Origin of the sequence: Dyella dinghuensis, from assembly GCF_003977615.1 — a bacterium.
Classification (GTDB): domain Bacteria; phylum Pseudomonadota; class Gammaproteobacteria; order Xanthomonadales; family Rhodanobacteraceae; genus Dyella_B; species Dyella_B dinghuensis.
In genome coordinates this window covers 460,377-518,047 of sequence record NZ_RYZR01000003.1, presented here as the reverse complement: position 1 = coordinate 518,047, position 57,671 = coordinate 460,377, and the positions used below count along the sequence as shown (strand labels likewise).

Annotated in this window: 49 protein-coding genes and 3 tRNA genes (2 of these 52 cut by a window edge); 33 read left to right on the top strand and 19 right to left on the bottom strand. The window is 59.7% G+C overall.

Going from position 1 to position 57,671, the window contains the following annotated elements:
• Positions 1–1,006, bottom strand: partial view of a phosphoenolpyruvate synthase gene (gene ppsA / locus EKH79_RS05360; protein WP_126672745.1) — the 5' portion only. The gene continues 1,367 nt to the left of window position 1, outside the view; the window shows 1,006 of its 2,373 coding nt (coding positions 1–1,006); it begins with the start codon at positions 1,004–1,006; its stop codon lies beyond the left edge, outside the window.
• A 228-nt stretch (positions 1,007–1,234) separates the two neighbouring features.
• On the opposite strand from ppsA, the gene ppsR reads away from it, so the two are divergent.
• Together ppsR and EKH79_RS05350 are read left to right on the top strand one after the other, a co-directional pair.
• Positions 1,235–2,050: a posphoenolpyruvate synthetase regulatory kinase/phosphorylase PpsR gene (gene ppsR / locus EKH79_RS05355; RefSeq protein ID WP_126672744.1), complete on the top strand. Its 816-nt coding sequence runs from the start codon at positions 1,235–1,237 to the stop codon at positions 2,048–2,050.
• A 23-nt stretch (positions 2,051–2,073) separates the two neighbouring features.
• Positions 2,074–2,538: a DUF1249 domain-containing protein gene (locus EKH79_RS05350; protein ID WP_126672743.1), complete on the top strand. Its 465-nt coding sequence runs from the start codon at positions 2,074–2,076 to the stop codon at positions 2,536–2,538.
• Positions 2,539–2,649: 111 nt separating this feature from the next.
• Here EKH79_RS05350 and EKH79_RS05345 read toward each other — a convergent pair.
• The 3 genes from EKH79_RS05345 to EKH79_RS05335 form a co-directional block, all read right to left on the bottom strand.
• Positions 2,650–2,726 (bottom strand) — tRNA-Asp (locus EKH79_RS05345).
• Positions 2,727–2,785: 59 nt separating this feature from the next.
• Positions 2,786–2,861: transfer RNA gene (locus EKH79_RS05340), tRNA-Glu, on the bottom strand.
• A gap of 8 nt (positions 2,862–2,869) precedes the next feature.
• Positions 2,870–2,945, bottom strand: a tRNA-Ala gene (locus tag EKH79_RS05335).
• Positions 2,946–3,105: 160 nt separating this feature from the next.
• On the opposite strand from EKH79_RS05335, the gene EKH79_RS05330 reads away from it, so the two are divergent.
• The 5 genes from EKH79_RS05330 to EKH79_RS05310 all read left to right on the top strand — a co-directional run bounded on the left by EKH79_RS05330 (position 3,106) and on the right by EKH79_RS05310 (position 8,141).
• A complete protein-coding gene (locus tag EKH79_RS05330; protein ID WP_126672742.1) occupies positions 3,106–4,872 on the top strand; it encodes a cation:proton antiporter in 1,767 nt (588 codons plus the stop codon).
• Between the two features lie 168 nt (positions 4,873–5,040).
• The gene (locus tag EKH79_RS05325; RefSeq protein ID WP_126672741.1) at positions 5,041–5,838 is read left to right on the top strand and encodes an FKBP-type peptidyl-prolyl cis-trans isomerase; all 798 of its coding nucleotides are present in this window, start codon (positions 5,041–5,043) and stop codon (positions 5,836–5,838) included.
• Between the two features lie 152 nt (positions 5,839–5,990).
• Positions 5,991–7,340 carry a UDP-glucose dehydrogenase family protein gene (locus EKH79_RS05320; RefSeq protein WP_126672740.1) on the top strand — a complete coding sequence of 450 codons (1,350 nt, stop codon included), beginning with the start codon at positions 5,991–5,993 and terminating at the stop codon, positions 7,338–7,340.
• Positions 7,337–7,549 carry a SlyX family protein gene (locus EKH79_RS05315; RefSeq protein ID WP_126672739.1) on the top strand — a complete coding sequence of 71 codons (213 nt, stop codon included), beginning with the start codon at positions 7,337–7,339 and terminating at the stop codon, positions 7,547–7,549. Before EKH79_RS05320 ends, EKH79_RS05315 begins: the two co-directional genes overlap by 4 nt.
• 28 nt (positions 7,550–7,577) lie before the next feature.
• Positions 7,578–8,141: a DUF2058 domain-containing protein gene (locus EKH79_RS05310; protein ID WP_126672738.1), complete on the top strand. Its 564-nt coding sequence runs from the start codon at positions 7,578–7,580 to the stop codon at positions 8,139–8,141.
• A 49-nt stretch (positions 8,142–8,190) separates the two neighbouring features.
• Here the strand turns inward: EKH79_RS05310 and EKH79_RS05305 are convergent, their stop codons facing one another.
• The gene (locus tag EKH79_RS05305) at positions 8,191–10,266 is read right to left on the bottom strand and encodes a 3-hydroxyacyl-CoA dehydrogenase NAD-binding domain-containing protein (protein WP_126672737.1); all 2,076 of its coding nucleotides are present in this window, start codon (positions 10,264–10,266) and stop codon (positions 8,191–8,193) included.
• A 188-nt stretch (positions 10,267–10,454) separates the two neighbouring features.
• Between EKH79_RS05305 and EKH79_RS05300 the strand changes: the two genes are divergently transcribed.
• The 11 genes from EKH79_RS05300 (at position 10,455) to recO (ending at position 22,418) form a co-directional block, all read left to right on the top strand.
• Entirely contained in the window at positions 10,455–10,949 is a 495-nt protein-coding gene (locus EKH79_RS05300; RefSeq protein WP_126672736.1) for a hypothetical protein, read from the top strand.
• Positions 10,950–10,975: 26 nt separating this feature from the next.
• Positions 10,976–13,546, top strand: coding sequence for a putative bifunctional diguanylate cyclase/phosphodiesterase (locus EKH79_RS05295; RefSeq protein ID WP_233590194.1), 2,571 nt, complete (start codon positions 10,976–10,978; stop codon positions 13,544–13,546).
• Positions 13,547–13,691: 145 nt separating this feature from the next.
• On the top strand, positions 13,692–14,279 hold the full coding sequence (gene rpoE, locus EKH79_RS05290; protein WP_126672735.1) for an RNA polymerase sigma factor RpoE: 588 nt from the start codon (positions 13,692–13,694) through the stop codon (positions 14,277–14,279).
• A gap of 5 nt (positions 14,280–14,284) precedes the next feature.
• Positions 14,285–14,965 (top strand): sigma-E factor negative regulatory protein, encoded by a 681-nt coding sequence (locus EKH79_RS05285; protein ID WP_126672734.1) that lies wholly within the window; start codon positions 14,285–14,287, stop codon positions 14,963–14,965.
• Between the two features lie 111 nt (positions 14,966–15,076).
• Positions 15,077–16,537, top strand: a complete 1,461-nt coding sequence (locus EKH79_RS05280; RefSeq protein WP_126672733.1) for a Do family serine endopeptidase — start codon at positions 15,077–15,079, stop codon at positions 16,535–16,537.
• A gap of 162 nt (positions 16,538–16,699) precedes the next feature.
• Positions 16,700–18,490: a translation elongation factor 4 gene (gene lepA / locus EKH79_RS05275; RefSeq protein WP_126672732.1), complete on the top strand. Its 1,791-nt coding sequence runs from the start codon at positions 16,700–16,702 to the stop codon at positions 18,488–18,490.
• 22 nt (positions 18,491–18,512) lie between these two features.
• Positions 18,513–19,412, top strand: coding sequence for a signal peptidase I (gene lepB / locus EKH79_RS05270; protein ID WP_126672731.1), 900 nt, complete (start codon positions 18,513–18,515; stop codon positions 19,410–19,412).
• 151 nt (positions 19,413–19,563) lie between these two features.
• Positions 19,564–19,929: a DUF4845 domain-containing protein gene (locus tag EKH79_RS05265; RefSeq protein ID WP_425478469.1), complete on the top strand. Its 366-nt coding sequence runs from the start codon at positions 19,564–19,566 to the stop codon at positions 19,927–19,929.
• A 6-nt stretch (positions 19,930–19,935) separates the two neighbouring features.
• On the top strand, positions 19,936–20,595 hold the full coding sequence (rnc, locus tag EKH79_RS05260) for a ribonuclease III (RefSeq protein WP_126672730.1): 660 nt from the start codon (positions 19,936–19,938) through the stop codon (positions 20,593–20,595).
• Positions 20,596–20,726: 131 nt separating this feature from the next.
• Positions 20,727–21,665, top strand: coding sequence for a GTPase Era (era, locus tag EKH79_RS05255; RefSeq protein WP_126672729.1), 939 nt, complete (start codon positions 20,727–20,729; stop codon positions 21,663–21,665).
• Between the two features lie 42 nt (positions 21,666–21,707).
• Positions 21,708–22,418, top strand: a complete 711-nt coding sequence (recO, locus tag EKH79_RS05250) for a DNA repair protein RecO (protein ID WP_126672728.1) — start codon at positions 21,708–21,710, stop codon at positions 22,416–22,418.
• 2 nt (positions 22,419–22,420) lie between these two features.
• On the opposite strand, the gene EKH79_RS05245 is transcribed toward recO, so the two are convergent.
• Positions 22,421–23,107, bottom strand: a complete 687-nt coding sequence (locus EKH79_RS05245; RefSeq protein ID WP_233590193.1) for a response regulator — start codon at positions 23,105–23,107, stop codon at positions 22,421–22,423.
• 94 nt (positions 23,108–23,201) lie between these two features.
• Here EKH79_RS05245 and EKH79_RS05240 point away from each other — a divergent pair, with 94 nt between their 5' ends.
• The 7 genes from EKH79_RS05240 (at position 23,202) to EKH79_RS05210 (ending at position 29,960) form a co-directional block, all read left to right on the top strand.
• Positions 23,202–25,223: a translocation/assembly module TamB domain-containing protein gene (locus EKH79_RS05240; protein ID WP_126672726.1), complete on the top strand. Its 2,022-nt coding sequence runs from the start codon at positions 23,202–23,204 to the stop codon at positions 25,221–25,223.
• 139 nt (positions 25,224–25,362) lie between these two features.
• Positions 25,363–26,676 (top strand): 23S rRNA (uracil(1939)-C(5))-methyltransferase RlmD, encoded by a 1,314-nt coding sequence (rlmD, locus tag EKH79_RS05235; RefSeq protein ID WP_126672725.1) that lies wholly within the window; start codon positions 25,363–25,365, stop codon positions 26,674–26,676.
• Positions 26,677–26,686: 10 nt separating this feature from the next.
• Positions 26,687–27,226 (top strand): CYTH domain-containing protein, encoded by a 540-nt coding sequence (locus EKH79_RS05230; protein WP_126672724.1) that lies wholly within the window; start codon positions 26,687–26,689, stop codon positions 27,224–27,226.
• Entirely contained in the window at positions 27,226–28,227 is a 1,002-nt protein-coding gene (gene nagZ, locus EKH79_RS05225) for a beta-N-acetylhexosaminidase (RefSeq protein WP_126672723.1), read from the top strand. Before EKH79_RS05230 ends, nagZ begins: the two co-directional genes overlap by 1 nt.
• Positions 28,228–28,236: 9 nt before the next feature.
• On the top strand, positions 28,237–28,788 hold the full coding sequence (locus EKH79_RS05220; protein WP_126672722.1) for a hypoxanthine-guanine phosphoribosyltransferase: 552 nt from the start codon (positions 28,237–28,239) through the stop codon (positions 28,786–28,788).
• Positions 28,789–28,841: 53 nt separating this feature from the next.
• Complete coding sequence (locus EKH79_RS05215; RefSeq protein WP_126672721.1) at positions 28,842–29,591, top strand: S-methyl-5'-thioinosine phosphorylase; 750 nt, start codon at positions 28,842–28,844, stop codon at positions 29,589–29,591.
• A gap of 162 nt (positions 29,592–29,753) precedes the next feature.
• Entirely contained in the window at positions 29,754–29,960 is a 207-nt protein-coding gene (locus tag EKH79_RS05210; RefSeq protein WP_126672720.1) for a cold-shock protein, read from the top strand.
• Between the two features lie 241 nt (positions 29,961–30,201).
• Here EKH79_RS05210 and EKH79_RS05205 read toward each other — a convergent pair whose 3' ends face one another.
• The 3 genes from EKH79_RS05205 to EKH79_RS05195 all read right to left on the bottom strand — a co-directional run bounded on the left by EKH79_RS05205 (position 30,202) and on the right by EKH79_RS05195 (position 33,857).
• A complete protein-coding gene (locus EKH79_RS05205) occupies positions 30,202–31,974 on the bottom strand; it encodes an ABC transporter transmembrane domain-containing protein (protein ID WP_126672719.1) in 1,773 nt (590 codons plus the stop codon).
• A gap of 51 nt (positions 31,975–32,025) precedes the next feature.
• Positions 32,026–33,132: an acyltransferase family protein gene (locus EKH79_RS05200; protein ID WP_126672718.1), complete on the bottom strand. Its 1,107-nt coding sequence runs from the start codon at positions 33,130–33,132 to the stop codon at positions 32,026–32,028.
• Positions 33,133–33,260: 128 nt separating this feature from the next.
• Positions 33,261–33,857: an IMPACT family protein gene (locus EKH79_RS05195; RefSeq protein ID WP_126672717.1), complete on the bottom strand. Its 597-nt coding sequence runs from the start codon at positions 33,855–33,857 to the stop codon at positions 33,261–33,263.
• Between the two features lie 73 nt (positions 33,858–33,930).
• Between EKH79_RS05195 and EKH79_RS05190 the strand changes: the two genes are divergently transcribed.
• Positions 33,931–34,695: a YdcF family protein gene (locus EKH79_RS05190; RefSeq protein ID WP_126672716.1), complete on the top strand. Its 765-nt coding sequence runs from the start codon at positions 33,931–33,933 to the stop codon at positions 34,693–34,695.
• Positions 34,696–34,754: 59 nt separating this feature from the next.
• Here the strand turns inward: EKH79_RS05190 and EKH79_RS05185 are convergent, their stop codons facing one another.
• Entirely contained in the window at positions 34,755–35,816 is a 1,062-nt protein-coding gene (locus EKH79_RS05185) for an NAD(P)-dependent alcohol dehydrogenase (protein WP_126672715.1), read from the bottom strand.
• A 178-nt stretch (positions 35,817–35,994) separates the two neighbouring features.
• Between EKH79_RS05185 and EKH79_RS05180 the strand changes: the two genes are divergently transcribed.
• Positions 35,995–36,945, top strand: coding sequence for an AraC family transcriptional regulator (locus EKH79_RS05180; protein ID WP_126672714.1), 951 nt, complete (start codon positions 35,995–35,997; stop codon positions 36,943–36,945).
• On the opposite strand, the gene EKH79_RS05175 is transcribed toward EKH79_RS05180, so the two are convergent.
• The 4 genes from EKH79_RS05175 to EKH79_RS05160 all read right to left on the bottom strand — a co-directional run bounded on the left by EKH79_RS05175 (position 36,942) and on the right by EKH79_RS05160 (position 43,065).
• Positions 36,942–38,372, bottom strand: coding sequence for an aldehyde dehydrogenase family protein (locus EKH79_RS05175; RefSeq protein WP_126672713.1), 1,431 nt, complete (start codon positions 38,370–38,372; stop codon positions 36,942–36,944). The two genes, EKH79_RS05180 and EKH79_RS05175, sit on opposite strands and share 4 nt — an antisense overlap.
• A gap of 15 nt (positions 38,373–38,387) precedes the next feature.
• Positions 38,388–40,031 carry an acetolactate synthase large subunit gene (locus EKH79_RS05170; protein WP_126672712.1) on the bottom strand — a complete coding sequence of 548 codons (1,644 nt, stop codon included), beginning with the start codon at positions 40,029–40,031 and terminating at the stop codon, positions 38,388–38,390.
• A 92-nt stretch (positions 40,032–40,123) separates the two neighbouring features.
• Positions 40,124–41,491 (bottom strand): exodeoxyribonuclease VII large subunit, encoded by a 1,368-nt coding sequence (gene xseA, locus EKH79_RS05165; RefSeq protein ID WP_126672711.1) that lies wholly within the window; start codon positions 41,489–41,491, stop codon positions 40,124–40,126.
• A 122-nt stretch (positions 41,492–41,613) separates the two neighbouring features.
• Entirely contained in the window at positions 41,614–43,065 is a 1,452-nt protein-coding gene (locus EKH79_RS05160) for a phospholipase D-like domain-containing protein (RefSeq protein ID WP_126672710.1), read from the bottom strand.
• 54 nt (positions 43,066–43,119) lie between these two features.
• Between EKH79_RS05160 and EKH79_RS05155 the strand changes: the two genes are divergently transcribed.
• Together EKH79_RS05155 and EKH79_RS05150 are read left to right on the top strand one after the other, a co-directional pair.
• Positions 43,120–45,102: an acetyl-CoA hydrolase/transferase C-terminal domain-containing protein gene (locus EKH79_RS05155; protein WP_425478468.1), complete on the top strand. Its 1,983-nt coding sequence runs from the start codon at positions 43,120–43,122 to the stop codon at positions 45,100–45,102.
• 202 nt (positions 45,103–45,304) lie between these two features.
• Positions 45,305–46,117, top strand: a complete 813-nt coding sequence (locus EKH79_RS05150) for an HD-GYP domain-containing protein (protein WP_126672709.1) — start codon at positions 45,305–45,307, stop codon at positions 46,115–46,117.
• On the opposite strand, the gene aat is transcribed toward EKH79_RS05150, so the two are convergent.
• The 3 genes from aat to trxB form a co-directional block, all read right to left on the bottom strand.
• A complete protein-coding gene (gene aat / locus EKH79_RS05145) occupies positions 46,065–46,850 on the bottom strand; it encodes a leucyl/phenylalanyl-tRNA--protein transferase (protein WP_126672708.1) in 786 nt (261 codons plus the stop codon). The genes EKH79_RS05150 and aat overlap by 53 nt on opposite strands.
• Positions 46,847–47,983: a GNAT family N-acetyltransferase gene (locus EKH79_RS05140; protein WP_126672707.1), complete on the bottom strand. Its 1,137-nt coding sequence runs from the start codon at positions 47,981–47,983 to the stop codon at positions 46,847–46,849. The genes aat and EKH79_RS05140 overlap by 4 nt, the downstream gene beginning before the upstream one ends.
• 90 nt (positions 47,984–48,073) lie before the next feature.
• Positions 48,074–49,036, bottom strand: a complete 963-nt coding sequence (gene trxB, locus EKH79_RS05135; protein ID WP_126672706.1) for a thioredoxin-disulfide reductase — start codon at positions 49,034–49,036, stop codon at positions 48,074–48,076.
• A gap of 214 nt (positions 49,037–49,250) precedes the next feature.
• On the opposite strand from trxB, the gene ald reads away from it, so the two are divergent.
• The 3 genes from ald to lolA all read left to right on the top strand — a co-directional run bounded on the left by ald (position 49,251) and on the right by lolA (position 53,403).
• Positions 49,251–50,315 (top strand): alanine dehydrogenase, encoded by a 1,065-nt coding sequence (gene ald, locus EKH79_RS05130; protein ID WP_126672705.1) that lies wholly within the window; start codon positions 49,251–49,253, stop codon positions 50,313–50,315.
• Between the two features lie 32 nt (positions 50,316–50,347).
• Positions 50,348–52,678 carry a DNA translocase FtsK gene (locus EKH79_RS05125; RefSeq protein WP_126672704.1) on the top strand — a complete coding sequence of 777 codons (2,331 nt, stop codon included), beginning with the start codon at positions 50,348–50,350 and terminating at the stop codon, positions 52,676–52,678.
• Positions 52,679–52,740: 62 nt separating this feature from the next.
• Entirely contained in the window at positions 52,741–53,403 is a 663-nt protein-coding gene (gene lolA, locus EKH79_RS05120) for an outer membrane lipoprotein periplasmic chaperone LolA (RefSeq protein ID WP_126672703.1), read from the top strand.
• Between the two features lie 37 nt (positions 53,404–53,440).
• Here lolA and EKH79_RS05115 read toward each other — a convergent pair whose 3' ends face one another.
• Entirely contained in the window at positions 53,441–54,178 is a 738-nt protein-coding gene (locus tag EKH79_RS05115) for an acid phosphatase (RefSeq protein WP_126672702.1), read from the bottom strand.
• Positions 54,178–56,454, bottom strand: a complete 2,277-nt coding sequence (locus EKH79_RS05110; protein WP_126672701.1) for a TonB-dependent receptor — start codon at positions 56,452–56,454, stop codon at positions 54,178–54,180. The genes EKH79_RS05115 and EKH79_RS05110 overlap by 1 nt, the downstream gene beginning before the upstream one ends.
• Positions 56,455–56,775: 321 nt before the next feature.
• Here EKH79_RS05110 and EKH79_RS05105 point away from each other — a divergent pair, with 321 nt between their 5' ends.
• Positions 56,776–57,671, top strand: partial view of a replication-associated recombination protein A gene (locus EKH79_RS05105; RefSeq protein ID WP_325050578.1) — the 5' portion only. 463 nt of this gene lie beyond the right edge of the window; the window shows 896 of its 1,359 coding nt (coding positions 1–896); the start codon lies at positions 56,776–56,778; its stop codon lies beyond the right edge, outside the window.

The window sequence follows — 57,671 nt, the reverse complement described above, 5'->3', positions numbered from 1 at the left end:
TCACCGTTTCCGGCCGCGCCTGCACGATGTAGAGCTTGCCGGTGTTTCCATCCTTCGCCCATTCGATATCCATCGGGCGCTGGTAGTGTTTTTCGATCACTAATGCTTGCTTGGACAGTTCCTGCACTTCGTCATCGGTGAGGCAGAAACGGTTGCGATCGGCGGCCGGTGTTTCTTCGATGCGCACGCGCTCGCCCGGCGCACTGGAATACACCATGCGCTGCTGTTTTGCGCCGAGGCTGCGACGAAGCACGGCGGGCTTGCCTTCTTTCAGCGTCGGCTTGAAAACGTAGAACTCATCCGGATTCACGGCGCCCTGGACGACCATTTCGCCGAGGCCGTAAGAGCCGGTGACAAACACCACATCGCGAAAGCCCGATTCGGTGTCGAGCGTGAACAACACACCCGACGCGCCCACATCCGAGCGCACCATCAATTGCACGCCTGCGGAGAGGAACACGTCTTCGTGCTTGAAGCCGTGATGCACGCGATAGGCGATCGCGCGATCGTTGTAGAGCGATGCGAAGACTTCCTTCACCTTGTGCAGCACGTCGTCGATGCCGACGACGTTGAGGAAGGTTTCCTGCTGGCCGGCAAAGGACGCATCGGGCAGGTCTTCAGCCGTCGCGGACGAGCGCACGGCCACGGCGATGTCGTTACTGCCGGCGTCCTTGCAGAGCTTGGCGTAGGCATCGCGGATTGCCTTTTCCAGATCGGCGGGCAGGGCGGTATCGACGATCCAGCTCCGGATTTCCTTGCCGCCGGCGACCAGTGCGTCCACATCATCGACATCGAGGGTGGCGAGGCGCTCGACGATGCGCTTGGCCAGACCACTTTTTTCCAGGTAATCCTGGAAAGCATCGGCCGTGGTGGCGAAACCGCCGGGCACGGAGACCCCCAGCTGGGACAGGTTGCCGATCATCTCGCCGAGCGACGCATTCTTACCGCCGACCTTTCCAAGGTCTGTCATGCGCAGTTGGTCGAGCCAAAGCACCAGATCGTTCAAGGGTGTCTCCTCAAGAGCTCTTTAGGGTGTGACTGGGAGGCGGCGTAGGGGGAATCGGACCGCACAAGAACTGGTATTGTCCGCTGCCGATGGTGCGCGGCACAAGAAGACCATTCCGGTTTTGCGCCGCGCCAACTGCATACCAGTCAGGTGCTAGTCAAGCAAAGACAGGCTTGCACGCTTGCGATATGGTGCAAGGCAGGAACCTCAAGGCCCACGGACCCACGCATGCAGCGCTCGGTTTTTTTCATCTCCGATTCCACTGGTATTACGGCCGAGACGATCGGAAACAGCATTCTTGCGCAGTTTGAGGGGGTGCAGTTCGAGAAACACCGTTTGCCCTTCATCGATGATGCCCACAAAGCGGAAGCCGCCGCACTACGTATCAAGACGCGCTACGCGCAAAGCGGCGAGCGGCCGATCGTGGTCAATACGATGGCCGATCCGCAGCTGTGCGAGATCGTGGCGACCAGCGGCGCGCTGATGCTGGACGTGTTCGCCCCCTTTATCGGCCCGCTGGAAGATGAGCTGCACACACGCCATTCCGGCGCCGTGAACCGTTCGCACGGTCTGGTGGACTTCGCCAAATACGAGGCGCGCATCAACGCGACCAACTACGCGCTGAGCCACGACGACGGCATCGACGTGGATTATTCCCAGGCGGATCTGATCCTTGTTGGCGTGTCCCGCTCAGGAAAAACACCTACTTGCCTCTACATGGCCTTGCATTATGGCGTCAGCGCCGCCAATTACCCGCTTACCGACGACGATCTGGAAAAGCTCGAGCTGCCTCCGAAGCTGCGAGCCCACAAAAGCCGCCTGTTCGGATTGACCATTGAGCCTAACCGGCTGGCGCAGATTCGCGAACAACGCCGCCCAGGCAGCCGATACGCTACGTTAAAGCAGTGCCGCTGGGAGCTGGAGCAAGCCGACCGGTTGTTGCGGCAAGCAGGTATTCCGTCCCTCAATACGACCCACGTGTCGATTGAGGAAATTGCGAGCAAGATCTTCGATCAGTTCGGTATCGAAAAAACCATGTTCTAAGTGCTGGAGTAACCATACCGCCCATGAGTGCCGTGCTCGACCGCCGTGCCGCCCTGTTGCCAGGACGCTTCGAATTCCTGATGGGGCTTTATGCCGAGAACTACCACCGGCTGACGCGCCTGTTTGCGCCTCAAAAGCTAGCTGTCGGCGATTACGTGTCGGATGTCGACGACGGTTTGCCGGTGCATCTGGTGGTGCAGGAATGTCATCCGTACACGCTGGAGCTGGAACTCACCTACGGATTTGTCGATACGCAGACCGGTCTTCGCGCACCGTCGGCGCAGTTGCGCGTCTACAACGATGCGCATGTCGCCGAAGCGTTGCATTGCCATCCCGGACGCCATCTTTGGCAGGTGTTGGGGCCGTTTCCACCTGCCCACACGGTTTTTCAGCATCGCTTGCAGATGAACGGCTTTCTCGCGCGCTGGCTGGAATATCTGGCGGAGCAGGGCCATTCGGCCAGTACGCTGGCGCCGGCCATCAAATAAGTGCGATCAGGCAAGCGTTTCGCGGGCAACAAAAAAGCTCGCACGATGGCGAGCCTTTTGGGACTACATGTTTGGTAGCAACATGTCTGGTAGAACATGTTTGACAACAAATGGCGGAGCGGACGGGACTCGAACCCGCGACCTCCGGCGTGACAGGCCAGCATTCTAACCGACTGAACTACCGCTCCGCGTTGTACAACCATCCAACATCTTCAACATACTAAGTCCATTTCCAACTCGTGAAAGTTGGCGTCCCCACGGGGATTCGAACCCCGGTCGCCACCGTGAAAGGGTGATGTCCTAGGCCTCTAGACGATGGGGACGTGTATGTTGGTGGAGCCAGGCGGGATCGAACCGCCGACCTCCTGCATGCCATGCAGGCGCTCTCCCAGCTGAGCTATGGCCCCCTGCTGGAAGCCCGAAAGAATAGGATGGGTTCACATTTCCGTCAAGCGTTTTTTTGGAAAAAAGCGCTCCAGGATGAACAGAATTTCGAGTGATGCGATCACCGGGCGATGGTAACGCTTCGGTTTAAGCTGTGACTGAATCTTGGTCGCGAGGAAACGCATGCACGACATCGGTTTTGTTCGCGACCTTGCGTTTGTGATGCTGGTAGCCGGCACCACGACGGTGATTTTTCAGCGTCTGCGATTGCCGGTCTTGCCGGGCTACATTCTCGCCGGTGTGCTGATTGGTCCGCATACACCCGGCGTGCTTGTCGCCGATCCGCGCACGATCGGCGATATCTCCAATCTCGGTGTGGTGTTGCTGATGTTCACGTTGGGACTGGAGTTCAGCGTGCGCAAGTTGCGGCAAGTCGGCGGTGCGTTGTTGCTGGTCACCGTTGTTGAAGTTGGTTTCATGCTGTGGCTCGGTTACGAGCTTGGGCAACTGTTCGGCTGGAGTAATCGAAGCGCATTGTTCCTCGGCGCAATCATGTCGCTGTCATCGACCATGGTGGCCACTCGCACATTGACCGAAAACGGTCTTCGCCAATGGCCGTTTGCGCGCCTGGTGGTCGGTATGCTGGTCGCCGAAGACATGCTGACGATCGTGCTTCTTACGTTGCTTACCGCGGTAGCGATTCGCGGCACGGTGCAAACGGGAACAGCTTTCAGCCTCATCGGACATCTGGGTTTGTTCGTGGTTGCCGGCATGATCGTCGGCCTTCTGCTTTTGCCGCGACTGGTCGACTACATCGCACATTTCGATCGCGACGAAACGCTGCTTGTGAGCGTGCTGGGCATCTGTTTTGGTGCGAGTCTGCTCGCCGATCGACTGGGCTTTAGCGTCGCGTTGGGCGCTTTTCTCGCCGGTGCCGTGGTGGCCGAGGCACGCAGCGCGCCGCGCGTCATTCATCTGGTCGAGCCGTTGCGTGACATGTTTGCGGCGCTGTTTTTCGTGGCTATTGGCCTGAAAATCGATCCCGTTCAATTGAGTCATTACGCGCTGCCGGCGATCTTCGTGGCACTCGCCGTCATGATCGGCAAGAGCGTGGTCTGCAGCGTCGGTATGTTCTTCATTGGCCACGATGCGCGAACATCGTTGCGCACGGGTCTTTGCATGGCACAGATCGGCGAGTTCTCGTTTGTGATCGCCACGCTTGGACTTTCGCTCAACGCCGTCGATGATTTCATCTATCCGATTGCCGTAGCGGCTGCGTTGATCTGCATGCTTGTCTCGCCGTATCTGCTGCGTTCGACGGATGTGATCGCAGGGGTAGGGCAGCGCGTTTTGCCAACATCCTTCCGCTTGCTGATGAGCAGTTACAGCGGCTGGCTGGAAAATCTACGGCCCGTTGACGAAAACGCCACGCTTGCTGCGATGTTCCGGCGGTTGCTCTGGCACATAGCCGTCAACATTGCGTTGGTCGTCACGCTGTTCGTCATCGGTGCGTACGTGAATGCCCATCACGCGGATCGATTCACGCAATGGGGGCTCGATCGCGATCTTCGTCATTCGGTGATCTGGGCGTGTGCTTTATTTTTTTCCTTGCCGCTGCTCATCGCGATCTATCGAAAAGCCGAGGCACTGGGCATGTTGCTGGCCGAGTTGGGTATTCGGGAGCGATTTGCAGGCTCCTACACCCAGGCGATCCGGCAGGTTCTTGCGAGGCTGATTCCTTTGGCAACACTTTTGGCGCTGGCGGTGCTGGTTAGCGTCTTGGGGTCGGCGATTCTGCCGCCACGCGGTGTAGCCGTTTTCCTGGTCGCCGTGACAGTGGTGCTCGCGGTGGTGCTCTGGCGCGCCCTGGTGAAAGTTCATGCGCGCCTGCAGGCTGCCTTGCGCGAAACTCTCGAAAAACCGTCATCCGATGGTCACGAATCAAACTGAATGAGAAGTTGAGCACAATCGCAGCGGTGAACCTTTATCCGGGCTGATGGTCATTACCTGAACGTCGTTGCCAAGACCGGACATGACACCGCACAATGCGAGGCCAGCCTCCATTCGGGGGAGGTCCGACCGGCACGCCGGCATATCCAATACACGAGGGATTTCCAAATGAAGCATTTTCTGCGACCCACGCTGACTGCGGCCGCCCTGGCCGTTGCGCTGGGTATCACCGCTGGCGCGCAGGCCCAGACATCGAGCTCCGCAGCCGCCCCGGTTGCCAACAAAGCTCAAGCCAGCCAGATCCTTGGCTATCAGATGGTGGGTTCGATCCCTGGCGTTATCCGCCAGAACGTAGACCCGGCTGTCGTCGGCCAGGCTGTGACAGCCGCGCTGAACGGTCAGAAGCCGAACATGTCCGATGCGCAGGCACAGGCCACGTGGAAAGAGTTCATGACGGAAATGCAGGCCAAGGCCAAGGCTGAGTTCGACGCCGAATCGGCCAAGAACCAGGCTGCAGGCACTGCGTTCCTCGCAAAGAACAAGTCGGTTTCGGGCGTGAAGGTGACGGCCTCGGGTCTGCAGTACCAGGTGCTTACCGCAGGTTCCGGCGCACGTCCGGGCCCGAACGATACGGTCAAGATCAACTACACCGGCACCTTTGTTGATGGTCGCGTGTTCGACAGCTCGCAGCAGAACGGTGGCCCGGTTTCGATTCCGTTGGCCCACGTCATTCCGGGCTTCCGCGAAGGTCTGCAGCTGATGCAGGTTGGCGGCCATTACAAGCTGTTCATTCCGGCGAGCCTCGCTTATGGTTCGGAGCCGTCGCGCTTCCCGGAACCGAATGCAACGCTGATTTTCGACATCACGCTGATCAGCACCGGTCCGACGCCTGCGGGCGCACAGGACGGTGGTGCCCCGGGCGGCGGTGCCCCGGGTGGTGGCGATGCAGGCGGTGGCCAGCAGTAATCGCTGGTACGTCGCAAGCGATACACGAGCAGGGCGCGAAGCAATTCGCGCCCTGTTTTGTTGTGCGATGTAGCGCTTTTGCGGGTGACACTGAGGTTTCTTATAGGCCCTGTTAGAATTGGCGGCTTCGAACAAGGTTGTGATCCCATCCGATGAAAGTCACGATTTTTGGAACCGGTTATGTGGGTCTGGTCACCGGTGCCTGCCTCGCCGAGATGGGCAACCACGTCGTCTGCGTCGATATCGATGAGAGCAAAGTCGAGCGTTTGAAGCGCGGCGAAATTCCGATTTTCGAGCCAGGGCTCGAACCCATCGTGCGGCGCAATCACGCCAATGGGCAGCTCGAATTCACCACCGAAGCCTCCGCGGCGGTGGCGCACGCACAGATCATTTTCATCGCTGTTGGAACGCCGCCGGATGAGGATGGCAGTGCCGATCTGAAATACGTGCTCGGCGTCGCTCAATCGATTGGGCGCCATCTCGACCGCTACACCGTCATCGTCAATAAATCCACGGTGCCGGTCGGCACGGCAGATCGCGTGCATAAAGCCGTCGCTTCCGAGCTTTCTGCGCGCGGCGCGCAGGTGGAATTCGATGTCGTGTCCAATCCCGAATTCCTGAAAGAAGGCGACGCGGTGGAAGATTGTCTGCGTCCGGATCGCCTGGTGATTGGCAGTTCGAGTGAGCGCGCGACTGGCATGCTGCGAAAGTTGTACGCGCCTTTCAACCGCAACCATGACCGTACCGTGGTGATGGATGTGCGTTCGGCGGAGCTGACCAAGTACGCCGCCAACGCGATGCTGGCGACCAAGATCAGTTTCATGAACGAAATCGCCAATATCGCCGAACTCGTGGGAGCGGATATCGAGCTTGTGCGTCAGGGCATCGGTTCCGATCCGCGCATTGGCTACCATTTCATCTATCCCGGCGCCGGTTACGGCGGCTCGTGTTTCCCCAAGGATGTGCAGGCGCTCGAGCGCACGGCGCGTGGCGTAGGGTATCCGGCACGTTTGCTTGGTGCAGTGGAAGCCGTTAACCACGATCAGAAGACCAAACTGTTCGACTTCATCTCGCACTACTTCAATGGCGACGTGCGTGGCCGCACGATTGCACTGTGGGGACTCGCGTTCAAGCCCAACACCGACGACATGCGCGAAGCGTCCAGCCGCCGCTTGATGGAAGCGCTGTGGGAAGCTGGTGCGACCGTGCGGGCTTACGATCCCCAGGCGCGTCACGAAACGCATCGTGTGTATGGCGATCGTAACGATCTGGTGTTGTGCGATAGCGCGTATCAGGCGCTGGACGGCGCCGATGCGCTGGCGATCATCACGGAATGGAAGGCGTTCCGCAGCCCGGATTTTGCACGCATTCGTGCGGCGTTGAAGGAGCCGGTCATTTTTGACGGGCGCAATCTTTATGAGCCCGCTGTGGTTGAAGAAGCCGGGTTGGCGTATTACGGCATTGGCCGTGGCCGTAGCGTTTTGCGCACCGATCAATCATGAGCGATTACGAACAACGCCTCACCGAGTTGGAAGTGAAGCTGGCTTTCATCGATGATGCTGTGCAGGCGCTCGTTACTGCCGACGCCGACCAGTCCGTGCGGATTGCGACGCTTGAGCGCATGATTCGCGACCTGCGCAGTGAACTTGCTACGGTGCGAACCGGTCAAGGTCACGACCCGCATAGCGAACCTCCACCGCCGCACTATTGAAACGCACTACGAAATTTCGGATTTGATCATGGTCGATTCACTACGAGATCAGCTGCTCAAGAGCGGCATCGTCAAACAGCTCAAGGACGAGAAGCGCCAGCAGCAGCCTCCCGTCAGACAGACGCCGCCGCCCGGCAAGGGCAAGCCGCAGCATCACAAGCCCAAACCTGCGCGCACGCAGGAAGAGATCGATCTCGCCAAGGCGTACGCCATCCGCGCGCAAACGGAAGCCAACGAGCGCAAGCGCGCCGAGCAGGAATCGGCTGAACAGGCGCGCCTGAAGCGCGAACGCAAGGCCAAGGTCCAGCAATTGCTCGAAGGAAACGCGCTGAACAAGGCCGATGCCGATCAGGTTCGTCACTTCGAATACGGTGGGAAGATTCGCCGGCTTTACGTCGATGCGGCGCAACTGGCCGAACTCAATGCCGGTAAGTTAGGCGTTATCCAGAACGCCGGACGTTATGTGCTGGTCGCACAATCGACCGCCGAACAGATCCGCGCGATTGATCCGCACCTCGTCGCGTTGCTGGTCGATCCTTCGGCCAGTGGTGGAGTCGGGGAAGACGGCGTTCCCGACGATCTGATGTGGTGAATGAAAGAAGGCGCCGTAGGGCGCCTTCTTCATTTTCATCTGCGCGGCATCAGCTGCCGGTCGGAAAATCGAATCCGTTCTGTTTCAGAGCGGGATGATCCCAACCGTTCTTTGGCGTGAAACGTTCGCCGTAGCGTTTGGACAGTGCCTCGAGCTTCTGGCGAATCGCATCTACGCCCTCAGTACGTACGTATTGGATCGGGCCGCCGCGGAAAGGTGCAAAGCCGGTACCGAAAATCACGCCGGCGTCGAGAAGATCGGCATCGTCGACAACGCCGTCTCCGAGACAGGCAACGGCCTCGTTCACCATCGAAAGAATCATGCGGTCTTGCAGGTCCGGCGGTGGCGTGTAATCGGCATCGACTTCCGGTTTCTGCGGCTTGCCGTCGTGCCACGTATAGAGGCCTTGGCCGTCTTTCTTGCCACGTTTGCCGGGTTCCAGTTTGTCTTCCAGACCCGGCGGAAGCTCCAGACCAAGGAATGGCGCCAGCTCTTTGCCGACCGACGCGCAAACGTCCAGGCCAACCGTATCGGCCAGTTCGATCGGACCCATAGGCATGCCGAACGCTTTGGCCTGTTTATCCAACACTGGGCCGGGCACGCCTTCGTTGTAAAGGCGCAGCGCTTCGAGCAGATACGGCATCAAGATGCGGTTGACCAGAAAGCCCGGCGTTCCCTTGACGGCGACAGGCAATTTTCCAATTGCTTTGCAAAATGCCAGCGCGCGTTTTTCGATGGCCGGATCGAGTTCATCATGACGCACGACTTCGACCAGCGGCATTTGTGCAACGGGGTTGAAGAAATGCAGTCCCAGGAAACGTTTCGGCGCCTTTAATCCTTTGCGCAATTCATCCAAAGGAATGGAGGATGTATTGGTCGCGAGAATTTCGTCACCCGTAAATTGCGGTTCGATCGTTGCGTACAACGCCTCTTTCGCTTCGGCGTTCTCGAAGATCGCTTCGATCGCAAGGTCGGCTTGGGCCATGCCCGTGCCTTCGACATCCGCACGCAACCGCTTGCGCGCCTGTTCCACCTTTTCCGGTGTTTTGAGCTTCTTCTCGTAAAGTGCCTGCGCGCGATCGAGTGCGGGCTGGATGTATTTCATCTCGCGATCTTGCAGAGTGACATCGAAACCCTTGAATGCAGCCCAGGCTGCAATGTCGCCGCCCATGACACCCGCGCCGACAACGTGCACATGGCGAATCTCCGGATCAACACCGCTGCCTTGACCTTTGAGCCGTTCCTGCAGAAAGAAGATGCGGATGAGGTTGTGCGCCGTCGGCGTTTCCGTAAGCTTGGCGACAGAACGCGCTTCAAGTTTCAAGCGTTGCTGGATGCTGCTGCCGCCGCGCTTCCAAACGTCGATGAGCGCGAAAGGTGCAGGGTAATGTTCCTTGCGTACCTTGGCCGCCGTTTGTTTGATCACCATGGGCGCAAGAATTTGCCGCGCCAGCCACGTATTGGTTACCCATGCGGTGGCGCGCTGTGCAAACGGACGGGCATGCGGGTGGCGTAGCAATGCGCGTGCTTCAGGCAGCAGTTCTTCCGGGCGAGCCAATCGATCGACCACGCCCAGGCTCTTGGCGCGCCGTGCGGATAGCGCTTTACCAGTGAGCATGACGGGCAACGCTTCCGGAGCGCCGATCAGCCGCGGCAAACGCGCCGATCCACCCCAGCCGGGATGAATGCCCAACATCACTTCGGGCAATCCGATGCGGGTCTTGTCGTCATCGGTGGCAATGCGTTGACGGCAGGCCAGAATCAATTCCGTCCCGCCACCCATGCAGGCGCCATGGATGGCCGCTACGGTCGGGCAGGGAAGACGCGCCAGCGATTCGTAAACCCGCTGACCGTTCTCGATATTTTCCTGCACGCTCCCGCGTTTGGCGTATTCGACGAACTCCTTGATGTCCGCCCCCACGGCAAAACCATTCGCCTTGGCGGAATGGATGATCACGCCAGCGGGCTTTTCGATAGCCAGTCGTTCGACGATCTGGCCCAGTTCGTCCAATACCTCGCGGGAAATGGCATTGACGCTGCTGTTGGCGCGGTCGAGGGTCAGCGTGACGATGCCGCTGTCGTCCAGGCTCGTTTTCCAATGATTGAAGCGCAGTCCTTCGAACATGGGGATAGGGGTATGGCCATGGGAAGGCCTCACCATACCGTCCCGCAGCGATGATTGCGAGACGCTGACGTTGGCTTGCCGCACTGCCGCAATCAGGGTGTAGCGTGCGTCACGTCACAGCATTTTGACTATTGCGCTTGGCGCAAGGGCGGGTGACGCTAGAGGAGCGTTTACTGACCTCGGGCATTATGGCTTCCCTTCTGGCTCCTTCGCCGCTTGCCGGCAGCGACATCTACGAGCGCGTTCTGACAGCGCCCGGAGGGTTGGTCGTGCTTGAGCACGAAGACACCGCCGTGCTGATCGAACAGTTTCGTGCCATTGCCCGCAACAACGGTCAGTCTGTTTACGTCTGGCAACATGAAAGCGGCATGGCGAATTTGCGCGAAGCGCATCATGCGCGCATACCTGGCTCGCAACGATTGGGTAATGCACTGCGCTACGTGCAGCAGAGCATCCACTTCGGCGTATATCTGTTCGAGCGTTTTCCGCTGCCCATGTCCGCCATGGATAGCACGTTGCTGCGCCAACTCGCGCGCGCACCGGCAGGACATGTGCGGCGTGTGGTGCTTCTGGATGCTGCGCCCGCTTTGACGGCGAGCCTCGACGATGTCGCTGTGCGTCTGAGCAGCACGTCCCAAGTAGCGCAACGTCCGCGTTTGCGCGACGGGCGCTGGCTACTGTGACCGCGCCGGTGTTCAAAGGGGGCATCTTGCTGGTCGCGTCGCAGCGCGAACTGCGCCGCGAGCTGTTCGATGTGCTCGATGGTCAAGGGCATCCGCCGATTCATTCCGCGCGCGATACCACGCATGCCGCCATTTTGCTGGAAGGGCGCGAGCCGCTCGCTTTGATTGTCGTGGCCTTCGATGGCGATGGCCGTTCGAGTCTGACGTTGTGCGAACAGTTGCGTTTGCTGCCGCCGTGTACGGACGCGCCGATTCTCGCTGTGCTGATCGATGACGCCACCATCAAACCTACGCAATTGCCGGCGGTGGTGGGTGGCTGGCTTTACGCATCGCAAGTCGGTACCGAGCTGATCCCGCGTTGGCAACAGTTGCAAGGCGGTACGGTTGAAGCCGTAGCGGCCGTCGAAGAAAAGCCGGTCAGCAAGGCAGTAAGTGCATCGCCTGCACGTCCATCGGGCGGCGACTACCGTTTTGTCTTTGAAGACGGCGACGGCGACTGGCTCATCATTGATCCGCTGGCGCAGCGCGTTGTCGAGGCCAGTCCCGCGTACATGCGGCACAGCGGTTTGGCCAACAGTGTGTTGACCAGCCTGAGCTTGAGCGAAGTGCTGTCGTTTGAAAGCGTCAGCATGGACAAGGCCTTTGCCGATGCCGATCGCCGATGGCTCGCCGCTCAGCGCAAATCGATCCGAGGACATGACACAGGCGAAGCAAGCGCGCGCCGTGTGCAGCAGAACGGCCGCGACTTGATTGCACTGCAGTTCCGCAGCGATCTTGCCGGCGTGCGCCCTGCGGTTGCGTTGACCTTGCTGGCGCGTTTGTTCAGCGGCAGTCACGACGATGCGGGCATCAAAGACACCGCACAATTGCTGCTCGATGAAATGGGTATGGATTACCTCGCCGTGTGGTCGGCGCGGCCGGAGGAAAGCAGCGTTCCGGTACAGGTCGTGCAGCGCTGGCGCGGTGACGAGCAGGTATGGCCCGGACCGCAACTGCAGAGTTCGTTGCGGCTTGTGCTGGGCGGCCGCACGCTCATGCATCCGAACGATGCGCGACGTCTTGCGGATGTCGATCCATTGATTGGTCAGTTGGGTCTGCGCGGATTTGTCGGTCTGCCACTACTTGACGAACGACGCAATGTGCTCGGTGCGTTGCTCGCAGGCAGTCGCAATCCCTTCGCCGAGCCGGAAATTCTCGAGCCAGTGCTGCACTGCTCGGCGGCGCATTTTGCGCACATGCTCGAGCTGCGTCGCACGCGCGAACAGGGGCGAGCGGAAGGCTTGTTGGATGCGCTGACGGGATTGCCAAACCGTCTGCTGTTCAACGACCGCCTCGACACCATCATTCGCGAAGCCAATCGCACGGGCGAAACGTTTGCGGTGCTGTTCGTCGACCTGGACCGTTTCAAGTTCATCAACGATACGCTTGGTCACGCAGTGGGCGATCAGGTGCTCGTTGCGGTAACGCAGCGCCTTCGCAGCAGCGTTCGTGCGTCCGACACGGTCGCACGATATGCCGGCGACGAATTCACCATCGTGCTTCGGCATATCGTGAAGACGGATGACGTGATGCGCGTCGCCGACAAGATCGTGCAGTTGATGGATGCACCGCTGCATCTGGAAGACGGTCCGGAGATACAGGTTACCGCGTCCATCGGTATCAGCTTCTTCCCGGAAGATGCCCCTGACGCGGAAACCCTGCTCAAGCATGCGGACGAAGCGATGTATGCGGCCAAGAGCATGGGGCGCAACAACTATCGCGTGTACGACGTCAGTCCCGCGCAAGAACAACAGAATGCCGCGTTGAAAGCACGGCTTCGCCATGCCGAAGGCAATGGCGAGCTGCGTGTCTTCTATCAGCCGCAGATCAACGCGACCAGCGAAGACATCGTCGGCATGGAGGCGTTGCTTCGCTGGGAGCATCCCGAGCTCGGCAATATCGGCCCAGGATTTTTCATTCCGTTGGCCGAAGAAACGGGCCTCATCGTATCGATCGGCGAATGGGTTCTGCGCACGGCATGCAAACAGGCGAAGATCTGGGAGGACCGCTTCGGTTTGCGCCTGCGGCTTGGCGTCAATCTTTCTGCCGTGCAGTTGATGCAGCCCGATCTCTCCGAACTCGTTGCCGAGGTATTGCAGGAAACGGGGCTCGAACCTGGATTGCTCGAACTGGAAGTGACGGAAAGCATCAGCATCAAGGCGGCCCCGAACCTGATGGAAAACATGCAGAAGCTGCATCGTCAGGGTTGTCATATCGCCATCGACGATTTCGGTACGGGCGCGGCATCGCTGGACTATCTGCGCAAGCTGCCGGCCGATCGCATCAAGATCGATCAAAGCTTCGTGCGCAATATCGGCGTCGATCCGGATGATGAGGCCATTGTCCGCGCGACCATCGAAATGGCGCACCGGTTGAAGCGTGGTGTGGTGGCCGAAGGTGTGGAAATCGAACAGCATCTGCAATTTCTTCGCACCAACAATTGCGATGAATTGCAGGGCTACCTGTTCTGCCGGCCCTTGCCCCAAAGCAGTTTCGAGCGCTTGCTGAGCGAACGTGAGCGCTTGCTGTCCGGCATCGAGGACCGTTTGCCAGCTTGAGCGCTGGTGGAACGTCCCTATCTTAGAATCGACCGATAAGCCATCGGTCCGTGCTGAACTTGTGGGCACGGCGCCGGTCTGAGCAGATCACCCATTCGATGGACGGCATCCCGGGTATGGCGCGGTAACGAAGGAGACAGCCCGGATGGGCGAAAACGAACTCGATAGTGCGCTGGTTGAGCGTGTACAAAACGGGGACAAGCGCGCTTTCGACTTGCTGGTTCGCAAGTATCAGCACAAGGTCATCGGTCTTATTTCCCGCTATATCCATAACTACGCCGAATGCGAGGACGTGGCGCAGGAGGCGTTTGTCCGCGCCTGGCGGGCCATCGGCTCGTTCCGGGGCGAGAGTGCTTTCTATACTTGGATGTACAAGATTGCGGTCAACACGGCCAAAAACCACTTGGTGGCCATGGGCCGGCGCCCTCCGACCGACGATATTTCGGTCGAAGACGCCGTTTTCGTGCCCGGCGCAGACCGCATGCAGGAGGGGGCTACCCCCGAACGCGAATTAATGCGACAAGAAATTGAACAAACCGTGTTTGCCACTGTCCAAGCTTTGCCCGAGGAGCTGCGGACGGCCATTACGCTGCGTGAAGTGGAAGGCCTCAGCTATGAAGAGATTGCCGAATCTATGGGCTGCCCGATCGGAACGGTACGTTCTCGTATCTTCCGGGCACGTGAGGCGATCGACGAGAAGTTGCGGCCGCTGCTTACTGACCGCGAGGATTGAATGTCATGAGTGATGCGAACATGGAAAATCTCTCTTCGGCAATGGACGGCGAGCTGTCCAAGGAAGAGCTGCGCTTTTTGTTGCGCAGGCTCGATCACGACACGTCGCTGCTTCAGGTTTGGACTCGCTATCACGTAGCGGGCGATAGCCTGCGTCAGCAACTGCCACCCCTGGCGGGTGCCGGCTTTGCGTCGCGGGTCATGCAGCTCATCGAAGACGAGCAGACGGCTGCCTCGCAGGTCGCTTCGCATCGCCGCGATTGGTTGCGCCTTTCCGTCGGTGGCGCGATTGCTGCCAGCGTTGCAGTCGCAGCGCTGATGGTTTCACAGCCGACGGCTCGGGATTCCGGTCATTCGGCGCATCTGGCGTCGGTTAACCCGGCTCCTCAAGCCGAGCCGCGAGCGGTTGCCGATGTGCAGCGCCCCGTCAGTAGTGCGCTGTCTGCCGTGCCACCCTCGTTGAGCGCCTATTCGGCGTCCAGCTTGAGCCAGCAAGCCTCGGCCACGTTGTCGGACCCGTCGGACAATCTGCTGTTTCAGCGCTATCCGATCGCCGGACAGGGCTATTCCATCAAGGGCTACAAGGCCCTCAACAATCAGGACGGCAGTTATCTGCTGCTGATTGATACACCGCAGGCCAAGGCCGCACCGCAACGCGCAGCCAATCAGGGAGCCGCAGGGCGTTAACCCTGCCGCTTCCAGCAACGGCCCTACGCGCTTCCTGTTTTCTTAAATTGTCCTCCCGTTCCATCCCTTACCCTGGAACGGGTAAGGGCGCCCGGAACTGAGGAGGAATCCATGAGTCAACCCCGTTTTGCCAGCAGCCTGTTGTGCTGCGCCTTAGCCTTGGGTCTCGCGGGATCCAGTCTGGCGCTTGCTCAAACTGCCGCCCCTGTTGCTGGATTGCCCGATTTCACCGGCATCGTGCAGAAAAACGCTGCCGCCGTCGTCCACGTCGAAGCCAAATATTCCGGCCGCCGCCCCAAGGGGGCCGACCCGGCACAAGGACAGGATGATCCTCAGGCGGAACTCTTCCGACGTTTCTTCGGTATGCCCATGATGCCGTCGCCGGAAGACCAGGCGCATACGTCGTTGGGTTCCGGCTTCATCATTTCGAGCGACGGCTACATCCTCACCAACAATCACGTTGTCGATCATGCCGACACCGTGACGGTTCGCCTGCAGGATCGCCGCACGCTCACGGCGAAAGTGGTCGGTACCGATCCCACCTATGACATCGCGTTGTTGAAAGTCGATGCGGGTGGAAGTCTGCCGGCGGTGACCATTGGCGATTCGCGCTTGCTGAAGCCGGGCCAGTGGGTGTTGGCGATTGGCTCGCCCTTTGGGTTCGATTTCACAGTGACGCAAGGCATTGTCAGTGCGGTGGGTCGAACCATGGGCAATCAGGATCAGCCTGATACTTCGTTCATTCAAACCGACGTTCCGATCAATCGAGGCAATTCCGGCGGACCGCTGTTCAACCTGCAAGGCCAGGTCGTCGGCATCAATTCGCAGATCTATTCCGACACCGGTGGTTATCAGGGCATCGCCTTCTCGATTCCGATCGACGTGGCGATGAACGCGGTGGAGCAGTTGAAAACCCAGGGCTATGTCACGCGCGGCCAGTTGGGTGTGATGGTCAAGCCGGTGGACGACGATGTGGTCAAGGCGCTCAAGCTTGGCAGTTCCAAAGGCGCGATCGTCGTGAGCGTTTCGCCGCAAAGCGCGGCCGCGAAGGCGGGTTTGCAGGCGGGTGACGTCATTCTTGCGTTCAACGGTCATCCGGTTGAACAAGGTTCGGATCTGCCGCCGATGGTTGCGATGACGAAGCCCGGCACCACGGTGCCAATCGAGGTTTACCGCAACGGCCAGGACAAGACGGTCAATGTCACCGTTGGCACCATGTCGCGAGACACGAGTGCCCGTTCCTCTGCCGGGACGCCAGCAGCACCTTCCGGGGGTGCCGATGCGCTCGGCCTGAGCGTGCAAAGCCTGGATCAGTCCGCGCGCAACCAGTTGGGTCTGAAAGCAGGCGAGGGCGTGGGGATAACCGACGTTACCGGTCCGGTCGCGTCCCAGGCCGGTCTGCAGCCGGGTGATGTGATTTTGATGGTGAATCAAAAGAAGGTAGGCAGCGTGGAGGCCTATAAGGCCGCCACCGCAGGCGTGAAACCCGGGGACACGGTGCTGCTCCTCGTTCGCAGGGGCGATGCGACGAATTTCGTCGCGCTTACGGTTCCTGCCGACAAAGATGAGTGATTCGCTCCCAAAGGCCTGCTTTAACAAGCAGGCCTTTGAATTTGCGGACTAACTCGTACAGTTGCGCGTCGCATTCCATGCGATAATGCGCGGCTAATGTCGCCATCCCGGTGATAGGCTGCCTGTGCATCGCACGAGGCGGTGAAGCTGACAGCGTATTCCATGGAACTGATCCGCAATTTCTCCATCATCGCCCATATCGATCACGGCAAGTCGACGCTTGCCGACCGCATCATTCAAATTTGCGGCGGACTGGCCGAGCGTGAGATGGAAGCCCAGGTGCTGGACAGCAACCCAATCGAGCGTGAGCGCGGCATCACCATCAAGGCGCAGTCCGTGTCGTTGCCGTACAAGGCGCGCAACGGCAAGACCTATCAGCTCAACTTCATCGACACGCCCGGCCACGTCGACTTCTCCTATGAAGTGAGTCGTTCGCTCGCGGCCTGCGAAGGCGCGTTGCTGGTTGTCGATGCGGCGCAGGGCGTGGAAGCGCAGTCAGTTGCCAACTGCTACACCGCAGTGGAGCAGGGACTCGAAGTGGTGCCGGTGCTCAACAAGATCGACCTGCCGACCGCCGATCCTGAAAAAGTGAAGGGTGAGATCGAAGCGGTTATCGGCATTCACGCAGACGATGCCGTGGCCGTCAGCGCCAAGACGGGCGAGAACGTGATCGAAGTGCTCGAAGCCATCGTGGCCCGCATTCCGCCACCGAAGCCGCGCGATACTGATCGCCTCCAGGCGCTGATCATCGATTCGTGGTTCGACAACTATCTCGGCGTCGTTTCGCTCGTGCGCATCATGCAGGGCGAAATCAAACCTGGCGACAAGCTACTGGTGATGTCCACCGGCCGCTCGCACGAGGTCAGCGAAGTGGGCGTCTTCACGCCCAAACGCAAGAAGCTCGAAAAGCTTTCCGCGGGTGAAGTGGGCTGGATCACGGCAGCCATCAAGGATGTGCACGGCGCGCCTGTGGGCGATACGCTCACGTCATCATCCAAGCCAGCACCACACGCGCTGCCCGGTTTCCAGACCATGCAGCCACGTGTGTTCGCGGGCCTTTTTCCGGTGTCTGCGGACGATTATCCGGCGCTGCGCGAGGCGCTCGACAAGCTGCGCCTCAACGATGCTGCGCTGTTCTTCGAACCGGAAAGCTCCGAGGCCATGGGCTTTGGATTCCGTTGCGGCTTCCTTGGCATGCTGCATATGGAGATCGTGCAGGAACGCCTCGAGCGCGAATACGATCTGAATCTGATCACGACCGCGCCGACGGTGGTTTACGAGATCCTCAAGACCGACGGCACGATCATGCAGCTGGATAACCCAGCGCATTTGCCCGCGTCGCCGCAAATCGAAGAGATTCGCGAACCGATCATCGTTGCCAACATCCTTACGCCACCCGATTACATCGGCAACATCATCACGTTGTGCGAAGAAAAGCGTGGTGTGCAGCGTTCGATTCAGTATCTCGCGACGCAGGTGCAAATCAGCTACGAGCTTCCGCTCGCGGAAGTCGTGCTCGATTTCTTCGACAAGCTCAAGTCCGTGTCGCGCGGTTATGCGTCGATGGATTATCACCTCGAGCGCTTTGATGCCGGTCCGTTTGTACGTGTGGACGTGCTGATCAACGGCGATCGCGTTGATGCATTAAGCCTGATCGTGCATCGCAGTCATGCCGATCGCCGTGGCCGCGATCTGGTCGAGCGCATGAAGGACCTGATTCCACGTCAGCAATTCGACGTCGCGATCCAGGCGGCTATTGGCGCGCAGATCATCGCGCGTTCAACCGTGAAAGCGCTGCGCAAGAACGTCTTGGCCAAATGCTATGGCGGCGATGTGAGCCGCAAAAAGAAGCTTCTGGAGAAGCAGAAAGAAGGCAAGAAACGGATGAAGCAGGTCGGTCGGGTTGAGATTCCGCAGGAAGCTTTCCTCGCCGTGCTTAAGGTAGACAAATAGCATCGGGCTATGGAGTCATCGCATGGATTTTGATTTTTCGGCAATTCTGCTCGCACTCACCGTCGTTTTTGGCGTCGTGTGGGGCCTTGATCGCCTGTTTCTCTACAAAAAGCGCAAGGCACGTTTCGACGCGGCACGTGAGGATTACCGTGATCCCGCCGCCGTGGATTGGGCGCGTTCGCTCTTCCCGGTCATCTTCGTCGTGCTGTTGCTGCGCTCATTCATCGCCGAGCCGTTTCGCATTCCGTCCGGTTCGATGATGCCGACGCTGGACGTTGGCGATTTCATCCTGGTCAACAAGTTCGCGTATGGGTTGCGCCTGCCGGCGTTCAACAACAAAGTCGTCGGCCTTGGCGAGCCCAAGCGTGGCGACGTCGTCGTGTTCAGGTTTCCCGGTTACATCTGTCAGGACGAGAACGGCAATACGGTCCGCAGCGGCGATATCTCCTGCACGGATCCGCATGCGCCGGTTGCCAATCAGAATTGGATCAAACGTGTCATTGGCTTGCCTGGCGATACGATCGAAGTTCACGACAGTCAGATCGTGATCAACGGTAAGCCGGTTGTCGATACGGAAATCGGTCCCTTCAAGGGCAACCCGAATCGCGCCGAGGACAACGAGCTGCTCTACAACAACGCGACGATCTGGTCCGAGCAGCTGGGCTCGGTCAACCACTTGATTGCACGCATGCCTTCACGCGGCCCGACGCCGCCGATCCCCAATTCGCGCGTGCCTTCCGTCGTGCCGCCGAACTGCTATATCGTAATGGGCGATGACCGTGAAAACAGCGAAGACAGCCGTTGGTGGGGGTGTCTGCCCGAGCAGAATCTGGTGGGCAAAGCCTTCATGATCTGGTTTAGCTGGAAGGGGCTCCATACTGGCGCCGTGGATTTCCACCGCATCGGAACGGTCATCCGTTAAATCGCAGCCATTGCCAGCCCTCGTCGAACCGTGAACATGTCGCTGGCGGAGCGTGGGCATAACGGGCAAAGTAGGCTACAAGGCCGGTTTGAATCGGAACGCGCCGCGTCGGCGGCATAGTGAGGGGGCTATGAAATCGAAGCATGCAGGCATGACGTTGATCAGTTTTCTGATTTTATTGCTGGTGGTTGGCTTTTTTGCCTATATGGCGATGAAGCTCGTGCCGGCATACACCGAGTTTATGGGTGTGCAAAAAGCCATGAACGATATGGCGACCGAGAACTTTGAGGGTAAGACGCCGCTACAGATCCGCAACGATCTAATCAAGAAGATGGACTATCAGTACGTCAGCGATGGCACGATCACGCCCGACGACATCACCATTGCAAAGGGCGAACAGGGGCTTCAGTTGCAAGTTGCGTACGACAAGGACATTCCGTTTATTTCCAACATCGATTTTCTGGTGCACTTTGAAAAAAGTGTGCCCATACAAGGCAACGTTGCCGCTTCTCAGTAAGACGCAGTGGAGCTGACGTATCACTTCCGCGATCCATCGCTTGCCATATTGGCGTTGACGCATCGTAGCGCGGGTAAACCCAACAACGAGCGGATGGAGTTCCTCGGCGACGCTTTGCTTGGAGCCATCGTCGCCGAGATGCTGTATGAGACGCATCCCAAGGCCAGTGAAGGCGAGATGTCACGTCTTCGTGCGCAATTGGTGAACGGTCAGGCGCTTGCCGAGATGGCGCGCGAACTTGAGCTTGGCGATCGTCTCAAGCTCGGCTCGGGCGAGCTCAAGAGCGGTGGCTTTCGGCGAGACTCGATCCTTGCCGATGCATTCGAAGCGCTTGTCGCTGCGGTTTACCTCGATGGTGGTTTTGAGGCCTGTCGCCAGACGGTGAGAGGCCTGTTTGCCGATCGCGTCACCGCGTTGCCGCGCTCCTCCAAGGACCCCAAGACGCGGTTGCAGGAGTGGTTGCAGGCCGAAGGTTGGCCCTTGCCTCAGTACGAGCTGGTGGGCAGTGAAGGCGAAGACCACGCGCGCATCTTCGATGTGAATTGCGTGGTCATGGAACCGATGGCCATCACTGCCGCGGGGCGGGGCAGTAGTCGCCGGCTGGCCGAGCAGGATGCCGCAGAAATGGTGCTGAGCCGATTGCTGGATACCCGCGACAGCCCATGACACCTGGCGCCGGGCATCCGATCAGGATGGCCTGTCTCCTCATTAACCGTTTTATCACGTTGTATTTTTCAGTGGCGCTCGCAGACAGGTAGCGCCATGCTTACAGCCGTCCACGAGAGTATTTTTATCCCATGAATGACGATCGCGAAGACGACTTCGCCGAACACGAATTGCCGCATCCGGATTTCCGCTGTGGCTTCGTTGCACTGGCCGGACGACCGAACGTCGGCAAATCGACGTTGCTCAACGCCCTGATCGGCGTTCGCTTGTCTATCGTCAGCCCACGGCCGCAAACGACGCGTCATCGAATCCTTGGTATCGCTACCAGCGAAGCGGGGCAGATCCTTTATGTGGATACGCCCGGGTTGCACCGTGGCGCCAAGCGCGCGATGAATCGCAGCCTCAACCGTGCGGTTCGTTCGGCCATCAGCGAAGTGGAACTGGCTGTGCAGGTGATCGAGGCGGGGCGCTGGACCGATGAAGACGAGGCGCTCTACGAAGCTCTAGATGAGCAAAAGGTGCCGCGATTGCTCGTCATCAACAAGGTCGACCTGACGAAAGATAAGGCGGCGTTGCTGCCCTTCGTTGCGGAGCTGAGTGAAAAGCACAGCTTTGAAGCTGTGCACTATGTCAGTGCTTTAAAGCGCAAGGGCCTGGAAGCGCTGACGCATGACATCATCACGCGCTTGCCCGTGCGTGCGCCGGTGTTTGGCGAAGACGAAATTACGGATCGAAGCGAACGCTTCCTCGCCGCAGAAATGGTGCGCGAGCAACTGATGTTGCGTCTGGATCAGGAGCTGCCTTACGCGACTACGGTTGAGATCGAACAATTCCAGGATCGCCCGGACGGCATTGCGGAAATTCACGCGGTGATCTGGGTGGAGCGCGACGGTCAAAAGGCCATTGTGATCGGTCAGGGCGGCGAGCAACTCAAGGCGATTGGCACGGCAGCGCGCCGGCATATGGAGCGCATGTTCGATCGCAAGGTTTTTCTGCGACTGTGGGTGAAGGTCCGTGAGGGTTGGGCGGACGACGAGTCTTTGCTGAAGCAGTTTGGTTACACGGACTAGCGAAAGTGATGATCCGGCAGGAACGATGGGGCGGCGGTCATCATGCTCCTTGAGCAACAGCCTGCCTTCGTCTTGCATTCGCGCCCTTATCGGGAAACGTCGTTGCTGCTCGAATGTCTGACGCGCGATGCGGGACGTCTCGGCGTCGTCGCGCGTGGCGTACGCGGCGCGCGTTCCCGGGTATCGCGGGCGCAACTGGAGCCTTTTCAACCGTTGCTGCTCGATCTGCAGCTGCGCGGCGAGCTGGCGACATTGCGTCATGCCGAATTGTCGTCGTTGCCGTTGCGTTTATCAGGTGATGCCGCACTCGCCGGCCTCTACGTCAACGAACTGGTCGTGCGATTGACCGAGCGCCAGGATCCGCTTTCCACGCTTTACTCCGCCTACGCGCAGACGCTTGGCCGCTTGGCTACCGGGGAGTCGTTGAGCTGGCAATTGCGTCGTTTTGAAAGAGATCTGCTTGCGTCGCTTGGTTACGCCATGCAGCTGGAGGTTGAGGCGGACGGCGATGCGCCATTGCAACCCGATGCAACCTATACCTATCGCCCTGAGCATGGCGCAGTACTTTGCAATGCCACCGATCCGCATGCCTTGAAAGGCAGCGTTCTATTGGCGCTGGGCGAAGATCGCATGCCCGACGCACAGGGACTGCAAGCGCTTCGCGGCACGATGCGCGAATTGATTCGCTTTCACCTCGGCGGTGTCGAATTGCGTGCCTGGCGTGTTTTGCGCGGCGCGCTGACACGCCGCTGAAGTCACTGCGCGTCCAGCGCCTGGATTGTCTGCAACAACGATTGGCGAAAATCAGCCAGCGGCAGCATCGCTCCGCGCTGCGCTAGTTTCAAATGGCGTTGCAACGACATGCTGTGTTCGGCTAATGACGCTGCCCCGCAAAAGCCGCAGGAAGAACGAAGCTTGTGCAGCCGTGTTTCCAGCGCGGTGGCATCCGAGCTTAGCGCGTCAAGTTCCTCGTTCAGATGGAGCAATTCCTGGCGAAAGAGTTTGCGCAGGGCCTGCATAACGGCAGGCGTACCGCTGGCGTTCAAGGCGAGCTTGTCGTCCAGCAGCGGCAGTTGCTGGCTATCGATCGCCGCGAAGGCCAGGATGCCCTGCAGATCACTTAACGTACAGGGTTTGAGCAGGACCGCATGAAATCCGGCCTCCAATAAGCTGCGCTGCTTGCTGGCATCGAGCTCGGCGCTGCTCGCGACCGCGGGTGTGCGCGCCGAAAGGGCATGGATGTCATCGCGAAGCTGGTTCAGCACGCTTACGGCATCGGTGTCCAGCATGCGGCAATCGAGCAGCAATAGGTCAAACGCTTCTGTGCGTGCTCGATTGAGCGCCGCTCCCCCATCGGGGCTCAAAGCCACGCGCGCACCGAGCTGCTGCAGGGCATTCCCCAGGAAGCACCGGCTGGTCGCGTCGTCGTCGGCCACCAGCACATACGGTCCGGCAGCATCGGTGGGCGAGGAAGGGGACAGGTACGGCATCGTCGTTGTCCGTTTCGTTCAGCTTAGTTTGGCAGAATGGGCGGACATGTTTCGTTCATTGCGCCGCTCGCTACTTTGCCTGTGTACCTTCTGCGGTTTGATGGGGGCGGTACCGGTGTGGGCGGATACGGTCGTCGCGGCCAAGCGAGTCGATGTCCCGGGCGCCAGCCTGCAGGACATCACAGCACGGCTGGCGCCAGGCGCAGATCCGAACACGGTAAAGATCAGCCTGCACGCAAGCAAGGCTGACTTCCCGACATTGGGCTGGCGGAAGGTCGGCCTGACACTGCAAGGCAATCTTCGGCGCGATATCCAAATGCGCTGGCTGTTCGACGGCACTGCACAGTTCACTGGCGCTCCCGGTGGTGCGTTGAGCAACGCGATCATTGCGGTGGTGATGGACGGATCGGCGAACACGCTGGAAGTCGATGCGACGCAAGGTGTGATACGCGTCGGTGCAGCGCTTCCGCTGGATCAGCCCAGCCACGCGCAGATCAACATGCACAATCTGCCGGCCGGCTGGTTGCAAGGCTTGTTGGCAACCGTTTGGGCAGGGCATGTTGCTGGCGGAAAAGTGGATGCTGAACTCGCGCTCGATGTACGAGACGAAGGATTCCAGTCGTCCGGCGATGTCACGACGGCAGACCTTAAATACACCACACCTGCAGGCAACGTCGCCGCAGATGGGTTGGCTGGGCATGCGCGTTTCGCGCTGGATGCAACACATCGTCCAGCACAACTTGCCTTGAACGGCAGCCTGCATGGCGGTCAGTTGCAGTTCGGACCCGCGCTCGCGCGCTTGCCTGACCATGATATTGCGCTGGATCTTGTGGCCAATATGGAACATGGCGGTGCAGAGGTCAGTCGCCTTCATCTGGATGACGCGGATGCCTTGCAGCTCGATGGTGCACTCTCCATCGATGCAAAAGGCAATCTGCAGAAATTGAAACTCGATCATTTCCAGGCACGTTTCCCAGCAGCCTACGATCGCTACGGTCAACCCTGGTTCGATAACGCGTTAGCGCCGAACTTGCATATCAGCGGCCAGCTTGATGGCCATCTCGACTACGTGGCGGATAGCTGGCGCAGTTTCGCCTTCCATAGCGACGGGCTGGATCTTGCCGATAGCACTGGCCAGCTTCAGGCCAGCGGCCTTCACGGGAACGTTGACTGGTCAGAACAGGGTGACAAACCGCCGACCACGTTCGGCTGGAATCAGCTGGTATGGCGCAAATACGCAGTCGGCGCCGCGCAATCGCATTGGCACAGTCATGACGGAAGTCTCGCGCTGCAGTCACCGTTGGATATGCCGCTGCTCAAAGGTCAGGTTCATCTCACGGCGTTGGAATGGCGCCCTGCTGCTGCCAAAGCGCAACGCCTGAATCTCGCTGCCAGTGTGGCTGGCGTTGACCTCGCGACGCTCAATCAAACCATGGGCTGGACGCCGATCGCCGGCACGCTGGATGGCACGATTTCGTCCATGTCGTCGATCAACGAGCGATACGAGCTTCAAGGCGAGCTCACCGCCAAGGCGTTCGACGGCACAGCTGTTCTCACGCACCTCTCCGTGCAGCAACCGCTGAGCGAGAACCCGATCATCACTACGGATGTCGCGCTGCATCAGCTCGATCTCGCGCCGCTTGCCGATACCTTCAGTTTCGGCAGCATGACCGGCCGTCTGGATGGCTCGATCAACGGGGTGCAACTTGTGGGTGGTAACCTCGTCGCATTCAAGGCGTCATTGCTCGCCCAGAACGGCGGGAAGATCAGCCTGCACGCCGCCAACAATCTCTCCGTTGTAACTGGCGGTACCGCGGCGGGCGGTTTCCAGGGCGCGGTGATGAAGCTCTTCAAGACGCTCAATTACAAGCGGATGGGGATCGACACCACCTTGCAGAATGGGGTGTGCACGTTCAGTGGTCTCGACGGAGATGCTAGCGGCTACACCATCGTCGAAGGCAGCGGCTTGCCCTATCTGCACGTGGTGGGCGAGCAGACGCGAATCGACTGGCCGACGTTCTTGCACCGTCTCAAGGCAGCGTCCCAAGGCAACGTCGCCGATCGCTAATTCGGGCCTCCTGGCTCCTCGGCCACGGCTGGTATCATGGGCGGATGCGGAAGGTTGGCCATGGCCTACGCTTTCTTCTGTTACCTCATGACCACGCCCGGGCTCATCGATCCGGGTGCCCGCTTTTCCAAGAGTGCCGATGAAAGAATTTGAAGCCGCCATCACCGATTTGAGTCACGACGGCCGGGGCGTTGCACGCATCGACGGCAAGACCGTATTCGTCAGCGGCGCCTTGCTCGGCGAGCAAGTGCGCATACGGATGCGCAAACGTCACCGCAATTTCGATGAAGCCGAAACCGTCGAAGTGATCACCCCGTCGGAACATCGCGTTGAGCCTCGTTGCCGTCACTTCGGGCAATGCGGCGGCTGCTCGTTGCAGCATCTCGATGCCGTCGCGCAGATCGAAGCCAAGCAACGTGTGCTTGTCGATAATTTTGCGCGCATCGGCAAGGTGGAACCGGAAAGCTGGCTTGCGCCGCTTACCGACGAAGCCTGGGGTTATCGTCGCAAGGGTCGTTTGTCCGTGCGCGCGGTGGCCAAGAAAGGCCGAGTGCTTGTTGGCTTTCGCGAAGAAAGCAATCCGCGTTTCGTCGCCGACATCACGCATTGCGATGTCGTGCATCCGGCGCTGGGGCCGAAGATCGGTTTGCTCGGCGAACTCATCAGCAACATGGATGCGGCAGCGGAAATTCCGCAGATTGAATTTGCCGCGGGCGACGACACCATCGCATTGGTTTTCCGCCACCTGCAGCCGCTTAGCGAGCGCGATCGCGCCGCACTCATCGCGTTTGGTCAGGAGCACGGCTTTGCGATCTACCTCCAGCCGGGAGGCATCAGTAGCGTGCATCCGCTGTGGCCCGAACATCCGCGACTCGCCTTCCGAATTCCCGCCGGGGAAGGCGTGCAGGATGTCGAACTCGAATTTCAGCCGCTCGATTTCGTGCAGGTCAATGCCGGCATGAATCGCCGCATGATGGCGCGCACGCTGGAATTGCTCGATCCGCAGCCGACCGACCATGTACTGGATCTCTTCTGCGGGCTGGGCAATTTCACCTTGCCGCTCGCGCGCCGCGTTGCGGAAGTGACGGGTGTGGAAGGGGAGCATGGCCTTGTCACACGCGCCGCGGAGAATGCTGCCAGAAACGGTATTACCAATGCGCGCTTCCATGTGGCCAATCTGTTTGAAGATCAGCGTGGCACAGACTGGTCCCGCAAGCCGTGGGACAAGCTATTGCTCGATCCGCCGCGCGCAGGAGCCGACAAGGTGCTTGAGTATCTGCCGCATAAGGAGACCAGCCGCATTGTCTACGTATCCTGTCATCCGGCATCGTTGGCGCGAGACGCGGGCATCCTGGTCAACCAACATGGTTTCCGGCTGAAATCCGCTGGCGTGATGGATATGTTCCCGCACACTGCACACGTCGAATCCATTGCGCTATTCGAGCGCCGCTAAGGGGCAGACGATGGGCATCGAAATCGAACGCAAGTTTCTCCTGGCCAACGATGATTGGCGACAAGCGGTGACGGAGAGCAAGCGCATCGCCCAGGGTTATCTGGTCGACGTGAGCGCGATGCGAGACGGAACGGCGCGCGCGTCGGTACGGGTGCGCATCAGCGGCGAACAAGCGTGGCTCAACATCAAATCAGTGGACTTGGGCGTATCGCGCGCCGAATACGAATTGCCGTTGCCGCTCGATGACGCCAAAACCATGCTTGAGACACTCTGCGATGGCGCGCTGGAAAAGACGCGTCACCACGTAACCATTGACGGCTGGCTGTTCGAGGTCGATGAATTCAGTGGCAACAACCGTGGCCTGATCGTCGCGGAAATCGAATTGCCTGCCGCCGATGCGCACTTTCCGCGTCCGGCATGGCTGGGACGCGAAGTGAGCGATCTGGAGCGGTACTACAACGTGAATTTGATCGGGCACCCATACACCACGTGGAGCCCGGCCGAGCGCGACGCGAACGACGCCAAACCCATGCACGGAGTAAAGGCCTGATGTTGCTGATCGGTATCGCCGGACCCGAGCTGTTGCCGCACGAGCGCGCGTGGCTCACGGCACCGGGTGTGGCTGGTGTGATTTTGTTCTCGCGCAACTATGCCAACCGCGATCAGCTGCTCTCGCTGGTCGAATCGATCCGCGAAGTGGCGGGTGAAGACACGCTGATTGCCGTGGATCAAGAAGGCGGCCCGGTGCAGCGTTTCCGCGAAGGGTTTACCCGATTGCCGGCGCTCGCACGCATTGGCGAGGTGTACGACCGTGATCCTGCCGAAGCCGTGCGTCTGGCCGAAGAACACGCCTGGGTGATGGCCAGCGAATTGCGCGCCAGTGGTATCGATTTCAGTTTTGCCCCGGTCGCGGATCTCGCACGTGGTAACGCCGCCATTGGTTCGCGTGCTTTCCATGCCGATCCGGCGATTACGGGTGAACTGGTTCAAGCCTACGTGCGCGGCATGCATCTGGGCGGGATGGCTGCCGTGCTGAAGCACTTTCCGGGGCATGGGTCCGTCGCTGCGGATACCCACAAGGCGCAGGCCATTGATCCGCGTTCATTGGACGATATCCGCCGCGATGATCTTCGCCCCTTCACGGAAGCGTTCGCCGCGCATGCGGAGGCAGTCATGATGGCCCATGTGGTCTATCCGGCAGTCGACGATCAACCGGCAGGCTATTCGCGTCGCTGGATTCACGGCATCCTGCGCGACGAACTCGGCTTTCAGGGTGCCGTGATCAGCGATGACATCAGCATGGCCGCCGCCGGCGTCGCGGGTAGCGTAGAGAAACGCATTCACGCGCATTTCGCCGCCGGCTGCGATCTCGTGCTGGCCTGTTTCCCCGACGTGGTGGAAGAGGCCATTGCCGCGATGCCGCAAGCTTCCGAGACCAGCATGCAACGCGTCGCCATACTGCGCGGCGCAATCGGCGCAACCTGGGCCGGTTTGCTCGACAATCCGCAACGCGATCGCTTCGTCGCCCGCGTCACTGCATTGGATCACTAAGGAATCTCCATGAGCCAATCTCCACCGTCCCTGACCGATGCGCTGCTGCGCTCAGACAAGCTATTCGATCGCGAACAACTGGACACCGTGATCGCGGACATGGGCCGTGCCATCGACGCCACGCTCGATGGCGAGCGTGCGGTGTTCCTTACCGTCATGAACGGTGCCTTGGTGTTCGGCGGCTTGCTGGCTCTGACGATCCGCACCGATATGGAATTCGATTACGTGCATGCCACGCGTTATCGCGGTAAAACATCCGGCAGCGATCTGCATTGGCTGCGCGAGCCCGTCGTGTCGCTGCAGGACCGTACCGTGCTGCTCGTCGACGACATTCTCGACGAAGGCCATACGTTGAAAGCCGTTCGCGACGATTGTCTTCAGCGTGGTGCGAAGCGCGTACTGGTGGTCACGCTGTGCTGCAAACAGCACGATCGCGTCGCCGAGGGCATCATCAGCGATTTCAACGGCGTGGAATTGCCCGACCGTTATGTCTTCGGCTTCGGCATGGACTACTACGAACAAGGCCGTAATCTGCCTGCCATCTATGCGCTGAAAGAATAGGGCGCAATCGTGCTTTCTCTTCACTTGTAAACGTATTCACGCCAGGCCATTCCATGACCTCTTCCATTGATCTCGCCGTCATCGGCGGCAGCGGCCTCTATAAATTTCCGGGCCTCGAAAACACTTCTCGTCAAAGCGTCGATACCCCCTACGGTCCGGCATCGGGCGATGTAGTGATCGGCGATTTTGCGGGCCGTCGCATTGCTTTTCTGGCGCGCCATGGCGAAAGCCATACGCTACCGCCGCATCGCGTGAATTACCGCGCCAACCTCTGGGCACTGCAGCACCTGGGTGCGCGCCGGGTGATCGGTGTGAATGCGGTAGGTGGCATTCGCGCCGACATGGGGCCGCGCGTCATCGTCATTCCCGACCAGGTCATCGATTACACGCACGGGCGCTACACCAGCTTTTGCGATGTCGAAGGCGCCGGGGTCAAACATATCGATTTCAGCGAACCGTATACCGCGTCGCTGCGAACGGCATTGATCGGCGCAGCCCATCGTGCAGGCGTCGCGGTTATCGACGGCGGTTGCTACGGTGCAACACAGGGGCCGCGCCTGGAAACCCGCGCCGAAATCGCCCGTATGAAACGCGACGGCTGCGATCTGGTCGGCATGACCGGCATGCCCGAAGCCTGCCTCGCCCGCGAGCTGGAACTGGATTACGCCTGCCTTGCGTTGGTCGCCAACTTTGCCGCCGGCTGCGGCGACGAAGCGGAAATCAGCATCGAAGAGATCTTCGCCCACCTCGCGGCCGCCACCGCCCAGGTGCCGCCGATCCTCGCCGAACTGCTTAAAACCTAAGCAATCAACCCGCTTTAGGTCATACCCCGCGCAGTCACATATTGCGCTTTACCCAGAAACGTGCAGATACTTTCTCCGTGCCAGGGGCGGTGGACCTAGGGGTAGAGGTTGGTTCTCGCAGAGACTTGGTGCATCCAGTCCTTAGATTCAGAGGTTCACGCAATGCGTTTCGGTACGGTCAAGTGGTTCAACGACGCCAAGGGTTTCGGTTTTATCGCACCCGAGGACGGTGGGGAGGACGTGTTTGTCCACTTCTCGGCGATCAACTCCAAGGGCTTTCGTAGCCTGCAGGAAGGCCAGCGCGTGAAGTTCGAAGTGACCCAGGGCCCGAAAGGTGCCCAGGCTTCCGGTGTCGAACTCGCGGTCTGATCAATCCGTCTATAGCAGTTCGGAGAAAGCCTTGCCTAGCGCAAGGCTTTCTCTTTTTATAAACATGGCTTTTTGCGTGCACCCCTTCTCCCCTCTGGGGAGAAGGTTGGGATGAGGGGCCAATCTTGCGGCGCCTCGATTCAAAGCGCGCTCTTATAAGCATTCAACGCAAGAATACCCTCGCCTCAATCCTCTATGCGGAGGAAAGAGCAGCCGAATGCGAAGAGCCGTTCTCGTTGGATCAGGCTACAAACTGCAAACGTGCCAGTTCGGCGTAAAGACCGCCTTCGGCCAAGAGGCTCGCATGCGTGCCTTGCGCAATGATGCGTCCGCCATCCATCACCACAATGCGATCCGCACGCTGCACGGTGGCCAGACGGTGCGCGATAACCAGCGTGGTACGGCCTTTTTCCAGCCGTTCCAGTGCCTGTTGAATCGCCGCTTCCGATTGTGCATCCAACGACGAAGTCGCCTCGTCCAACAGTAGCAATGGGGCATCACGCAGAATCGCACGCGCAATCGCCACGCGCTGGCGCTGACCGCCCGACAGACGTACGCCGCGCTCGCCCAGTTCCGCGTTATAGCCATCCTGCAGCAGCTGGATGAAATCGTTCGCCTCGGCGGCGCGGGCGGCATCGTGCACTTCCTCGTCGCTGGCGTCTTGCCGTCCGAAACGGATGTTGTCAGCAGCGCTGCCGCTGAACAGCACCGTTTCCTGCGGCACCAGTGCGATGGCGCCGCGTAGTTCCGGCAGTGTCATCGCGCGAAGATCGACGCCATCGAACGTGATGCGGCCACGTTGCGGATCGTAGAAGCGCAGCAGTAGCGCAAAGACGGTGCTCTTGCCGGCGCCGGAAGGTCCGACCAGTGCCACCGTTTCGCCTGGGCGTATATCGAGATTGAAGTCGTGCAGCGCAGGAGCATCAAGGCGCGTCGGATAGCGAAACTCGATGTGCTCAAAACGCAGCGCGCCGTGAACGGGTGTTGGCAGTGCGACGGGGTTCGGCGGGTCGGCAATCGTCGCGTCCTCGGCGAACAGTTCGCCAATGCGCTCCATGGCACCGGCTGCACGCAACACGTCGCCCCACACATCGGACAAACCCATCATCGAACCGCCGGAATACACAGCGTAAAAGATGAATTGCGCGAGGACGCCTTCCTCGAGTGTTCCGGCGAGCACATCGCGTGCACCGACCCAGAGCACCAGGGTGATCGCGCCGAAAAACAGCGTGATCACAACGGCCGTGAGAATCGAACGCACACCGATACGCTTGCGCGCAGTCGACAGCGCGCGCGCGATGGCATCGCCATAGCGGTCGCTTTCTATGCCCTCGCGCGCATAGGCTTTCACGGCCGATGCGGCGTTGAGTGTTTCGTTGGCAATCGCCGCTGCGTCGGCGAGACGATCCTGGCTGGCACGCGAAAGCTTCTGTACGCGACGGCCGAATATCAGGATGGGCAGGACCACGGCGGGAATCACCAGCGCGGTAAGGCCGGCGAGTCGCGGACTGGTCCAGACCATCGCAACCGTCGCGCCGATCAGCATGACCGCACTGCGCAAGGCAACCGAAATGCCCGAGCCGACCAAGGCCTGCACCACCTCGGTATCCGTACCCAGGCGTGATGTCAGTTCGCCCACGCGGTTGCGTTCGTAGAACCCGACATCCAGACGAATCACGTGCGCATAGAGTTTGGAGCGAAGCGCGGCAAGCGTGCGTTCGCCCAACAGCGAGATGCAGTAGAAGCGCGCCGCGGTGGCGAAGGCCATCACCAATGCAACGACAAACAGCGCCAGAAAGCTGCCGTTGATGGCTTGCGCATTGGAGTGGCGAAAGCCGTGGTCGAACATGTGCCGCACCGCGACCGGCAATACCAGCGCGGAAGCGGAGGACAAGGCCAGGAACAGCAGCCAGCCAAACGCTAGCGTCCGGTTGGGCCGCACAAACGGCCACAACAGCTTCAGCGAGCCGATGCGGCGAGGGCGTTTGGGATCGTTGGCCGGGGGTGTGCTCATGGGTTCTCGCCGTATGCCGTTCGAATTCACATGGGGCCCGCGCCAGACGATTCAATCATTTGCAGCTGGGAGGGGCCCGCTGGCCGCGATAGCAGGCCGCCCCAGCGCGGCGGTGTGCCTATCTCGCAGGCGCAGGAACGGACGTTCCACCCCATAGTGGAGCAGGGTGCCGAAAAGGAAAATCGTCACGGCGTAGAGCAAAAACGCGGCCCAGCCGTGGATCTGCGGGTGCGTGGCGAGCGAACTGGCGACCCGATGCATGGCCAGTTTGTGGCTGAGGTAAAGGCTGTAGGACATCGCCGCCATCCAGCCGGCTCCGGGAACCTGCCAGCGCCCAAAGCTTTGCTTAGTTGCCGCCGCGGCAACGAGCAGGGCGAATCCCAGCGCGAGTAACGGGAAGCCGAACACGACCGGCGCGAAGCTACGATCGCGAAAGAGCCACATCGAAAAACCGACGATGATGAGTCCCGCCACAGCAAGTGTATTGGCATGCCCTTGCAGGCGCGCCCAGCGCTGGGGTTGATACGACTGAATAGCGGCTAGCAATACGCCCGCCATCAATCCATCGAGGCGCGTATACGTTGGGTAGTAAATGCTCTCCAGATAATCCTTGCCATGCATGGATGCATAGCCACGTATCAACATTCCCGCAGCAACGACGAACAGGCACAGTCCGATGACAAGCGTGCGCGAACGGCATCTGGCCAATCCCCACGCGAGCAACGGAAACAAAAGATAGAAGTGTTCCTCGACACATAGCGACCAGGCATGCGAGAAAGCCTGATTGTGCTGATAGTCGATCAGCAGATTGACCGTGAACGTCAGGAACTGCCACGCAGGCTGCAAACCCGGTGCTTCGCGCCAGCCCGGCAGAAGCACGTAAATGGCTAGTACTGTCAGGAATGCCGGAAGGATGCGATAGGCGCGACGCCGATAAAACTCGGCTAAGCGCAGCGGTTCACCAAGGCTCAAAGGTTTGAGCAACTGATAACCTATCAGGTAACCGCTCAACACAAAAAATAGATCGACACCCATCCACCCATAACCGGCGACAGCATCGTAGGGACTACCAAGCCCACCGACGATCCAGGAATGGAAAAGCATTACCCAGACGATAGCGATAGCACGCAGCAGATCGAGTCCGGGAAGGCGATGCATGGAGGTCCCCTCTGGCCGCAACGTACCCGTGCTTCATGCACGGGTTCCACGTCGGGCCAGCGTGCAAGTTTTCGGCAGAGATGGGTGCCGTGAAAGGCGGGATTCTGGCGTTTCGATGACGCGCATTTTCAATCGAGTTCGTAGGCTTCATGACGGCCACGGCTGATGTCGACAATGCGGGCCTTCGCATCCTCGACGACATCGTGCGGCAAGCGCAGATGCAAGGTCACACCGGTCGCATCGAAGGTTTCCTGCTCGACGTCGGCGCCCAGATCCTTCAGGCGCGCTTTCATGCGGGCGAGGTCGGGGAAGTCGCATCGCACGCCAAGCCGAATCATCGTGACGATCGGAACGCGTTGGGCGAGCCGCAGGCATTCGGCCGCCGTTCCGCCATAGGCGCGAGCAAGCCCTCCTGCACCGAGCTTGATGCCGCCGTACCAGCGCGTCACGACCACCACGACGCGACCCACGCCCTGTCCCTCGATGGCCTGCAGGATCGGGCGCCCGGCTGTGCCGCCGGGCTCGCCATCGTCGTTGAAGCGGTAGTCCTGCCCGATGCGATACGCCCAGCAGTTGTGCGTGGCGGACAGATCGCTGACCTGCTGCACGTAGGTCAGCGCGTGCTGCGGTGTATCGACCGGTGCCGCTTGCGCCAGGAAGCGGCTCTTGCGGATGTCTTCGCTATGGCTGGCAGCAGCAACCAGTGTGTGCAACGTGTCACTCATGCTGCATAGGTTAGGGGAAGCGAGCGCATGGCGCTTGCGTTAGGCTGCATGCTTTCCATACGGATAGTTGCGCATGTTGATCCTGTGGCTGCTGGTGCTCGTGCTGATCGGATTTCTCTTCGGTCTTTTTCGCTGGCGACGATGCCAGTGGACGCTTTATGGTCTCGCGCTTGCACTGTTTCTTGCATCGGCCTGTGGCCCGCTACCCAAGTGGTTGCTGACTCACCTGCAATCGCCGTATGCCGTGCGCCCGGATATCAGCTGGGCACAGCGCAATGCGATTGTATTGCTGGGTGCGGGGACTGCACGGATCGAGGACACAGACCGTGTTGAACCGACCATTTTTGCGGACGGGCGCATTATCGAGGCGTATGCGCTATACCGTTCATGCAAGCAGGCAGGCGACAACTGCAAATTAGTGGTCAGCGGCGGTGATGCGTTTCACAACGGCATGTCGGAAGCGGATTCTTATGCGGCGGTGCTGCAGTCGATGGGTGTGGATCCATCCGACCTGATCCTCGACGCGCGCAGCATGAATACGTGGCAGAACGCGCAATTCGTGCAACCGTTACTTCATGCGTATCAGCCACAGCGTGTCGTGCTTGTAACGTCGGCCTTCCATTTGCGCCGCGCGCAAGCGTTTTTTGCGCATTTTGGTATGGATCCAACACCCGTGCGCGGGGATTACATCCAGGTTCGCCTTACATGGTTGCCTAACGTGTGGAACATGACGTTGACGGATACGGCTTTGCACGAATACATCGGCATCCTGACGTATCACCTCTACAACGTCCTAGGATGGAACGCGCCGCCGCCGAGCCGATACGGTGCGGCCTGATTAAACAAGACGGCCGGATGTGCAGCGCACATCCGGCCGTTCGTTCGTCAAGACAACTATCAAGCTTCTTTCTTCAGCGAGGCCATGTCGATCACGAAGCGGTAGCGCACGTCGCTCTTGAGCATGCGTGCGTAGGCTTCGTTGATGTCCTGGATATTGATCATCTCGATATCCGAGCCGATGCCGTGCTTGGCGCAGAAATCCAGCATTTCCTGCGTCTCCGGAATGCCGCCGATCAACGAGCCGGCGACGGAGCGACGGCCGAAAATCAGACCGCCTGCGTGCACAGCCGGTTCGATCGGTTCTACCAATCCCACCAGTACATGGATGCCATCGAGCTTCAGCGTGGCCAGATAAGGATTGAGGTCATGCTGGTGCGGAACCGTATCGAGAATGAAGTCAAACGAACGGCCCACCGCTTCCATCTGTTTCGGATCGGTGGAAAGCACCACGTGATCCGCACCCAGACGACGCGCTTCTTCTTCCTTGTCGGGCGAGCGCGTAAACAGCGTGACATCGGCACCCATCGCCTTGGCAAATTTCAAACCCATATGGCCCAGACCGCCGAGGCCGATGATGGCGACCTTGTGTCCTTTGCTGATCTTCCAGTGGCGCAGCGGCGACCACGTGGTAATGCCCGCGCATAGCAGCGGCGCAGCGGCTTTCGGATCGACGCCATCGGGAATGCGCAGCACGAACTTTTCCGACGACACGATGCGCTCGGAATAGCCGCCGAATGTCGGGCGCTTGTCGTGGCGATCAAGGCTGTTGTACGTAAAGGTCGGCACTTCTTCGCAGTACTGCTCGAGCCCTTGATTGCATGCGTCGCAATGCTGGCAGGAATCGACCATGCAACCGACGCCGACCATATCGCCGACTTTGAACTTGGTGACTTTGTCGCCGACCGAGGCCACGCGGCCAATGATTTCGTGTCCCGGCACGACCGGATACTTGCTGCCGCCCCATTCGTTGCGGGCGGTGTGGATATCGGAGTGGCAGACGCCGCAGTAAAGGATGTCGATGACCACGTCATCCGGGCGTGGATCGCGCCGCTCGAACTGATGGGGTGCCAGCGGTGCGGTGGCCGATTGCGCGGCGTAGCCACGAATGTTCTGAGCCATGGATATCTCCTGAGGAAGGGGGAGCGAACAGAGGGCAAGTATGCGCAGCGCGGCCTGGATGGAGCTAGTCGATTCCTGCTCGATGCTTGCCCGATCCTGCAGCGCTGGGTGCGGGCACTCGCCATGGCTCGCAGGAACAGGCAATCTCTACTCTCCTCGTGATGGCCCGTTTATCCACATGAATAGCCAACTCAAGCCGATTGACGCCTTTCCCCGCCTGGAGCCTGGTCGCGAGGAATTGACAGCGCTCATTGAACGATACGCTCAGTCCGAAGGACTCACCCCGACCGCGTGGCCCGGGCTGTCCGTCTTCCGCGCCGATGCCCCGAGCGACCGCACCTGTGCGATGTACGAGCCCTGTCTTGGCGTCTTGCTACAGGGCAGCAAACACATCCTGTTGGGCGACGAGCGCCTGGAGCAGGAGAACGGGCATTACCTGATCAGCTCGATCGACGTGCCGGTGTCGGCGCAAGTGATGCGTGCATCGCCCAAGGAGCCATGCCTTTGCCTAACGCTACGGCTCGATCCGGTTCGCATCAGCGAATGGCTGTCCGAGGTGAAGTTGTCCAAGCACGCCACAGCGACAGTGCGCGGACTGGCATTGAGTCCGTTGAACAACGAGCTTCTCGATCCGTTGCTGCGTCTTGTGCGTTTGCTCGACTCACCAGCCGATTTGCCGTTGCTTGCGCCGCTGATCGAACGCGAAATCATCTATCGGTTGTTGACAGGGGAGCAGGGCGCTCGGCTTGCGCAAATTGCTACCTCGGGGAGCCAGAGTCAGCAGATTGCACGTGCGATCCAATGGCTCAAGCAACACTACAGCCGGCCGCTGCGCATTGGCGATCTGGCCAACAGGGTGAATATGAGCGCGTCGTCGCTGCATCATCACTTTCGTCAGATCACGGCGATGAGTCCGTTGCAATATCAAAAACTGCTGCGCTTGCATGAAGCGCGCCGCTTGTTGCTGACGGAAGGCTGCGACGTAGCCACCGCCGCACATCGCGTCGGTTACGAAAGCCCCTCGCAATTCAGTCGCGAATACAGTCGTCAACACGGTGCACCGCCGCTGCGCGATGTGAATCGGCTGCGGCAGGTGGCGGGTGAGGTTTGTGCGATGGATGCGCGTTAACGTTCGCGCATCACCATCAGCCGAATTTCCGTCATATCCTCAATCGCATAGCGCACGCCTTCGCGTCCGATGCCCGATAGTTTGACGCCGCCGTAGGGCATATTGTCCACGCGGAAGCTTGGTACGTCGTTGACGACTACGCCGCCTTGCTCCAGGCCGTTCCATGCACGCATGGCGTGATCGAGGCTGTCGGTAAAGATGCCGGCCTGCAGGCCGAAGTCGGAGTCGTTGACCATGGCGATAGCGTCGTCCATACGCTTGAAAGGTGCGAGCAACGCGAACGGTCCGAAGGCTTCCATGCGATTGACCTTCGCATCGCGCGGCACATTTTCCATTAGCGTAGCTTCGAGCATGTTGCCCTTACGCTTGCCGCCACACAGGATCTTGCCGCCTGCCTTGTGCGCTTCCTTGATCCAGCCCTCTAGGCGTTCGGCTGCGGCGTCATCAATCATCGGGCCGAGGAATACGTCTTTCTTCTTCGGGTCGCCGGCCTTGAGCGCCTTCACCGCTTCGACGAGTCGCTTTTTCAGTTCGTCGTAAATCGACGCATGGGCGTAGATGCGCTGCACGCTGATGCAGCTTTGGCCGGATTGATAGAAGGCGCCGAAAATCAGTCGCTCGATCACTTTATCCATGCGCGATTTCTGATCGGCATCGATGATGCACGCTGCGTTGCCGCCCAGTTCCAGGGTGACCTTTTTGTGTCCGGCCTTGGCTTTCAGGTCCCAGCCGATCTGGCCGCCGGTAAATGACAGCAGTTTCAGGCGTTCGTCCTCGACCAGCGGCGTGGCGTGCTTGCCATCCAGCGTAAGCACCGAGAATGCGCCTTTGGGCAAATCGGTCTCGGCGAGGATTTCGCCGATGATCAATGCGCCGATCGGCGTTTTTTCCGAAGGCTTCAGCACAAACGGACAGCCCGCGGCGATCGCTGGCGCTACCTTGTGCGCAACCAGATTGAGGGGAAAGTTGAACGGCGTGATGAAGGACACGGGGCCAAGCGGCACACGCTTGGTGTAACCGTGATAACCATCCAATCGCGAAGCAAGCTCAAGATTCAGCGTTTCGCCGTTCACACGCACCGCTTCTTCCGCCGCAACTCGAAAGGTTTCGATCAGTCGCGTCACTTCGCCAGCGGAATCCTTGATAGGTTTGCCAGCCTCAACGCACAGCGCCATCGCCAGTTCGTCACGACGCTCTTCGAAGCGCTTTGCACAATGTTGCAACACGGCTTGCCGTGCCCAGGGCCGGAAATCCTTCATGGGGCCGGCGGCTTTCACCGCTGACTTGATGGCTTTTTCGGTAGCGCCGTCGTCGGGCACGGCTACGCGCGTGGCGACTTTGCCGCTGTATTTATCCAGCACCTCCATCATGGTCTTGGACGTTTGCGGCTGATTGGCAAGATAGTAAGGGTAGGTTTTCTTGAGCATGATCAATCCCTGATATCAAACGGCAGCGCTCAAGCGGCGAATTTCTTCGTCGAGCACACGGTGGTTGTCGGAATAGTCGATGGCCAGATCGATAAGATGCACGCCGCCCTGGTCGTAAGCGCGTTTCAACGTCGGAAGAAAATCGTCGGCGCGTTCCGGGCGGTGGCCGTGCGCGCCATGGGCTTCGGCGAATTTCACGAAATCGGGGTTGCCGAACTCCATACCGAAATCGGCAAATCCCATGTCGGCCTGTTTCCAGCGGATCATGCCGAAGGCGTCGTCGTGCAACAGCAGTATTACCAGATCGAGCTTCAGACGCACGGCCGTTTCCAGCTCCTGCGCATTCATCATGAAACCGCCGTCGCCGCAAATCGCCAGCACCTTGCGGTCGGGATAAACCATTTTCGCGGCCATCGCTGAAGGTAAGCCTGCACCCATCGTCGCCAAGGCGTTATCGAGCAAAACCGTATTGGGTTGGCGCGCTTTGTAATAGCGCGCATACCAGAGCTTGTACATGCCGTTGTCGAGACAGAGCACACCGTCGTCGGGCATGTACTTGCGCGTGTCGTCGACAATGCGCACAGGATGCATCGGGAAGCGCGGATCGTCGGCGTTTTCCGCGAGCTGCTTGTGGAATGCGTCGCGTACCTTGTCGAAGAATTTGAAATCCCAGTGTTCCTGCTTGCTCAAGGCATCGGTCAGCCGCTCGATGGTGTGGGCAATATCGCCGACGACTTCAATTTGCGGGAAATAAACCGAATCCACTTCGGCGGAGGAGAAGTTGATGTGGATCACCGTGCGCCGACCGCGCGTCATGAAGAACGGCGGCTTTTCCACCACATCGTGACCGGCGTTGATGATGACGTCGGCAGCGTCGATGGCGCGATGGACGAAGTCGCCAGCCGACAGCGCTGCGTTGCCAAGCCACAGATGATGGTCTTCATCGACCACGCCTTTGCCCATTTGCGTGGTAAAGAACGGGATGCCGAGTTTGTCGATGAAGGCCCGCAAGGCGACTGCTGTGCGTTGACGATTCGCACCCGCACCGATCATCAGGATCGGATGTTTTGCATTGCTGATTGCTTCGGCGGCTTGCACCAGTGCGGCATCGTCGGGCGCTGGACGCCGCGCGTATTCGGTGGGAAGCAGAATGGCGTCTTCCACCTCGTCGCGCGCAATATCTTCCGGCAACTCGAGGTGCACTGCACCGGGGCGTTCTTCTTCGGAACGACGGAACGCTTCGCGGATGCGCGCCGGAATCGTCGCCGCCGACACGATCTGGCGAGTGTATTTGGTCAGCGGTTGCATCATGTCGACGACATCGACCAGCTGAAACATGCCCTGCTTGTGCGTGCGGATGGGCTTCTGGCCGGTGATCATCAGCATGGGCATGGCGCCGAGCTGTGCATACGCCGCCGCGGTGACCAGGTTGGTCGCTCCCGGGCCAAGGGTCGACAGTGCGACGCCCGTTTCGCCGGTAAGGCGCCCCCACGTGGCGGCCATAAAACCGGCAGCTTGTTCGTGACGGGTGACGATCAATCGGATGGACGATTCCCGGAGCGCTTCGACGAGATCCAGGTTTTCTTCGCCCGGCACACCGAATATCCAGCGTACGCCTTCGGCTTCCAGGGCTTTCACGAAAAGGGTCGCGGCCTTCATGCATCGCCTCCATCGGAATAAAGCAGATGCTACACGTACACCAATGTTCGATTCGTTACTGGAAACATTCAATTCGTGTGAGCAATCAGAACTTAGTCGTCACTTACCTGTAATGGCAATTCGCCGTCGGCAAGACGGGCACGCAAGGCAGTGCCAGCCGTGACATTCTGCGCCGAACGAAGGACTTTGCCATCTGCATCGAACAGAATCGCGTAGCCGCGTTCCAGCGTGGCCAGGGGGCTGACTGCATGCATGGCGCGTGCGGTGTGCTGCAAACTCAGGCGCTCCCGTTCCAGCTTATGTTCGATGGAGCGGCGCAGATGCGTCGCCTGCTGGTCGAGTTGGTGACGCCACAGGGCAAGACGTTGTTTGGGATGCTGTGCGAGCAAGCGAGCATGCGCACGTTCGAGGCGCACAGTCCATTGCGTGGCTTGCGCCGAACGTGCGCTCAGTAAACGCCGGTGCAATTGCTGCAAGCGTTCGCGATCGCGCGTCAGCCGTGCTTGCGGGCGTTGCGATTGCAGTCGCGCATGCAGATGATCGACCCGTTGGATTCGCGCCTGAAGTTGTCGTTCTTGAATCGCGACGATGCGTTGGCGCAATTGATCAAGATGGCGCTTGAGTGCGAGGGCATCCGGTACCAACAACTCCGCCGCTGCCGAAGGCGTGGGAGCACGAAGATCTGCCACGAAATCGGCAATGCTGAAGTCGATTTCATGGCCCACTGCGCTGACCACGGGCACGCTGCTGGCGTGAATCGCTCTTGCGACGCGTTCGTCGTTGAAGGCCCAAAGATCTTCCAGCGAACCGCCGCCGCGCGTAAGCAGTAAAACGTCGTAGCGACCGCTGGCTGCTGCTTTGCGCAGCATCGTCACGATAGCCGGCGGTGCTTCGCGGCCTTGTACGGGAACTGGCAGTACGTCGACATCGGCCAATGGCCAGCGTCGCGCCAGTACGCTCAATACATCGCGTATCGCTGCGCCAGTTGCCGAGGTGATGACGCCGATGCGTCGTGCAAAATGGGGTAGGGGACGTTTGCGTTCCGGTGCAAACAAACCTTCGGCATCGAGCTGTGCCTTCAGCCGCTCGAACTCGCGTTGCAGCGCGCCTTCGCCAGCCGGTTCCATATGCTCGGCGACAAGCTGGAATTCGCCGCGCGGTTCGTACAGGCCCACCCGCGCACGCACCAGTACCTGCATGCCGTCGGCGGGTTTGAAGCGCAGCCAGCCGCTTTTCGGCTTGAACATGGCGCAGCGAACCTGCGCCGCGCTGTCCTTCAGCGTGAAATACAGGTGGCCTGATGCGGGCCGCGCCACGTTCGACAGCTCGCCCTCGATCCAGATCAGCGGCAGCGCATCTTCCAGCAGATCGCGTACCAGCCGGTTGAGCGTGCTGGGCGTGAGGATGTGCCGGGGTGGCTGACCGCCGGTAGCGTCGCTGAGGTCGTCGGGCGAGTGCATGGAGGCGGGAGACTAACACGAACGGCTTGGGGAACATCCTATTGGCGCGTTGTGCGAAGGCTATTTCTCACTGAAGTTATGTAAGCATTTGGTAAGCAATGCTTTCCTTCGTGTGCGCCGACTTAATCGCCCTCATCGATTCCGCGGATGCGGCGGCGATGCCGTTGCCTTAGAAGCCAGGCGCGCATCCCCGTGTTGATGGCGAACCAGGCCGCCAACAGGCCGATGGGCCATGCCACCACGGCCGGCCACGCAATGGCCACAACGGCGAGTGCGGCGAGCAGGAGCGCGGCGCTGACCAGCGTTCCGCTTTCGGTGTCGCCCAGCACGCGGCGCTCCGTCAGTGCGGCGCCCATCGAATTGGCGATGCGCAAGGCACCGGCCGCTGCGCGGCTTGAACTGCCGCCGATATGCCGCGGGTGAGGCGGCCGCGCTTCGCTGATCCGCACGCGATGGCCACGCCGGTATCGCCGTGGAGCCAGGACGATCTCGGTCGCGTTCTCCAGATCCTTCTCGTATTGCGCCGCAAGCTGCCCGGCAAAGCCCGCGTCTTCGACGGCGACATCGATCTCGCGGTTGTTCAACCAGCTCGCGACGTTGAGGTTGGACGAACCGACGCGTGCCCATTGACCATCGGCCACGGCGGTCTTGGCGTGCAGCATCGAACCGTTCCACTCGAAGACGCGAATGCCTGCCTGGAGCAGCGGGCGATAACCGGAGCGTGAGATGTTCGCCACCAGCGGAATGTCGCTCGTGCCCGGAACCAGCAGCCGAACATCGACACCGTCGCGAGCAGCAGCCGACAGGGCTTGCACATAGGGCGCGATGCCGACGAAGTAGGCGTCAGTCAGCCACAGGCTACGACGGGCCAACGCGGCGATCATTTGATCGAGCCGATACATTCCGGCGGTTGCAGGCTGCGTGGCAATGACCCGCAACGCGACCGAGCCGGCGCGGCCGTCATCAGTGATCGCATCAAGTTCCAACGGTGGTGAGCCCGAGGCATTCCAACTGTCGATGAAAGCCGCTTCCAATTCACGCACCGCGGGGCCGCGCAAGCCCACGCCTGTATCACGCCAGGGGGGCACCTGGCGTTCGGGATTTCCGAGCCACTTTGCGCTGATGCACACGCCGGAAAGAAAACCGTGCGCGCCATCGACCACCAGTTGCTTGCGATGGTCACGGCTCATCCAGCCCAGCGAACGTCCGAACTGCGGCGGGTTGAATACGCACACCTGGCCGCCTGCCTCGCGCAACGGCTTCCAGAACGACGTTCCCGACTGACCCAGGCAACCCATCCAGTCGACGATGACTGCCACGAACACGCCGGCACGTGCGCGGTCGACAAGTGCATCGCGAAACGCAAGGCCGATCGCGTCATTCCGGATGATGTAGTTCTCAAGCAGCACGCGGCGTTTTGCGCTGCGGATGGCGGCAAGCCAGGCGTCGTAATGCGCCTGCGCATCGATCAGCAGCTCAAGCGCATTGCCGCCGACCAGCGGTGCGCCAGCAGCACGGCTCAGTGCTTGCTCAGCCAGCAGTCGGCTCGGCGTGGGCGGTGAAGTCGAGGCCATGGGGGGAGTATATCGATGGGGTTTTGCATTCCACCTGACTCCTTTCCAGGAGACATGCTCACATTCATGCAGTTCTGGCATGATCGGCCCATGTTGCCAGAGCAGCGTTTCACGGACACCGACGCCTGTGCGCAGCTGATTGTCGAGCGGCTGGGTGCTGACTTACGCGTCGCGGCGCCTCTTGGTTTGGGTAAACCACACGGCTTGCTCAATGCGCTTTACGCGTTGATGCAAGCGGACACGTGGCGATCCATGACGCTGTACACGGCGCTTTCACTCATGCGTCCACAACCCAAGCCGGGGTTGGAAGCCCGTTTCCTCGAACCTTTTCTCGACCGGCATTTCGGCAACGATTACGTCAATCCGCAATACGCCGTCGATCAGATCAACGGCAAGCTGCCGCCGAACGTGGCCGTGCACGAGTTCTACATGCAATCGGGTGCCTATCTGAATAGCCCGAGTGCGCAACGCGATTACATCAGTCAGAACTACACGCATGTCGCACGCGACCTGGTGGTGCAGGACATCAACCTGCTGGTGCAACTGGTCTCGCGTCACGAAACGTCGGACGGTGTGCGTTACAGCCTGTCGTGCAACCCCGATCTGACCTTGGATTTTCTCGATCGCGTGAAAGCCGCCGGCAAGCAGCGTCCCCTCTGCGTGGCAGTCGTGCACCCGGCGCTTCCCTATATGGGCGGACACGCAGAAGTACCGCAGGATTTCTTCGACATCGAACTTGCACCGCCCGTTTCGCCGCGATTGTTCGCGGTGCCGCGCTTGCCCGTGGATGCCAGCGAATACGCTATCGGTTTGCACGCCAGCGCGCTGGTGAAAGACGGCGGCTGTTTGCAGATTGGTATTGGTGCGCTATCCGACGCGCTGGTCAAGGGACTGCTACTGCGCCATCAAGACAACGTCGCGTGGCGCAAGGTACTGCTTGCATTGGACAAAGGCGGTCACACTCATTCGCTTGCTACGCGCATGGGTGGTTTGGCCAGTTTCAGAACGGGTTTGTACGGCGCGAGTGAAATGGTGCTCGACGGTTTCATGCATTTGGCCAAGGCCGGCGTGATAAAGCGGCGCAGCTGGGACAATCTCGCACTGGAACGTGCGTCGGCGGCGGGGCGTCTGGCAGAGGATGTGCCCGGCGGTCACTATCTGCGCGGCGCATTCTTTCTTGGTACGCGCGATCTTTATGACTGGATGGAAGTCACAGCAGGCAGCGATCCGGATGCGATCGACATGTGCCGCGTTTCCAACGTCAATCAACTTTACGGCGATCACCAGGCGCTGGCGATGTTGCAACGTCGCGGCGCGCGTTTCTTCAACACGTGCATGATGGCCACGTTGCTCGGCGGCGCTGTTTCCGATGCGTTGGAAGATGGCGAGGTCGTCAGTGGTGTGGGTGGTCAGTACAACTTTGTGGCCATGGCGCATGAGATTCCCGATGGCCGGTCGGTCTTGATGTTGCGTGCCACCCGCAAGAGCAAGAACGGCATCGAAACGAATATCCGATGGAATTACGGGGCGATGACGATTCCACGCCATTTGCGCGATATCGTCATCAGCGAATACGGCGTCGCCGACTTACGCGGCAAAACCGATAGCGAATGCATCGAAGCTATGCTGGCCATCAGCGATGCGCGATTCATCGACGCGCTGACGGCCGAAGCCAAATCGCACGGAAAAATCGCCGCGGATTTCAAGATTCCGGACGCCTGGCGTCAGCATCGTCCCGAGAACCTTAGGGAAGCCTTAGCGTCCGCGATTCGTAAAGGCTTGCTGCCAACCTATCCATTCGGGACGGATTTCACCGCGGTGGAATTGCGAATCTTGCCTGCGCTGGAATGGCTCAAGTCCGCCAGTTCCAGCTGGAAGGGCCGATGGCAGCTGTTAAAAGCCGTGTTGATGCCCGGCGAGCCCAATGCGGAGGAACCTGCGGATCTTGAGCGCATGGGCCTGAATGCGCCCTCGACGTTGTCGGATCGCTTGCAGCGCCGTCTGCTGCAGGCGGCCTTGCGTAGAAAGCGCCCATAACTTCGACGTTCATCATCGTCTCAAGATGACAGCCCCTGGCGTCGATAACCCTTGTAATCATTTTCATCGGCAACCATGACGATGCCGTTGTCCCAGATTTCACAACATCAGCGCAATGATTTGTGCATATCAGCGCAGCGGCGTGGTTGTTGCTGATGGCAGAATGCACATCGAGTAGACGCGCCCCGGGGGAGGGCAAGTCGTGAGGTTAAGTCCGCAGTTGCGCGCCGCAGGCATTTACGTGCTGGTGTCGGCGGCATGGATATGGTTTTCCGGGAACCTGCTCGGCTACCTGGTACATGATCCGCATCTCATCGTCAGATACCAGATTTTCAAAGGCTGGTTCTTTGTGCTGGGCACGGGTTTTTTGTTGTACTGGTTGATCGGCCGCACCGTTCATCGCCTGGCAGATGCCAATCAGCGTTTGCTCGACAGCCATGAACAAGCGTTGCGCGTGCTGGTCGAAGCGATGGACGTGCGTCACAAGGAAACCAGCGATCATTCCGAGCGCGTCGTACGGATGGCGGTGGGGCTGGCGAAGCTGGCGGGTGTGGAAGGTAATGACTTGCGCGACATTCGATTCGGCGCATTGCTGCATGACATCGGCAAACTGGCGTTACCGGATTCCATCCTCATCAAACCCGCCAAATTGACCGAAGAAGAAACGGTCGTGATGCGTACGCATCCCGGCATCGGTCATGGGCTGCTGCAACGAATCGATTTTCTACGTGGTGCCAGCGCCATTCCTTTCAGCCACCATGAGCGCTGGGATGGCGCAGGATATCCGCAGGGATTGAAAGGCGACGAGATACCGTTGTCGGCACGCATCTTCAGCGTCGTGGACGTATGGGATGCGCTGAGTTTTCCCCGCGTCTACAAACCCGCTTGGCCCGAGGCGGATGTACTGAAGTATCTGCAGGAAGTCGCGGGGACTCAGTTGGACCCGAAGCTCGTGCAGCTATTCATGGACAACTATCCGGCTCTGAAGACGCTTGCACTTCATCCGGACCATTGATGTCGCTGTCGATCAATAGGCGATTGGCTGGCAAATCAGCGATGTTGTGCCACTGCTGTTGATCGAATGGCGCCGATGTCAATACGCGAACGTTTTGCAGAAACGCGCTGCGCGGAATCTCCTTCGCGCCAAGTCCAAGCAGATGCGGATTGCTGACCTGCGCATCGATCCATGGACAGCTCCACTCGCGAAGCCATCCAGCAAGCGCGCACAGTGCGAGCTTCGATCCGCCGCTGCGCGCACTGAACATGGATTCACCGCAGAAAAGCCGGCCGATGGAAACGCCGTAGATGCCGCCGACGAGTTGATCGCCGTCCCATACTTCCACGCTGTGCGCACGATTCATTTCATGCAGCGCCACGTAGGCATCGATCATGGCGGGACTGATCCATGTACCCGCTTGCCCAGCCCTGGGTGCGGCGCAGGCGAGCATCACTTCGCGAAATGCACGATCTGCGGTGATATGCCATGACGTATCTGACAATGCACGCCGCAGGCTGCGATTGGGTCGCAGCGCTTCGGTCTCAAAAACGCAACGTGGATCGGGCGACCACCACAGAATCGGCTCGCCTTCGTTGAACCACGGAAAGATGCCGTGCGAGTACGCAGCGATCAGGCGCTCGGGCGACAGATCGCCGCCGAACGCCAGCAGGCCATTCGGTTCGATCAGCGCCGTGCGTGGATCAGGGAAATGATCGGGCGCGTTGTCATCGAGCAAAGGAAGGCGAATCATCGTTCGGCGTAGGGCGAGTGATCGAGCAGTTCTTCTGCGTAAGCATCCATGCCTTCGCGTTCGTGCTCAAGCGCACGCCGTACTGCCGAACGAAATCCTTCATGCACCAGGTAATGGCGCGAATGCGTGCGCACCGGTAGAAAGCCGCGTGCCAGTTTATGTTCGCCCTGTGCTCCAGGTTCGAAACGGGCCAGTCCTTGTGCGATCGCGTATTCAATGCCCTGGTAATAGCAGAGCTCGAAGTGCAGATCCGGCAGGTCGACACACGCGCCCCAGTAACGGCCATACAGCGTGGTGGAGCTATGCAGAAAGAGCGCCATCGCCACGATGTCATCACCATCTTTTGCAAGCGCCAATTGCACCGCATTACCTAAATCGATGCGCAAGTACTGAAAAAAAGTTTCGGTAAGCGCGGCATGGTTGCCTTTTGCATCGAACGTCGACGCATAAAGCGAATGGATGCGTTGCCAGGTGCGTGCATCGAGCGATGCGCCGCTGTGCATGCCCAGGTGCAGGCCGTGCGACATGGCACGTTGGCGTTCGTGGCGTATGTTCTTCCGCTTCTTGTGATTGAGCGCGGCAAGGAATGCGTCGAAGTCGCCGTAGCCTTGATTGTGCCAATGAAATTGCACGTCGCTGCGCGCCATCCATTCGCCCTCGAACGCGGGCAGATCGGCGTCGTCCAGAAAGTTGGCGTGGATGGAAGAAAGCTGCAGGCGCCGGGCGTATTGCTGCATGGCTTGTACAAGCATCTTTCGGTGCTCGGAAGCTTCTGCGCCGTCTGGCCCGACCAACAACCGTGGGCCAATCACAGGAGAATAGGGGACCGCATTGAGCAGCTTGGGATAGTAGTCGCCGCCCGCGCGCTCCCATGCGCTCGCCCAACTCCAGTCGAAGACAAATTCGCCGTGCGAATTGCCTTTCAGATACAACGGCGCGGCGGCAATCAGCGCGTTGTCGCGATAAAGACCAAGATGATGCGCCTGCCAACCCCATTCCGGGCGAATGCAGCCTGTGCGTTCGAGACCGGAGAGAAAAGCGTGTGAGACGAACGGATTGTCGTCGGGGCGCAGCGCATCCCAATCTGCGCTGGCGATGCCGTCGATGCTGTCGTGGAAGCGTGCTTCAATCACGATGTCATGATGCCATCAACGACGTTGCAGGACGATCAATAGATCTGAACCCGTCATTCCGGCGTGCGCCGGAATGACGGATAAAACGGCTTAGGCCGTGGGCTTGCCCTGGTCGAGCCAGCGCTCGGCATCCAGTGCGGCCATGCAACCAAAACCGGCGGACGTCACGGCCTGGCGGTAAACGTGATCGGCCACGTCGCCTGCAGCAAACACGCCGGGCACCGAGGTCATGGTTGCCATGCCTTCCAGGCCGCTACGGATCTTGATGTAGCCGTCGTGCATATCCAGCTGGCCTTCGAAAATGCCGGTGTTCGGCGTGTGGCCGATGGCGACGAAGAAACCGGTGGCTTCGATATCGCGCGTCACGCCGCTGTTGATGTCTTTCACGCGCACGCCGGTCACACCCGAGCTGTCACCGAGAATTTCATCGATGGTGTGATTCCATACCAGCTCGATCTTGCCGGCCGCGGCTTTCTCGAACAGCTTGTCCTGCATGATCTTCTCGGCGCGCAGCTTGTCGCGACGGTGCACGAGGTAAACCTTGCGGCCGATGTTCGCCAGATACAGCGCTTCCTCCACCGCGGTATTGCCGCCGCCGACAACGACGACATCCTGATCGCGGAAGAAGAAGCCGTCGCACGTTGCGCAGGCCGACACGCCCTTGCCTTTGAAATGTTCTTCGCTGGCGATGCCGAGATACTTTGCAGTGGCGCCGGTTGCGATGATCAGTGCATCGCACGTGTATTCACCCGAGTCGCCCTTCAGACGGAACGGGCGCTGCTTGAGATCGGCGGAGTGGATGTGGTCGAACACCATCTCGGTTTCGAAGCGCTCGGCGTGTTCAGCCATGCGCTGCATCAATTCCGGACCCTGCACGCCTTTGACATCACCGGGCCAGTTGTCGACCTCGGTGGTGGTCATTAATTGGCCACCCTGTTGCAAGCCGGTGACCATGGTCGGCTTGAGATTGGCTCGCGCGGCGTACACGGCAGCGGTGTATCCGGCGGGGCCCGAGCCGAGGATCAGCAGGCGGCTATGTTTAGGGGTGGTCATTGCTATAATCCTTAGGGTTTGCTGGCGACTTGTACGGTCATTCGCTGTTACCAGGGTCCCGGTTGCATCCGGTGAGGCCTGTAGCAGCAACGATCCGGGAACCCGCAAGGATGGGGAAGTCGCAGCGCCTATTCAAGGCGTCGGCGGACCAAAGATTCCGCCGCGGCGCGTGGCGCCGCGGTTTTTGCTTTTAAGACCACAGGATTCATTCCCCATGCGTATCGGTATTCCCTCAGAAACCAAGACCCTCGAAGGTCGTGTTGCCCTCGTTCCCGCCGCTGCCGCCGATCTGGTGCGCCGTGGTCACGAGGTATTCATTCAGGCTGGCGCGGGCGAGAAGAGCGGTTTCTCCGACGAAGCCTATTCGAAGGTTGGCGTCAAACTGGTGCCGGATGCCGCCGCGCTGTACGACGCGGGCGAGCTGATCGTGAAGGTGAAGGAGCCGATCGCCGGCGATCTGGCCCTGCTCAAGAAGCATCACCTGCTGTTCTGCTACCTCCACCTGGCTGCCGAACCGGCGCTGACGAAGAGCCTGCTGGACATCGGTTTGACCGGCGTGGCGTTCGAGTCGGTGGAAGAAGACGGCGGCCTGCCGCTGTTGCTGCCGATGTCGGTCATTGCCGGCCGTATCGCCACGCAGATCGGCACGACGCTGCTGCATCGCCCGCAGGGCGGCAAGGGCAAGTTGCTCGGCGGCATGGCCTCCACGCCGCGCGGCAAGGTCGTGGTGCTGGGCGCAGGCGCTGCCGGTGGCAATGCTGCTGCGCTGGCTGCGGCGGCCGGTGCCAACGTCGTGGTCTTCGACAAGCGTCAGGACCGCCTCGCCGAAATGATGGCGATGGGCCCGAACGTCACTGCGCTGTACGCGTACGAGTCCTCGGTGGCTGAAGAAGTCGCCACGGCCGACATCGTGGTCGGCGCCGTGCTGATCCCGAGCGCCAAGGCGCCGCGCGTGGTCACCGAAGAGATGGTCAAGACGATGGAAAAGGGCAGCGTGCTGGTGGATATCTCCATCGACCAGGGCGGTTGCTTCGAAACATCGCGTCCGACCACCTGGAAGGAACCGACCTACGACGTGCACGGTGTCACGCATTTCTGCGTCACCAACATGCCGGGCGCCGTGCCGCAGACCTCGTCCGTGGCCATTTCCGCGGCAATCCTTCCGTACGTGCAGCGTCTGGCTGCCGGTAAGGAATGGCGCGAATTCGAGCCGCTCAAGAAGGGCATCAACGTCGACGGTGGCAAATTGGTCCACCCGGCGTTGCAGGGTGTGGTTTAAAGTCACCCTATCCCTAAAGGAAACAGACCCCGGTGGCGCGTAGCGCGAACGTAAAAAAACAAAAGGAAAAGACGGGCTTGAGCGAAGAGCTCAAGCGTCGTCTTCGTGAGGCCGGCGCGCTGCTGTTGATGCCGCTGGCCCTTTACCTGCTGGTCTGTCTGTTTAGCTACGACGCTGCAGATCCGGGCTGGTCGCATGCCAATTCCACGGAGCATGTGCAAAACCTGGGCGGCACGGTCGGCGCGTATATCGCCGACCTGCTGCGCTACCTGTTCGGTGGCATCGCTTATTTCTTCCCGCTGCTGCTTTTGTTCCTCGGTGTGCAGGTGTTGCGCAATCACGGTGCGCGCAGCGTGCAGCCGTGGGAGCCTTCGCTGCGCCTGATCGGTTCGGTGTTCTTCTTCATCACCGCGCCCGGTTTGTGCTGGTTGAAGTTTCAAGACAGCACCATGGGGCCGGAAGGCGCCGGTGGTGTGATTGGCCGTGCCGTCGGCCATGGGTTGTTGCGTGCATTCGGTGACAAGGGCGCGCCGCTTTTGTTGCTCGCGGTATTTCTGATTGCGGTGACCCTCGCAACGGGTTTGTCCTGGTTCAAGTTGATGGATGCGACCGGACAGGGCGTGCTGAAGTTGTTCGGCTGGATGGGCGACAAGCTTCGTGCAGCACCGGAAGTGATCGCCGCGCATCAAGCGCGCGCCGAGCGCGAAGTGGTCAAGAAGACCGAAGCGATCAAGCAAGCCAAACGCGAACCCGTGCGTATCGAGGCACCCGCCGCGCCGGTCGTGAAGAGCGAACGCGCGCGCGTGGAAACACAGATTCCGTTGTTCGTCGGAGCGGCACAGCCCGGCGAATTGCCGCCGCTTTCGTTGCTGGATGAAGCACCGGAGCAGGGTCCGGGTTATTCGGAAGAAACGCTCGAAGTGCTGTCGCGTCAGGTCGAGCTGAAGCTCAAGGATTTCCGCATCGAAGCCAAAGTGGTCGGCGTTTATCCCGGCCCGGTGATTACGCGCTTCGAACTCGAACCGGCGGCTGGTGTGCGCGGCAGTCAGGTGTCGAGTCTGGATAAAGACATTGCACGCGGTCTGTCCGTGGTCAGCGTACGCGTGGTGGACGTGATTCCGGGCAAGAACGTCATCGGCCTGGAAATTCCCAACGCGAAAAAGCAGATCGTGTTTCTCTCGGAAATTCTGCGTTCCGACAAATACGATCAGCAGAAATCGCCGTTGGCGCTGGCGCTGGGCAAAGACATCGGCGGCAAGCCGGTAGTGGTCGATCTGGCCAAGATGCCGCACTTGCTGGTGGCCGGTACCACCGGTTCGGGTAAATCCGTCGCGGTGAATGCGATGGTCTTGAGCCTTTTGTACAAAGCCAGCGCGAAAGACGTGCGCATGATCATGATCGATCCGAAGATGCTGGAGCTTTCGGTTTACGAAGGCATTCCGCATCTGCTCGCGCCGGTCGTGACGGATATGAAGGAAGCTGCCAACGCGCTGCGCTGGTGCGTGGCCGAGATGGAACGCCGCTACAAGCTGATGGCCGCGGTGGGCGTGCGTAATCTCGCCGGCTTCAACAAGAAAGTGAAGGACGCGGAGAACGCGGGCCAGCCGTTGCTCGATCCGTTGTTCCGCCCGAATCCCGAAATGCCGAATCTTGCGGCCGAACCGCTGCAACCGCTGCCTTACATCGTCGTGATCATCGACGAGTTTGCCGACATGATGATGATCGTCGGCAAGAAGGTCGAAGAGCTGATCGCGCGTCTTGCGCAGAAGGCGCGTGCGGCGGGTGTGCATCTGGTGTTGGCGACGCAGCGTCCGTCGGTCGATGTGATCACGGGCCTGATCAAGGCGAACATTCCCACGCGCATCGCGTTCCAGGTATCGAGCAAGATCGACTCGCGCACGATTCTCGATCAGTCCGGCGCCGAAACATTGCTGGGCCACGGCGACATGCTTTATCTGCCGCCCGGCACGGCGACGCCGGAACGTGTGCACGGCGCCTTCGTGGACGACCATGAGGTGCATAACGTCGTGAACTGGCTAAGAGCTCAAGGCGCGCCGCAGTACATCGAAGGCGTGCTGGAAGAAGTGCAGGCGACCAGCGACGGCAAGTTCATCAGCGACGCCGGTTTGCCGATGGAAGGCGAAGAGGGTGGTGGCGACGCAGACGCGCAGCTTTACGACCGCGCGGTTCGCATCGTGACCGAAACGCGCCGCGCTTCCATTTCCGGCGTGCAGCGTCATTTGCGCATCGGCTACAACCGTGCCGCGCGTCTGATCGAACAGATGGAAGCCGACGGTGTGGTCAGCGGGCCGCAGCACAACGGCAACCGTGAGGTGCTGGCGCCGCCGCCACCGAAGAACTGACGCTTTCCATTAAGCATTCCCGCCGCACACTTGGCTTATATGGCCAATCAGGAACAGGACTCATGAAACGCCTCCGCTTCGCCGCCGCTATCGCCGTGGTTGCGCTGTCGCTCAGTACGCTCTTGCAAGCTGCCACGGGCCCGGCGCGTGCCCGACTGGATACGTTTGCACACGGGTTGCACGCCTTGTCTGGCAACTTCACCCAGACACTCAGCAATCCGAGCGGTCAGTCGCAACAGACCAGTGGCACGCTGGTATTGCAGGCGCCGAGTCAATTCCGTTGGGATACGTTGGCGCCGTACAAGCAATCGATCATCGCGGACGGTAGCCGCGTGTGGTCGTACGACCCAGGCCTGCAGCAGGTCACCGTGCGCCGCCAGGATACGGAGTCGTCACACAATCCGCTGGCCGTGCTGACGGATCTTTCGCAGGTCGACAAAGACTTCAACATCACCGAACAGGGTGAGCACGATGGTCTTGCGTGGCTACGCCTGACCTCGCGCGCTCAGGACCCGCAGTTCGACTATGTCGATCTTGGCTTCGATGCCAAAGGCCTTGCACGCATGCAGTTTCGCGATCAGCTCGGTTCGACCACCGATATTCGCTTCTCGAACTGGCAGCGCAATCCGGATGTTCCGCCGCAGGATTTCAATTTCACGCCGCCCAAGGGCACAGATGTGGTGGGTGATTTGCCGGTCATCACCACGCAGCCGATCAAGAATTGAAAAAGGCGCCCTGAAGGGCGCCTTTCTTTTTATCAACTCAGTGAACTGCGGTTGCAGCGGGCACCGATGATGCGGGCGTCACTGGATCAGCCGGTAAACCCAACGCATGACGCAACTCTGCGCGAGCCGCCTGATAATCCGCCTGGTAACCCGTATCACGCAGGATGTCGTCGGCAATTACGGTGCCTGCGACACGTCCTGCTTCGACATCGCTCGGGAAGTGCACGCCCATCACGATACGATGCTCGGCGTAGACATCAGCACGCGCAAAGATCGCCGCACGTTGCTCCGGCACCATGTTCGCGAGTAACACGGCCGTCGTATAACCGAACGTGGAATGTCCGCTCGGATAACTCCAGTCGTTGGCTTTTTCCTTCGACAGCGGATGCACCTGACTCGATACCAACGATGGCCGCGGACGCTGCCAGTACTCTTTGGCTTCCTTTACTGATGCCTTGTCGAGTTCGGCCGTGCGAGTAAAAAACGCGGCTGTCTTGGGTAACGCGGACGCCTGAAATGGCGTGCCGAACACATCGGCAAAGCGAAAGACGGATCGGTCCGCATCGGCTTTGGCCGCGGCCATGTCTGCGGCAGTGCGTGTGTGCTGCGTGCTCAGCACAACTTGAAGATCGTGCCGGGCCGCAATCGAACCTGCTGCCGGCGGAGGCGGCAGCAGGTTCGACAGTTCAACGGTGGCAGGACTCGTGCCACCGCCGTCAGCTAGTGCGGACTGGCTGAAAAGCAGCATGCTCAACAGCAATGCGTAACGTTGCATCAGAACAAATCCGCCGACACGGTGAAGTTGAAGTTGCGCGCCGGAATCGTCCAGAACAGCGGCGTGCTATCGGCCACGGTGGTGCCGGCCAGCGCGTCGATGTGGGTGTTGTTGAACAGATTGTTGATCTGGAAGCCGACCTTGAAGTCCTTCACATCGGTCATGTGCGGATCGAACTTGTAGCTGGCGGTGAAATTGGTCACCGCATAGCCGCCGATCGGCGTGTCGTCGTTCGCATTGGCCGTGTAGTACGTCTTGCCGACGAACTTGTCGATCAGCGATGCATATACCGAGCCATTGGTGTAGATCATGCCCAGCGCAGCGGTCTTGTGCGGCGTATTCGGGTTCCAGGTGTTGCTGGCAGTCTGGATCGCGCGGTTGAGCGAGCCGTTGGCATAGACGCTGAAGCCACCGCCGAGCATGTAGGTGCCTTCGAGCTCGACGCCTGTGTAATGCACGCCACCGCCGTTGTAGAAGATGGTGTTGGCGCCGACTTTCACGCTCTGGATGAAGTTGTTGAAGTCGATCTTGTAGACGTCGCCCGATAGCGTCAGGCGGTCGCTGGTCCAGGTGGTACCGAGCTGCCAGTTCGTGGTTTTTTCCGGCTGAAGCGATGCATCGGAAATCGACGGATTGGTGACGTAGAACAGGTTGAGGTTGGGTGCCAGGAAGCCCTTTGCCCACTGCGCATACGCCGTCCAATCGGAGGTGAAGCTGTAGTGGAACGCAGCCGACGGCAGCGTGGCGTTCCATTCCTTCGAGTAATCCAGCGGCAAGCCGGTCTTCTGGTTGTACAGGGAATCGATGTCGCGCAGGAAGTCTTCGTACTTCACGCCGCCCACCAGGTAAGCCTGGTCGGTGATGTTCCACTGGTATTCCACAAACGGCTGGATGGTGCGCAGCGAGTCGGTCATGAAGCGATCCACCGGGCTATCGCTGCCCTTGGTCGGCTGACCGGTCGTGTTGATAGCGGGCTGGTCCAACGTATCGTCGAACTCGTACTGCCAGCGCAAGTTGTCCTGTTTGTCGTACCAAACGCCTGTGCGGATCTCGCCTGGGCCCAGTTCCTTGCTTACGCGCAGGATATCGCCCCACGAGCGATACCAATTGCGCATGTGCTGGCCAGGTACGTTGTCGGGATAGAGACAGTCGTCACCCTTGCCGTTACAGAACGTGCCGTTCGGCGTTTCGCCGTTCGGGTCCAGGCCGTTGTAGCCGTAGTGGTTGTACGCGTAGGTATAGGCCTTGTTGTCCAGTGTCCAGCCGTCAAATTCCGAATGCAGACCGACATAGCCCATGTAGGTGCTGATCTGATCCTGGTTGTAGCGGTAGTAGGACTGGCTGTTCGGATTGTCGTTCAAGGCATAGTTCGGGCCGTATTCGGCAATCTGCGCCTTGGTTGCACCAAGCGGAACGTACTGGTTGATCTTGTTCCACATGCCGCCGAAGGTAAGCGTGGTGTTATCGCCCAGCGGCTGTACCACTTTGGCGAACACGTTCTGGCGGCGCTGACCGGCGTCGGTGAGGTAGCCATCGGACGAACCGTTCTGGACGTTGATCACAGCGCTGGTGCCGCTGCTGTTGAGTTTGCCGGTGTTGATGACCGCGCCTTCGACAGCCGTTTCCCAGCTACCAAGGCTGACATACGGGTGAAGATTGAAATCGTTCGTCGGATTGAGCGATTCCACCGACACCGTGCCACCGAAGGTCGCATCGCCCAGCGTACCGGCCGTGCCCGGGCCGCGATCGACCGTGACGCTGCTGGTGTCCTGGTTGGTGAAATACGAGGTGGAGTGATGCGTGAAGTCGTTCGAGTCGCCCCACGGAATGCCATCGAACGTGACGTTGTACTGGCCATCCTGGAAGCCGCGGATCGAAGCGACCTGCGTTTCCATCAAGCCCGGGCCGTTCGGCGCGATCGTGTACACGCTCGGCGAGATGGCCATGGCGTCGGTGTAGTCGCCGGTCGGGGGGATGTTTTCCTGGATGTACGTGCTGCCGATGATCGACTGCGGCTGTGTGGCAATGGTCGAGCCTTGCGTGGGGGCAATGGCAGTTACCGCCGAATTAGCATTGACCTGCAACCCTTCGAGGGTTTTTGCATTCTTCGTCGAGGTGCTGTTCGATGAATTATTGCTGGTACCAGGGCCACTCGTCTGGGCATTTGTAGCATTGCCCGCGTCCTGCGCCGAAACCGGATTGGAAAGGGCTACTGCAAGGCAAAGAGCGAGATAAGCCGGCGGGCAGCGGTACAGCGCATGTGTGGATCGCGTCATTGTTTTTTTCCGGTGTTGGCGGGGTAGTAGAAGGCCGACACCGTAGAGACGCTGTGTGACACATATATAACAAATATATTAAATTGGCATTTTCTTTTATGCGAAAGAAAATGCGCTAAGGATAATCTAAGAATTGAAGAATTATTGAAATAAGAAAATCGTCGAATTAATCCATTGGCGGAGATTTATAAGATTAATATAAGAAATGAAGAATTAGCGCAATAGTGATTTTGATCACGCCCGAAATATCCGTTCCGATTCTATTCGCAAGTCTGTCGTAAGCGTCGGGCCTGTAAACGCCCAAAACGGCGCTCGCAGCAGATGCCCTATCATCCAGCGATGGAACGACGCAGCCCCCACCATACGCCAGAACTTTTTGCGGCGGATTCGGACGAGCTCAAACCACTGGCCGAGCGTATGCGGCCAAACGATCTCGACGAGATTGTCGGTCAACAGCGCTTGCTCGCGCCAGGCAAGGCATTGCGGCGCGCGTTAGAAGCCGGACGTGTGCACTCGATGGTGCTTTGGGGACCGCCCGGTTGCGGCAAGACAACGCTGGCGCTGCTCGTTGCGCGCTATGCCGATGCGGATTTTCGCGCCATTTCTGCGGTGCTCTCCGGGTTGCCTGAAGTGCGCAAGGCGCTGGCCGAAGCGGAAGTTAACTTTGCGCAGGGCCGGCGCACGGTGTTGTTTGTCGACGAGGTGCATCGCTTCAACAAGGCGCAGCAGGATGCCTTTCTGCCGCACATTGAACGCGGCGTCATCATCTTCATTGGCGCTACGACGGAAAATCCATCGTTCGAGTTGAACTCCGCGTTGCTGTCGCGCTGTCGTGTGCACGTGCTGGATGCGGTGTCGGTGGACGATATCGTTGCAGCACTTCAACGTGCGCTGGTCGATGAAGAACGTGGACTGGGTGCACTCAAGCTCGACGTTTCGCTTGCCACGTTGCAACTGATCGCCAAGGCTGCTGACGGCGACGTACGCCGTGCACTAACGTTGCTGGAAATCGCGGCAGAACTTGCCGACGGCCAAGTCATCGACGACGCAACATTGGAACAGGTGCTTGCCGATCGCACGCGCCGTTTCGACAAGGGCGGCGAGCAGTTCTACGACCAGATATCTGCGCTGCATAAATCCGTACGTTCTTCTGATCCAGACGCGGCGGTGTACTGGCTCGTGCGCATGCTCGACGGTGGTTGCGATCCGCTATATCT

What these genes read in the sequence shown, in the direction of transcription:
- lepA (WP_126672732.1), top strand. Translation starts at nt 16,700, where the DNA reads ATGGAACTGATCCGCAATTTCTCCATCATCGCCCATATCGATCACGGC.
- EKH79_RS05280 (WP_126672733.1), top strand. Translation starts at nt 15,077, where the DNA reads ATGAGTCAACCCCGTTTTGCCAGCAGCCTGTTGTGCTGCGCCTTAGCC.
- EKH79_RS05330 (WP_126672742.1), top strand. Translation starts at nt 3,106, where the DNA reads ATGCACGACATCGGTTTTGTTCGCGACCTTGCGTTTGTGATGCTGGTA.
- lolA (WP_126672703.1), top strand. Translation starts at nt 52,741, where the DNA reads ATGAAACGCCTCCGCTTCGCCGCCGCTATCGCCGTGGTTGCGCTGTCG.
- EKH79_RS05215 (WP_126672721.1), top strand. Translation starts at nt 28,842, where the DNA reads ATGACCTCTTCCATTGATCTCGCCGTCATCGGCGGCAGCGGCCTCTAT.
- EKH79_RS05285 (WP_126672734.1), top strand. Translation starts at nt 14,285, where the DNA reads ATGAGTGATGCGAACATGGAAAATCTCTCTTCGGCAATGGACGGCGAG.
- xseA (WP_126672711.1), bottom strand. Translation starts at nt 41,491, where the DNA reads ATGCACTCGCCCGACGACCTCAGCGACGCTACCGGCGGTCAGCCACCC.
- EKH79_RS05195 (WP_126672717.1), bottom strand. Translation starts at nt 33,857, where the DNA reads ATGAGTGACACGTTGCACACACTGGTTGCTGCTGCCAGCCATAGCGAA.
- EKH79_RS05240 (WP_126672726.1), top strand. Translation starts at nt 23,202, where the DNA reads ATGTTTCGTTCATTGCGCCGCTCGCTACTTTGCCTGTGTACCTTCTGC.
- EKH79_RS05265 (WP_425478469.1), top strand. Translation starts at nt 19,564, where the DNA reads ATGACGTTGATCAGTTTTCTGATTTTATTGCTGGTGGTTGGCTTTTTT.
- rpoE (WP_126672735.1), top strand. Translation starts at nt 13,692, where the DNA reads ATGGGCGAAAACGAACTCGATAGTGCGCTGGTTGAGCGTGTACAAAAC.
- EKH79_RS05160 (WP_126672710.1), bottom strand. Translation starts at nt 43,065, where the DNA reads ATGGCCTCGACTTCACCGCCCACGCCGAGCCGACTGCTGGCTGAGCAA.
- nagZ (WP_126672723.1), top strand. Translation starts at nt 27,226, where the DNA reads ATGTTGCTGATCGGTATCGCCGGACCCGAGCTGTTGCCGCACGAGCGC.
- EKH79_RS05200 (WP_126672718.1), bottom strand. Translation starts at nt 33,132, where the DNA reads ATGCATCGCCTTCCCGGACTCGATCTGCTGCGTGCTATCGCTATCGTC.
- EKH79_RS05220 (WP_126672722.1), top strand. Translation starts at nt 28,237, where the DNA reads ATGAGCCAATCTCCACCGTCCCTGACCGATGCGCTGCTGCGCTCAGAC.
- rlmD (WP_126672725.1), top strand. Translation starts at nt 25,363, where the DNA reads ATGAAAGAATTTGAAGCCGCCATCACCGATTTGAGTCACGACGGCCGG.
- aat (WP_126672708.1), bottom strand. Translation starts at nt 46,850, where the DNA reads ATGATTCGCCTTCCTTTGCTCGATGACAACGCGCCCGATCATTTCCCT.
- EKH79_RS05300 (WP_126672736.1), top strand. Translation starts at nt 10,455, where the DNA reads ATGGCTTCCCTTCTGGCTCCTTCGCCGCTTGCCGGCAGCGACATCTAC.
- EKH79_RS05190 (WP_126672716.1), top strand. Translation starts at nt 33,931, where the DNA reads ATGTTGATCCTGTGGCTGCTGGTGCTCGTGCTGATCGGATTTCTCTTC.
- EKH79_RS05110 (WP_126672701.1), bottom strand. Translation starts at nt 56,454, where the DNA reads ATGACGCGATCCACACATGCGCTGTACCGCTGCCCGCCGGCTTATCTC.
- trxB (WP_126672706.1), bottom strand. Translation starts at nt 49,036, where the DNA reads ATGACCACCCCTAAACATAGCCGCCTGCTGATCCTCGGCTCGGGCCCC.
- EKH79_RS05115 (WP_126672702.1), bottom strand. Translation starts at nt 54,178, where the DNA reads ATGCAACGTTACGCATTGCTGTTGAGCATGCTGCTTTTCAGCCAGTCC.
- EKH79_RS05155 (WP_425478468.1), top strand. Translation starts at nt 43,120, where the DNA reads ATGCTCACATTCATGCAGTTCTGGCATGATCGGCCCATGTTGCCAGAG.
- EKH79_RS05170 (WP_126672712.1), bottom strand. Translation starts at nt 40,031, where the DNA reads ATGAAGGCCGCGACCCTTTTCGTGAAAGCCCTGGAAGCCGAAGGCGTA.
- EKH79_RS05230 (WP_126672724.1), top strand. Translation starts at nt 26,687, where the DNA reads ATGGGCATCGAAATCGAACGCAAGTTTCTCCTGGCCAACGATGATTGG.
- EKH79_RS05175 (WP_126672713.1), bottom strand. Translation starts at nt 38,372, where the DNA reads ATGCTCAAGAAAACCTACCCTTACTATCTTGCCAATCAGCCGCAAACG.
- EKH79_RS05350 (WP_126672743.1), top strand. Translation starts at nt 2,074, where the DNA reads ATGAGTGCCGTGCTCGACCGCCGTGCCGCCCTGTTGCCAGGACGCTTC.
- EKH79_RS05320 (WP_126672740.1), top strand. Translation starts at nt 5,991, where the DNA reads ATGAAAGTCACGATTTTTGGAACCGGTTATGTGGGTCTGGTCACCGGT.
- EKH79_RS05305 (WP_126672737.1), bottom strand. Translation starts at nt 10,266, where the DNA reads ATGTTCGAAGGACTGCGCTTCAATCATTGGAAAACGAGCCTGGACGAC.
- lepB (WP_126672731.1), top strand. Translation starts at nt 18,513, where the DNA reads ATGGATTTTGATTTTTCGGCAATTCTGCTCGCACTCACCGTCGTTTTT.
- EKH79_RS05325 (WP_126672741.1), top strand. Translation starts at nt 5,041, where the DNA reads ATGAAGCATTTTCTGCGACCCACGCTGACTGCGGCCGCCCTGGCCGTT.
- EKH79_RS05310 (WP_126672738.1), top strand. Translation starts at nt 7,578, where the DNA reads ATGGTCGATTCACTACGAGATCAGCTGCTCAAGAGCGGCATCGTCAAA.
- ppsR (WP_126672744.1), top strand. Translation starts at nt 1,235, where the DNA reads ATGCAGCGCTCGGTTTTTTTCATCTCCGATTCCACTGGTATTACGGCC.
- EKH79_RS05185 (WP_126672715.1), bottom strand. Translation starts at nt 35,816, where the DNA reads ATGGCTCAGAACATTCGTGGCTACGCCGCGCAATCGGCCACCGCACCG.
- recO (WP_126672728.1), top strand. Translation starts at nt 21,708, where the DNA reads ATGCTCCTTGAGCAACAGCCTGCCTTCGTCTTGCATTCGCGCCCTTAT.
- EKH79_RS05210 (WP_126672720.1), top strand. Translation starts at nt 29,754, where the DNA reads ATGCGTTTCGGTACGGTCAAGTGGTTCAACGACGCCAAGGGTTTCGGT.
- era (WP_126672729.1), top strand. Translation starts at nt 20,727, where the DNA reads ATGAATGACGATCGCGAAGACGACTTCGCCGAACACGAATTGCCGCAT.
- EKH79_RS05315 (WP_126672739.1), top strand. Translation starts at nt 7,337, where the DNA reads ATGAGCGATTACGAACAACGCCTCACCGAGTTGGAAGTGAAGCTGGCT.
- EKH79_RS05180 (WP_126672714.1), top strand. Translation starts at nt 35,995, where the DNA reads ATGAATAGCCAACTCAAGCCGATTGACGCCTTTCCCCGCCTGGAGCCT.
- ald (WP_126672705.1), top strand. Translation starts at nt 49,251, where the DNA reads ATGCGTATCGGTATTCCCTCAGAAACCAAGACCCTCGAAGGTCGTGTT.
- EKH79_RS05205 (WP_126672719.1), bottom strand. Translation starts at nt 31,974, where the DNA reads ATGAGCACACCCCCGGCCAACGATCCCAAACGCCCTCGCCGCATCGGC.